Origin of the sequence: Aeromonas sp. 82P, assembly GCF_051919365.1 — a bacterium.
Lineage (GTDB): Bacteria > Pseudomonadota > Gammaproteobacteria > Enterobacterales > Aeromonadaceae > Aeromonas > Aeromonas veronii.
Genome location: NZ_JBQBEV010000001.1, coordinates 946,615 through 1,004,285 on the forward strand (window position 1 = coordinate 946,615; position 57,671 = coordinate 1,004,285).

The 57,671-nt window shown below is 44.9% G+C and carries 46 protein-coding genes and 6 pseudogenes (2 of these 52 only partly in view); 31 read left to right on the forward strand and 21 right to left on the reverse strand.

Annotated features, from left to right (window positions below; genetic code table 11):
* The 5 genes from ffh to rplS all read left to right on the forward strand — a co-directional run.
* Positions 1-506, forward strand: the 3' end of a protein-coding gene (ffh, locus tag ACTG2S_RS04415) for a signal recognition particle protein (RefSeq protein ID WP_274160556.1). Its footprint begins 871 nt before the window's first position; only the last 506 of its 1,377 coding nucleotides appear in the window; its start codon lies off the left edge, out of view; it ends in the stop codon at positions 504-506.
* Positions 507-683: 177 nt separating this feature from the next.
* Positions 684-932 (forward strand): 30S ribosomal protein S16, encoded by a 249-nt coding sequence (gene rpsP, locus ACTG2S_RS04420; RefSeq protein ID WP_005340392.1) that lies wholly within the window; start codon positions 684-686, stop codon positions 930-932.
* A 24-nt stretch (positions 933-956) separates the two neighbouring features.
* Positions 957-1,478, forward strand: a complete 522-nt coding sequence (gene rimM, locus ACTG2S_RS04425) for a ribosome maturation factor RimM (protein WP_005340394.1) — start codon at positions 957-959, stop codon at positions 1,476-1,478.
* A 34-nt stretch (positions 1,479-1,512) separates the two neighbouring features.
* On the forward strand, positions 1,513-2,262 hold the full coding sequence (trmD, locus tag ACTG2S_RS04430) for a tRNA (guanosine(37)-N1)-methyltransferase TrmD (RefSeq protein WP_113740097.1): 750 nt from the start codon (positions 1,513-1,515) through the stop codon (positions 2,260-2,262).
* A 32-nt stretch (positions 2,263-2,294) separates the two neighbouring features.
* Positions 2,295-2,642: a 50S ribosomal protein L19 gene (gene rplS, locus ACTG2S_RS04435; protein WP_005313505.1), complete on the forward strand. Its 348-nt coding sequence runs from the start codon at positions 2,295-2,297 to the stop codon at positions 2,640-2,642.
* A gap of 108 nt (positions 2,643-2,750) precedes the next feature.
* Here rplS and ACTG2S_RS04440 read toward each other — a convergent pair whose 3' ends face one another.
* Positions 2,751-3,074, reverse strand: a complete 324-nt coding sequence (locus tag ACTG2S_RS04440) for an isoamylase early set domain-containing protein (RefSeq protein WP_005348910.1) — start codon at positions 3,072-3,074, stop codon at positions 2,751-2,753.
* A gap of 80 nt (positions 3,075-3,154) precedes the next feature.
* Positions 3,155-3,829 carry a DNA mismatch repair endonuclease MutH gene (gene mutH / locus ACTG2S_RS04445; protein ID WP_042084339.1) on the reverse strand — a complete coding sequence of 225 codons (675 nt, stop codon included), beginning with the start codon at positions 3,827-3,829 and terminating at the stop codon, positions 3,155-3,157.
* A gap of 733 nt (positions 3,830-4,562) precedes the next feature.
* Here mutH and rppH point away from each other — a divergent pair.
* The 9 genes and pseudogenes from rppH to ACTG2S_RS04490 all read left to right on the forward strand — a co-directional run bounded on the left by rppH (position 4,563) and on the right by ACTG2S_RS04490 (position 15,932).
* On the forward strand, positions 4,563-5,090 hold the full coding sequence (gene rppH / locus ACTG2S_RS04450) for an RNA pyrophosphohydrolase (RefSeq protein WP_005340421.1): 528 nt from the start codon (positions 4,563-4,565) through the stop codon (positions 5,088-5,090).
* A 14-nt stretch (positions 5,091-5,104) separates the two neighbouring features.
* A complete protein-coding gene (gene ptsP, locus ACTG2S_RS04455; protein WP_279507405.1) occupies positions 5,105-7,384 on the forward strand; it encodes a phosphoenolpyruvate--protein phosphotransferase in 2,280 nt (759 codons plus the stop codon).
* A 67-nt stretch (positions 7,385-7,451) separates the two neighbouring features.
* The gene (gene lgt, locus ACTG2S_RS04460; protein ID WP_031227775.1) at positions 7,452-8,276 is read left to right on the forward strand and encodes a prolipoprotein diacylglyceryl transferase; all 825 of its coding nucleotides are present in this window, start codon (positions 7,452-7,454) and stop codon (positions 8,274-8,276) included.
* Positions 8,276-8,827: pseudogene (thyA, locus tag ACTG2S_RS04465) on the forward strand (thymidylate synthase); the annotation flags it as partial. The gene lgt and the pseudogene thyA, both read left to right, overlap by 1 nt.
* Before the next feature lie 101 nt (positions 8,828-8,928).
* Positions 8,929-10,143 (forward strand): tyrosine-type recombinase/integrase, encoded by a 1,215-nt coding sequence (locus ACTG2S_RS04470; protein ID WP_042649815.1) that lies wholly within the window; start codon positions 8,929-8,931, stop codon positions 10,141-10,143.
* Positions 10,144-10,163: 20 nt separating this feature from the next.
* Positions 10,164-12,611, forward strand: coding sequence for a tyrosine-type recombinase/integrase (locus ACTG2S_RS04475; RefSeq protein WP_439982050.1), 2,448 nt, complete (start codon positions 10,164-10,166; stop codon positions 12,609-12,611).
* Positions 12,608-14,623, forward strand: a complete 2,016-nt coding sequence (locus ACTG2S_RS04480; protein ID WP_021141270.1) for a site-specific integrase — start codon at positions 12,608-12,610, stop codon at positions 14,621-14,623. The genes ACTG2S_RS04475 and ACTG2S_RS04480 overlap by 4 nt, the downstream gene beginning before the upstream one ends.
* Positions 14,620-15,102 (forward strand): hypothetical protein, encoded by a 483-nt coding sequence (locus ACTG2S_RS04485; protein WP_021141269.1) that lies wholly within the window; start codon positions 14,620-14,622, stop codon positions 15,100-15,102. Before ACTG2S_RS04480 ends, ACTG2S_RS04485 begins: the two co-directional genes overlap by 4 nt.
* Positions 15,099-15,932, forward strand: a complete 834-nt coding sequence (locus ACTG2S_RS04490; protein WP_139707968.1) for a thymidylate synthase — start codon at positions 15,099-15,101, stop codon at positions 15,930-15,932. The genes ACTG2S_RS04485 and ACTG2S_RS04490 overlap by 4 nt, the downstream gene beginning before the upstream one ends.
* A gap of 579 nt (positions 15,933-16,511) precedes the next feature.
* Here the strand turns inward: ACTG2S_RS04490 and norR (ACTG2S_RS04495) are convergent.
* The gene (gene norR, locus ACTG2S_RS04495; RefSeq protein ID WP_042655827.1) at positions 16,512-18,053 is read right to left on the reverse strand and encodes a nitric oxide reductase transcriptional regulator NorR; all 1,542 of its coding nucleotides are present in this window, start codon (positions 18,051-18,053) and stop codon (positions 16,512-16,514) included.
* 161 nt (positions 18,054-18,214) lie between these two features.
* Between norR (ACTG2S_RS04495) and ytfE the strand changes: the two genes are divergently transcribed.
* From ytfE to ACTG2S_RS04510, 3 genes and pseudogenes are all read left to right on the forward strand, one after another.
* On the forward strand, positions 18,215-18,877 hold the full coding sequence (gene ytfE / locus ACTG2S_RS04500; protein ID WP_017408664.1) for an iron-sulfur cluster repair protein YtfE: 663 nt from the start codon (positions 18,215-18,217) through the stop codon (positions 18,875-18,877).
* Positions 18,878-19,718: 841 nt separating this feature from the next.
* Positions 19,719-20,066, forward strand: a pseudogene (locus tag ACTG2S_RS04505) (methyl-accepting chemotaxis protein); the annotation flags it as partial.
* The gene (locus ACTG2S_RS04510) at positions 20,067-20,468 is read left to right on the forward strand and encodes a CZB domain-containing protein (protein ID WP_371317204.1); all 402 of its coding nucleotides are present in this window, start codon (positions 20,067-20,069) and stop codon (positions 20,466-20,468) included. It abuts the pseudogene before it with no gap.
* 63 nt (positions 20,469-20,531) lie between these two features.
* On the opposite strand, the pseudogene ACTG2S_RS04515 reads toward ACTG2S_RS04510, so the two are convergent.
* Positions 20,532-20,734: pseudogene (locus tag ACTG2S_RS04515) on the reverse strand (hypothetical protein); the annotation flags it as partial.
* A 2-nt stretch (positions 20,735-20,736) separates the two neighbouring features.
* On the opposite strand from ACTG2S_RS04515, the pseudogene ACTG2S_RS04520 reads away from it, so the two are divergent.
* Positions 20,737-21,329: pseudogene (locus ACTG2S_RS04520) on the forward strand (IS1595 family transposase); the annotation flags it as partial.
* Positions 21,330-21,401: 72 nt separating this feature from the next.
* Here the strand turns inward: ACTG2S_RS04520 and ACTG2S_RS04525 are convergent.
* Positions 21,402-21,770 (reverse strand): putative zinc-binding protein, encoded by a 369-nt coding sequence (locus tag ACTG2S_RS04525; RefSeq protein ID WP_050555278.1) that lies wholly within the window; start codon positions 21,768-21,770, stop codon positions 21,402-21,404.
* A gap of 63 nt (positions 21,771-21,833) precedes the next feature.
* A complete protein-coding gene (locus ACTG2S_RS04530; RefSeq protein ID WP_160320685.1) occupies positions 21,834-22,415 on the reverse strand; it encodes a flavin reductase family protein in 582 nt (193 codons plus the stop codon).
* Positions 22,416-22,516: 101 nt separating this feature from the next.
* On the opposite strand from ACTG2S_RS04530, the gene ACTG2S_RS04535 reads away from it, so the two are divergent.
* Positions 22,517-22,939: a MarR family winged helix-turn-helix transcriptional regulator gene (locus tag ACTG2S_RS04535; protein WP_050555279.1), complete on the forward strand. Its 423-nt coding sequence runs from the start codon at positions 22,517-22,519 to the stop codon at positions 22,937-22,939.
* A 564-nt stretch (positions 22,940-23,503) separates the two neighbouring features.
* Here the strand turns inward: ACTG2S_RS04535 and narI are convergent.
* Genes narI through ACTG2S_RS04560 form a run of 5 tightly spaced genes read right to left on the reverse strand, consistent with a single transcriptional unit; the run spans position 23,504 to position 31,641 of the window.
* Entirely contained in the window at positions 23,504-24,181 is a 678-nt protein-coding gene (narI, locus tag ACTG2S_RS04540; protein WP_042655830.1) for a respiratory nitrate reductase subunit gamma, read from the reverse strand.
* Entirely contained in the window at positions 24,178-24,885 is a 708-nt protein-coding gene (gene narJ / locus ACTG2S_RS04545; protein WP_042024867.1) for a nitrate reductase molybdenum cofactor assembly chaperone, read from the reverse strand. The genes narI and narJ overlap by 4 nt, the downstream gene beginning before the upstream one ends.
* On the reverse strand, positions 24,882-26,420 hold the full coding sequence (narH, locus tag ACTG2S_RS04550; RefSeq protein WP_042084597.1) for a nitrate reductase subunit beta: 1,539 nt from the start codon (positions 26,418-26,420) through the stop codon (positions 24,882-24,884). Before narH ends, narJ begins: the two co-directional genes overlap by 4 nt.
* 2 nt (positions 26,421-26,422) lie before the next feature.
* Positions 26,423-30,187 carry a nitrate reductase subunit alpha gene (locus tag ACTG2S_RS04555; RefSeq protein WP_042024866.1) on the reverse strand — a complete coding sequence of 1,255 codons (3,765 nt, stop codon included), beginning with the start codon at positions 30,185-30,187 and terminating at the stop codon, positions 26,423-26,425.
* A gap of 38 nt (positions 30,188-30,225) precedes the next feature.
* Positions 30,226-31,641, reverse strand: coding sequence for a NarK family nitrate/nitrite MFS transporter (locus tag ACTG2S_RS04560; protein WP_042655832.1), 1,416 nt, complete (start codon positions 31,639-31,641; stop codon positions 30,226-30,228).
* A gap of 446 nt (positions 31,642-32,087) precedes the next feature.
* Between ACTG2S_RS04560 and ACTG2S_RS04565 the strand changes: the two genes are divergently transcribed.
* The gene (locus ACTG2S_RS04565; RefSeq protein WP_439982053.1) at positions 32,088-33,236 is read left to right on the forward strand and encodes a hypothetical protein; all 1,149 of its coding nucleotides are present in this window, start codon (positions 32,088-32,090) and stop codon (positions 33,234-33,236) included.
* Between the two features lie 487 nt (positions 33,237-33,723).
* Complete coding sequence (gene narL / locus ACTG2S_RS04570) at positions 33,724-34,401, forward strand: two-component system response regulator NarL (RefSeq protein WP_017408671.1); 678 nt, start codon at positions 33,724-33,726, stop codon at positions 34,399-34,401.
* 78 nt (positions 34,402-34,479) lie between these two features.
* On the opposite strand, the gene ACTG2S_RS04575 is transcribed toward narL, so the two are convergent.
* From ACTG2S_RS04575 to norV, 4 genes are all read right to left on the reverse strand, one after another.
* Positions 34,480-35,697: a 4Fe-4S binding protein gene (locus ACTG2S_RS04575; protein ID WP_439982054.1), complete on the reverse strand. Its 1,218-nt coding sequence runs from the start codon at positions 35,695-35,697 to the stop codon at positions 34,480-34,482.
* 108 nt (positions 35,698-35,805) lie between these two features.
* Positions 35,806-36,147: a DUF1971 domain-containing protein gene (locus tag ACTG2S_RS04580; protein WP_411625858.1), complete on the reverse strand. Its 342-nt coding sequence runs from the start codon at positions 36,145-36,147 to the stop codon at positions 35,806-35,808.
* Between the two features lie 62 nt (positions 36,148-36,209).
* Complete coding sequence (gene norW / locus ACTG2S_RS04585; protein WP_042024864.1) at positions 36,210-37,379, reverse strand: NADH:flavorubredoxin reductase NorW; 1,170 nt, start codon at positions 37,377-37,379, stop codon at positions 36,210-36,212.
* Positions 37,376-38,857, reverse strand: coding sequence for an anaerobic nitric oxide reductase flavorubredoxin (norV, locus tag ACTG2S_RS04590; protein ID WP_017408675.1), 1,482 nt, complete (start codon positions 38,855-38,857; stop codon positions 37,376-37,378). Before norV ends, norW begins: the two co-directional genes overlap by 4 nt.
* Before the next feature lie 170 nt (positions 38,858-39,027).
* Between norV and norR (ACTG2S_RS04595) the strand changes: the two genes are divergently transcribed.
* Positions 39,028-40,554 (forward strand): nitric oxide reductase transcriptional regulator NorR, encoded by a 1,527-nt coding sequence (norR, locus tag ACTG2S_RS04595; RefSeq protein ID WP_139440978.1) that lies wholly within the window; start codon positions 39,028-39,030, stop codon positions 40,552-40,554.
* Between the two features lie 73 nt (positions 40,555-40,627).
* Positions 40,628-41,299, forward strand: a complete 672-nt coding sequence (locus ACTG2S_RS04600) for a response regulator (RefSeq protein ID WP_439976490.1) — start codon at positions 40,628-40,630, stop codon at positions 41,297-41,299.
* Between the two features lie 153 nt (positions 41,300-41,452).
* Here the strand turns inward: ACTG2S_RS04600 and ACTG2S_RS04605 are convergent, their stop codons facing one another.
* Both ACTG2S_RS04605 and ACTG2S_RS04610 read right to left on the reverse strand, forming a co-directional pair.
* Positions 41,453-41,896, reverse strand: a complete 444-nt coding sequence (locus tag ACTG2S_RS04605; RefSeq protein ID WP_042084603.1) for a CopD family protein — start codon at positions 41,894-41,896, stop codon at positions 41,453-41,455.
* A 309-nt stretch (positions 41,897-42,205) separates the two neighbouring features.
* A complete protein-coding gene (locus ACTG2S_RS04610) occupies positions 42,206-43,267 on the reverse strand; it encodes a YeiH family protein (protein WP_050070479.1) in 1,062 nt (353 codons plus the stop codon).
* Positions 43,268-43,366: 99 nt separating this feature from the next.
* On the opposite strand from ACTG2S_RS04610, the gene ACTG2S_RS04615 reads away from it, so the two are divergent.
* The 5 genes and pseudogenes from ACTG2S_RS04615 to ACTG2S_RS04635 all read left to right on the forward strand — a co-directional run bounded on the left by ACTG2S_RS04615 (position 43,367) and on the right by ACTG2S_RS04635 (position 50,982).
* Positions 43,367-44,242, forward strand: a complete 876-nt coding sequence (locus tag ACTG2S_RS04615) for a LysR family transcriptional regulator (protein WP_080768715.1) — start codon at positions 43,367-43,369, stop codon at positions 44,240-44,242.
* A 382-nt stretch (positions 44,243-44,624) separates the two neighbouring features.
* Positions 44,625-45,590 (forward strand): annotated as a pseudogene (locus ACTG2S_RS04620) (IS5 family transposase).
* 404 nt (positions 45,591-45,994) lie between these two features.
* Positions 45,995-47,872, forward strand: a complete 1,878-nt coding sequence (locus ACTG2S_RS04625; RefSeq protein ID WP_042083552.1) for a methyl-accepting chemotaxis protein — start codon at positions 45,995-45,997, stop codon at positions 47,870-47,872.
* Between the two features lie 400 nt (positions 47,873-48,272).
* A complete protein-coding gene (locus ACTG2S_RS04630) occupies positions 48,273-49,778 on the forward strand; it encodes a histidine-type phosphatase (RefSeq protein ID WP_042083550.1) in 1,506 nt (501 codons plus the stop codon).
* A 244-nt stretch (positions 49,779-50,022) separates the two neighbouring features.
* A complete protein-coding gene (locus ACTG2S_RS04635) occupies positions 50,023-50,982 on the forward strand; it encodes a sensor domain-containing diguanylate cyclase (protein WP_080768679.1) in 960 nt (319 codons plus the stop codon).
* Positions 50,983-51,097: 115 nt separating this feature from the next.
* Here the strand turns inward: ACTG2S_RS04635 and ACTG2S_RS04640 are convergent, their stop codons facing one another.
* The 4 genes and pseudogenes from ACTG2S_RS04640 to ACTG2S_RS04655 all read right to left on the reverse strand — a co-directional run bounded on the left by ACTG2S_RS04640 (position 51,098) and on the right by ACTG2S_RS04655 (position 55,973).
* The gene (locus ACTG2S_RS04640) at positions 51,098-51,760 is read right to left on the reverse strand and encodes a response regulator (RefSeq protein ID WP_439982056.1); all 663 of its coding nucleotides are present in this window, start codon (positions 51,758-51,760) and stop codon (positions 51,098-51,100) included.
* Positions 51,761-52,061: 301 nt separating this feature from the next.
* On the reverse strand, positions 52,062-53,333 hold the full coding sequence (locus tag ACTG2S_RS04645) for a substrate-binding periplasmic protein (RefSeq protein WP_439982057.1): 1,272 nt from the start codon (positions 53,331-53,333) through the stop codon (positions 52,062-52,064).
* A 286-nt stretch (positions 53,334-53,619) separates the two neighbouring features.
* Positions 53,620-54,801, reverse strand: a pseudogene (locus ACTG2S_RS04650) (SulP family inorganic anion transporter); the annotation flags it as partial.
* Between the two features lie 719 nt (positions 54,802-55,520).
* On the reverse strand, positions 55,521-55,973 hold the full coding sequence (locus tag ACTG2S_RS04655; RefSeq protein ID WP_378003765.1) for an antitoxin Xre/MbcA/ParS toxin-binding domain-containing protein: 453 nt from the start codon (positions 55,971-55,973) through the stop codon (positions 55,521-55,523).
* A gap of 517 nt (positions 55,974-56,490) precedes the next feature.
* Between ACTG2S_RS04655 and ACTG2S_RS04660 the strand changes: the two genes are divergently transcribed.
* The 3 genes from ACTG2S_RS04660 to ACTG2S_RS04670 all read left to right on the forward strand — a co-directional run.
* Positions 56,491-56,790, forward strand: coding sequence for a hypothetical protein (locus ACTG2S_RS04660; RefSeq protein ID WP_236563321.1), 300 nt, complete (start codon positions 56,491-56,493; stop codon positions 56,788-56,790).
* A 353-nt stretch (positions 56,791-57,143) separates the two neighbouring features.
* A complete protein-coding gene (locus ACTG2S_RS04665) occupies positions 57,144-57,551 on the forward strand; it encodes an H-NS family histone-like protein (RefSeq protein ID WP_139441704.1) in 408 nt (135 codons plus the stop codon).
* A 61-nt stretch (positions 57,552-57,612) separates the two neighbouring features.
* A protein-coding gene (locus tag ACTG2S_RS04670) for a hypothetical protein (protein WP_042020035.1) crosses the window boundary here: on the forward strand, positions 57,613-57,671 show its 5' end (the start). Its footprint extends 202 nt past the window's final position; the window shows 59 of its 261 coding nt (coding positions 1-59); its start codon is at positions 57,613-57,615; its stop codon lies beyond the right edge, outside the window.

Below are 57,671 nucleotides of genomic sequence, written 5' to 3' on the forward strand. Positions count from 1 at the left end.
CCTCCCGCATCCTCGGTATGGGCGATGTGCTGTCGCTGATCGAGGAAGTCGAGCGCAACGTCGATAAAGAGAAAGCGGCCAAGCTGGCCAGCAAGGTCAAGAGTGGCAAGGGCTTCGATCTGGAAGATTTCCGCGAGCAGCTGGCCCAGATGCGCAACATGGGCGGCATGATGGGGATGCTCGACAAGCTGCCCGGCATGTCCGGTCTGCCGGATAACGTGAAAGATCAGATGGATGACAAGCTCACCGTGCGGATGGAGGCGATCATCAGCTCCATGACGCCGAAAGAGCGTGCTCATCCTGATCTCATCAAGGGGTCCCGCAAACGCCGTATCGCCGCAGGCTCCGGCATGCAGGTGCAGGACGTGAACAAGCTGCTCAAGCAGTTCACCGAGATGCAGCGCATGATGAAGAAAATGTCCGGTAAAGGCGGCCTGCGCAAGATGATGAGCCAGATGAAGAACATGATGCCCCCCGGTTTCGGTGGCGGTCGCGGCCCGTTCTGATCCGGCCTGCGTGTTGATGGGGGTCTGCTGCGGCAGGCCCCTTTTCATTGCCGCTCTGCGCAAAAAATGGCTGGCTTGGTTGCAATTATTACGAATCCAAGTAGAATTACGCGGCTTATTTTAAGCTAGGGTCCGCGTGTTTGCGGGCCTTGTTCATTAGATGTTAATGAGGACGATATGGTAACCATTCGTTTACAACGTGGTGGCGCGAAAAAGCGTCCGTTCTACCAGGTAGTAGTTTCTGACAGCCGTTGCGCCCGTGACGGTCGCTTCATCGAGCGCGTTGGTTTCTTCAACCCGGTTGCTGCTGGTCAAGCTGAAAAGCTGAACCTGGACCTGGCTCGTATCGAGCATTGGGTTGCTACTGGTGCCGCTGTTTCTGACCGCGTTGCCAAGCTGATCAAAGACGCTAAAAAAGCTGCTTAATCAGCCCAACGGTAAGGAGTTAAGGTGGAAAAACCTGTAGTTCTGGGCACCCTGGGTACCGTTTATGGCATCAAGGGCTGGCTTAAAGTGAACTCCTTCACCGATGTTGCCGAAGCGATTTTCGATTACAACCCCTGGCTGATTAATCAGAACGGGGCGTGGCGTGAAATTCGGGTTTCATCCTGGAAACGTCACAACAAGGGTCTGATCTGCAAACTCGATGGTATCGATGTGCGCGAAGATGCCCTGGCATTGACCAATGTCGAGATTGGCGTACCCGCCGATCTGTTGCCTGCGTTGCCTGAAGGTGAGTTCTACTGGCGTGACCTGATTGGTTGCTCCGTGGTGACCACCAAGGGATACGACCTGGGCAAGGTGACCGAATTGATGGAAACCGGCTCCAACGATGTGTTGGTGGTTGAGGCCAATGTAAAAGATGCCTTTGGTGCAAAGGAGCGGTTGATTCCGTTTCTGGAAGAGCAGGTGATCAAGAATATTGATCTGACTGCTCGAACAATCGAAGTTGATTGGGATCCTGGTTTCTAGTTTCCCGCGCTAACACGGGTGCCGGAGGTTTCTTATGTGGATTGGGGTCATTAGCCTCTTCCCTGAAATGTTCCGAGCCATTACCGAGCACGGGGTAACGGGTCGGGCCGTCAAGAGTGGCCTGCTGCAGATTGAGTGCTGGAACCCCCGGGAGTTTACCCACGACAAACACCGTACGGTCGATGATCGTCCTTATGGTGGTGGGCCCGGCATGCTAATGATGGTTCAGCCGCTGCGTGACGCGATTCATGCAGCCAAGCAAGCGGCGGGAGACGGGGCGAAAGTCATCTATCTCTCTCCTCAGGGACGCAAGCTGACTCAAGCTGGCGTAACCGAGTTGGCGACGAATCAGAAACTGATTCTGGTAGCCGGTCGATACGAAGGTATCGATGAACGCGTGATACAAACCGAAGTCGACGAAGAGTGGTCTATCGGGGATTACGTGTTAAGTGGTGGCGAGTTGCCTGCCATGACCCTGATCGATGCGGTTTCGCGTCTGGTCCCCGGGGTTTTGGGCGATCAGGCCAGTGCCGAGCAAGACTCCTTTACGGATGGCTTGCTGGATCATCCCCACTATACTCGGCCGGAGGTGTTGGATGGATTGGTGGTGCCCGAGGCGCTGACAAGCGGCAATCACGAAGTGATTCGACGCTGGCGTCTCAAGCAGTCGCTCGGACGAACCTGGCAAAGAAGGCCGGAACTTATTAACAACCTAGCTCTGACTGACGAGCAAGAATCACTTCTTGCCGAGTATGTCCGCGAAGTGCGTGACAGCGTTAAGTAGAGTTTTCAGTTTATCCTAGGTAAGGAAAGACAATGAGCAAGATTATTCAGCAGCTTGAACAAGAGCAACTGCGTACCGACATCCCGGCTTTTGCCCAGGGCGACACTGTACGTGTTCAAGTTCGTGTTAAAGAAGGTGGTAAAGAGCGTCTGCAGGCTTTCGAAGGCATCGTTATTGCCAAGCGTAACCGCGGTCTGCACTCTGCTTTCACCGTTCGCAAGATCTCCAACGGCGAAGGTGTTGAGCGTGTATTCCAGACTCACTCTCCGCTGATCCACAGTGTAGAACTGAAGCGTCGTGGTGATGTTCGCCGCGCCAAACTGTACTACCTGCGCAACCTGTCCGGCAAAGCTGCTCGTATCAAAGAGAAGCTCAACTAATTCGATTCGAATTGGTGTCGGTATGTCGGCAAATAGTTCGACAGGTAGTGAAAAGGCTCGCCAATGGCGAGCCTTTTTTGTATCCGTCAATTGGTTATCTTGCCGCCATTACTGGATCACTCGCACCACCGAGTTGTCACGCCCGAAGGGGCCTGGTACATAGTCATCCGCTGCCCAGTCATTCTCGTAGAGGGTTTCCCCTGCCGGTGTGATGAGCTGGTAGCAATATTCGAAGTACCCCGGGCCGTCGGTCGGCAGATTGAGGGTGGCTTTGAACTCACCGCTCTTCATGCGTTTCAGCTCGACCGGTTGCCACTGGGTGAACTCGCCGATCAGCATCACCTGTTCCGCTCCTGCAGCCGCCTCTTTCTCTACGGCAAAGGTCACCTTGACCTCGGGCTTGGACTTCAAAAACTGTTTGATCAGTGGCATGACGCCTCCTTGTCTGTGAGTTAAAAATGGCTCCTGTCTATTTTTATACCACCATATGACAAAGATGTTGATAAGGCAGATCAAGTCGGCAAGGCAAAATAGCGTTGCAGCAAACTGTGGGTGAAGTCGATCTTGAGATAGAAGCCGCGCGGCAGGGTCATGATGGGTTGACCATCGCGGCCGATGGCGCGAGTCAGCGCCTTGTTGTTGGCCGCCTTGGGCCGCAGTTGCATCACCTGGCCGTGGCGCGCGCTGATCTGCTCCACTTCTCCCAGCACTATCATGTCCATTAACTCCTCCCAGTCCTGACGCAGTAGCCGATCTTCCTCTTCATTCGGGCTCCACATCAGTGGCATGCCGACTCGCCGCTCGCCAACCGGGATCTCCCGACTGCCTTCCACCGGGATCCAGAGCACCCGGGAGAGCTTGTTGCGCACGTTGGACTCCTCCCAGCGCTGGCCGCTGACGCCGATCAGCGGGGCGACGCAGACGAAGGTGGTCTCCAGCGGTTTGCCTTGAGGATCCACGGGGATCGTCTTGAGTTCGATCCCCAGCTCCGGGAAGTCCTGCTCCGGCTTGCTCCCTGCGCTGGCTCCCAGTTGCAGCTCGATCAACTGACCGACCCACCCCTTGTCACGGCGCAGGTCTTTGGGCACCGCGACGCCAGCCTCGGCGGCCAGCTGCGCCAGCGTGAAGCCGGCCATGGCATAGGCACGGCTCAATAACTCCTGCTCGGATTGGGGATTGCTTGGCATAGTTGGCTCCATCTTGCTCGCCATATTCTAACAGGGGAGGATCCCGAGAAGGATCGCTGTTTTTATAACCGATCCTGAGTGGATAAGATCAAATGCAGAGAATTTGGGGGCTATCAGTTCATCGTTATGATTTTAAAAGGTTTTGTCTATTTTATCGAGTAGTGTTCTAGGTCTGGTTTGACCTCGAAATAGTTGTCCAAGGGTTTGTGCATGATGTTACACACAGTTATCCACAGAAATCTTGGATAAGTGGATGAAAGTGGTTGGAGTCGCTGATATGTTACAAAAAATTGTGAATGCCACCCCATTTTTACAGGGTAAACGGGGTAGATATTGTGCCACTCCTGTGGATAATTTCGCCGCGGTGGATCTTTGAGCAGTTGAACTTGTTCACAATCCGGATCATGGATCTGGCTCTTGGGGGGGCATGGATCTAGATCCAGTTGTTTTGTCTCAAGCTTATAAAAAGTAATGATTTTTTATATTTAATGTCGCGTGGTGATACGGAGAGGCACTTTTCGCGTACAGTTAAAAAGTACTGTATATACCCGTTTGCTAACAGCTTTATGCACAGCCTGGGTGGGCAACTTGAGGGCGCGGATCCTTGGATTTGTTTATAAGTATGTTTGAAATCGAAAGTTATTCATGAAACAGGGGATTCACTCCTTGTTTGCTGCCACGGGGTGAATGTGGAACAATCTCCTTATAGATTCAGCCTTTATAAGGTGATCACGTGATTGATGGCGACGGATTTCGTCCCAATGTCGGTATCGTGATCTGTAACCGTGAAGGACAAGTGTTGTGGGCTAAACGCTATGGGCAGCACTCCTGGCAGTTTCCGCAGGGGGGGGTTGATGATGGTGAAACGCCAGAGCAGGCCATGTATCGAGAGCTTTATGAGGAGATTGGCCTCAAGCCCGAAGATGTGACCATCATGGCCACCAGTCGTAACTGGCTAAAGTACCGTTTACCCAAACGTCTTGTCCGCTGGGACAGTTCACCGGTCTGTATTGGCCAAAAACAAAAATGGTTCCTGTTACAGCTGAATTCGGGCAAGGAGTCGCGGATCCAGTTCGGCTGTCATGGCCATCCCGAATTTGACGACTGGCGTTGGGTCAGCTTCTGGTACCCGGTGCGTCAGGTCGTCTCGTTCAAGCGGGAGGTTTATCGCCGGGTCATGAAAGAGTTTGCCCCGCTGGCGATGCCAGTGCCGGCAGTGCAGGTCAACAAGAAGGATGGGCGGCGCAACCGCGCCCGTTAAGGAGCACAGATTAGTTGTTAACGGAACTGAGACGTATCGTCGAGAGCATGGCCGAGGCCAATACCCTCGAGCAGGCCTTGCAAGCATTGGTGAGCCAGACCCGGCACGCCATGGCAGTGGACTGCTGCTCCGTCTATGTTTCGGAACCCGAGGTGCGCCGCTATCGCCTGGCTGCTACCGACGGCTTGGCCCCGTCCGCAGTCGGCAAGGTGACCCTGCCCTACGAGCAGGGCATCGTCGGTCTGGTGGGTCAGCGGGAAGAGCTGATCAACCTGGCTGATGCCCCCGCGCATCCCAGTTTCAAATTCCTGCCCGATGTGGCCGAAGAGGCGTTCCGCTCCTTCCTCGGCGCTCCCATCATGCACCAGCGTCAGGTGGTCGGCATTCTGGTGGTGCAGCAGAAGGAGAGCCGCCGCTTCGATGAGGGGGAAGAGTCCTTCATGGTCACCCTGGCGGCCCAGCTGGCGGCGCGGATTGCCCAGGCGCAGGCCAAGGGGTGGTTGCAGAAGACCGACTGGAGCAAGCCACTGCGTGGTATTGCCGGTGCCAGCGGCATCGCCATGGCCAAGGCCTGGGTGTGGCGGCCCCGCAAGGCGCTCTCGTCCATTACCCCGCGCAAGGATGAAGACCATGCCAGCCAGCTGGCGCGGCTGGAGCTGGCGGTTGAGGAAGTGCGGCACGACTTGGAGAGTCTGGCGCTGCGTTTTCGCGAGAGCTACAGCCAGGATTCGGTGGCGATCTTCGATATCTACCTCCATCTGCTGAACGATCCCGGCTATATCAAGCCCATTCGCAACAAGGTGAGCAAGGAGCACTGGACTGCGGTCTCTGCGGTCAAGCTGATCAGCGATCGCTTGATCGAGCAGTTCAAGGGGATGAAAGATCCCTACTTGCAGGAGCGCTCCACCGACGTGAAGGATATTGCCCAGCGGCTGATCAGCCGACTGGTGCAGAATGAACCGGAACATATCTCCATCGGCGAGCCGGTGGTGCTGGTTGCCGACGAGGTGACTGCTACCATTCTGGCGGAAGTGCCCCGCGAGTATCTGACCGGCGTGGTCTCGCTCAAGGGGGGCACCAACTCCCACGCGGCCATTCTGGCCCGCGCCATGGGGGTCGCCGCCATCATGGGGGTCGATCTGCCCCTAGGTGACATCGGTGGTCGCATGCTGGTTGTCGATGGCTACAGCGGCGATCTCTTCATCGAGCCCAATCAGGTGATACTGACCGAGTATCGTCAGCTGCTGAGCGAAGAACGGGCGCTCGATACCCTGGTGCGCAGCATCGATAACCTGCCATCCGAGACGGCCGACGGCACCAAGGTTTCCCTGCTGCTCAACGCCGGGCTCAGTGCCGATACCGAGATCTCCCTCAACCAGCTGGCGGACGGGGTCGGTCTCTATCGCACCGAGATCCCCTTTATGCTGCAGGAGAGCTTCCCCTCCGAGTGGGAGCAGACCGCCCGCTATCGTGGCATTCTTGAGACCTACCGCAACCGGCCGGTCTGCATGCGGACGCTGGATGTGGGCGGCGACAAGCCGTTACCCTATTTCCCCATCGTCGAGGAAAACCCCTTCCTTGGTTGGCGGGGGATCCGGATCACCCTGGATCACCCCGAACTGTTTCTGGTGCAGCTCAAGGCGATGCTGCGGGCCAGTGAAGGGCTGGACAATCTGGCCATCATGCTGCCGATGATCAGCAGCGTCAGCGAAATCAAGGCCTCCCGTCGTCTGCTGGATCAGGCGTGGCGAGAGGTGTCGGAAGAGGCGGCAAGCCGCGATGCGGTGATCCGCTACCCCAGCCTTGGGGTGATGATCGAGGTGCCCTCAGCCCTCTTTATCTTGCCGGAGATGGCGCCGCTCATCGATTTCTGGTCGGTGGGCAGTAACGACCTGACCCAGTACCTGCTGGCGGTGGATCGCAACAACTCCCGGGTTGCCAACATCTACGATGCCTTCCATCCTGCGGTGATCCGCGCCCTGCAACAGCTGGTTGATGCCTCCCATCGCTACCAGAAGCCGGTGTCGGTGTGTGGCGAGCTGGCCGGTGATCCGGTCGGTGTATTGCTGCTGCTGGCCATGGGTTATCGCCGCTTCAGTATGAATACCCACAACATCGCCCGGATCAAGTACGTGCTGCGTCAATCCACTCTGAGCGAGTTGACCGAACTGATGGCCGATGGTCTCAAACATGACAACCCCCATGTACTGCGCGGCCTGTTTGCCCGCTATCTGGAGGAGCATGGTTTGGGCGGTTTGCTGCGAGCCGGTCATAAATCGAAACAGAGTGACTGATAATCATGCCTTGTCCCTGCTGACGAATGATCGGAAAATGCGGCTTTTATTTTGACTGGGGCCGCATATGCAGCACGATGGATATTGGGTTTTCTCGCAGATTGATCCCGTAGCATTCAGTTTGGGACCACTATCGGTACGCTGGTATGGTCTCATGTACCTGTTCGGTTTCGCTTTTGCCATGTGGCTGGCTGGCCGTCGCGCCGATGCACCGAACAGCGGCTGGACCCGCAACGAAGTGTCGGATCTGCTGTTTTACGGCTTCCTCGGGGTGATCCTCGGTGGCCGTGTCGGTTACGTGCTGTTCTACAACTTCGATCTCTTCCTCGCGGATCCCACCTACCTGTTCAAGATCTGGACCGGCGGTATGTCGTTCCACGGTGGTCTGATCGGGGTAATCACCGCGATGATCTGGTTTGCCCACAAGACCAAGCGCCACTTCTTCACCGTGGCCGACTTTGTGGCACCGCTCATTCCGTTTGGTCTCGGCGTTGGCCGGATCGGCAACTTCCTCAACGGCGAGCTGTGGGGCCGGGTTACCGATGTGCCCTGGGCCATCATCTTCCCGGAGGCTGGCCCCGAGCCGCGTCATCCCTCCCAGCTTTACCAGTTCGCGCTGGAAGGGGTGGTGCTGTTCATCATCCTCAACCTGTTCTGGCGCAAGAATCCGCCGCGTGGCGCCATCTCCGGCATGTTCCTGCTGTTCTACGGCCTGTTCCGCTTCCTGGTGGAGTTTGTGCGCCAGCCGGACAGCCAGCTAGGTCTCTACTTCCAGGAGATCAGCATGGGCCAGATCCTCTCCACCCCGATGATTATCGCCGGTGCCCTGATGATTTGGGCCGCCTACAAGCGTCCACAGTTGTTCGGTAATGCCGTGAAGGAGGCGAAATAATGCGAGCTTATCTCGACCTGATGCAGAAAATCCTCGATGAGGGGACCGTCAAGTCTGACCGTACCGGCACCGGTACTGTCTCCCTGTTCGGCCATCAGATGCGCTTCAATCTGGCGGAGGGGTTCCCGCTGGTGACCACCAAGAAGTGCCACCTGCGCTCCATCATTCACGAGCTGCTCTGGTTCCTCAATGGCGATACCAATACCGCCTATCTGAAGGAAAATGGCGTCAGCATCTGGGATGAGTGGGCCGACGAGAATGGCGATCTGGGGCCGGTTTACGGCGCGCAGTGGCGCTCCTGGCCTGCGGCCGACGGCTCTGTCATCGACCAGATCCAGAAGGCGGTGGATGACATCAAACACAACCCTGATTCGCGCCGCATCATCGTATCCGCCTGGAACGTGGGCGAGCTGGACAAGATGGCGCTGGCTCCCTGCCACGCCTTCTTCCAGTTCTATGTGGCGGACGGCAAGCTCTCCTGCCAGCTCTACCAGCGCAGTTGTGATGTGTTCCTTTTAGACAACACAGCAAATTCTGCACAATACGAACTAGCTGCATAGTAAAGAGTCAATACAAAGACATTTTATTGTCAACATTTGCTGTTTGCACAATGCAGGTCTAGACTGCTCCTAGCGATGTTAGGAGCAGAGTTATGCATGTGGTCATACAGAAGAATGAACCGATAGTTAGCTCACAGATCGACTCAATAGAGATTGAGGCTGGTCAGAAGGCTGATGGCGTTTTGTTCTTGGACAAGCAGTTCAAAGTGGTTGAGTATCCAAGTGAGTGGTTGTCTCACGAAGCCAATCACCGCCGCATCTCCGAGCAAACCGTTGTTACGTACTCCCGTAACATGAGGTACTTTCTTGAGTACATTGATGACCGCATGAGTGATGAGTGGTCGTTAGATGAAAAGTTACTTAATGTTCATCTCTCATTACTTGAAAACTGGGTTCGTTACCAAATTGATGATCTAAAATTAGAGGCATCGACGGTCACCAATCGAGAGATGACGATTAGGGCGTTTTATGACTACTTCACAGACAAGACGCGTCATAAGAACCCTATAGAAAACAACCCCTTCCCCAGTGACCCCATCACTAGCAAGCCCAACAATAAGCAAGTCCAGGCCGTATCTGTACGTGATGTACAGAACCTCATGTTCTGTACGCCATACGAGCGTGAACGCACCCTCCTGCAATTCCTTCTGGATTCTGGTGTCCGGATCAGTGAACTCCCTCGCGTGACGTATGGCGATGTACAAGAGGCCCAGAACTTTGTGAGTGGCTCTTACATCACTGACGGCATTGACAAACCTGCTGTAGAAGCAGGCTATGCAGCATTACTCATACATGGCTCGAAGGGTCGGCAGGACTCTGTTAAGGAGCGTCACACAGTCATCACCAAACCAACACTTGATCGCCTGAAAGCCTATCACTCAAGCCCCTTATACAAGCGATACCAGCGTCTATACGCAGATCAAAATACTGCTCCAATTTTCTTTAACACGGAAGGTCGCCCATTTACTAAGGCGTCCATCGCCGCTCTCATTACTCGCATATCTAAACGTGCAGAAAAAAATAGAACATTATCCAAAAAGGCCCATGCGCATCTTTTCCGTCATAGCTTTGCCTATCTGACTCTACAAGATACTGGTCGTGGTCATGACTTCTTAGATCGGCTTGTATTCGTCCAGAAATCTCTAGGTCATACATCTATTAAAACCACAGAGCGTTATACCAATATCCCACATGATATTTATGACTCAATTGTTAACAAGGATGGGGAAATACAATCTCGCATTGAAAAAATGCAATTACTTGTAGATTCGACAAAAACTCGTATCAAATTGGTAGATAAAAAATGAGTTGCTTAGCTGAGACCGCTTTGGCAAAAGCCATGAACTGCAACAAGCACTTGGGGAAATTGCAGCTTACCATCATCATGGCAATTTTCGATCCCGAGTTTTTATTGAACATCCCTTTTGTAAATAAAAAAGATGGTGTTGTAAGTCTGTCATGTGAGTTTTTATCAAAATTGACCAGTGTTGAAGTTAGCACAATAAAACAAATGCATGAAAATCGCCATTTCACGCAAGTATATGAGGCATTTGTCAATGCTGGTGTTATAAGGCCAAACTATGATGGCATTACTTGTAATAAAATCAGATTGTTGGAACGAGCAAAATTATATATAAGAAAACATGAAGATGTGCTGGCTGATATACCATTGATAAATGGACGGATATCAGTTCGTGCGTTTGAATTATTGCCAATTTGTAAAAAGTTAGGCATTAATGGCTTTTCAACGTCAATAAATAAGCTTGGTAAAGATAATGTAGTCGGCAAAGAATACGCCGAATTTTTTAAATGGTTGTATAAATTGATCGTTTCACATGGTCATTTCGATGAAAAGTCATTCGTATCATATACAGATAAAGCTAAACAAAGGAAAAAGTTTGTTGAGGGTGAAAGTGCTTGGGCTATTTTCAAGATTGCTAGAAAATATGAAGGATTCACAGAGAGTGTTGATTCGTTAAATCACATGGAGAACACTAGCCCGCTGATGGCGCTTTTTGCTTTGGCTTCTAAACGAGTAAAGGCTAAATCCTCCATACAAAATTATTTGGCAACTTATTCTAGCTTTATTAAGTATCTGGAAGCGAATAATATAAGTCATACATCATCACTGGCTGAATGCGTCAATGATTATATATCCTTACGTTATAAATCGTATATTGAAGATATTTTACTTGGAAAGACGCTATCTCCTTCACAAGCAAACACATACATCAGCTGTTTAAACTTGACTTTGCAGCGGCTCGTAGTCTTTGAAGAGTTTAAAGGGCGGTCTTTCATATATGCATCTGGCTTTGATGTTGGCTCATTTTCAAATAAAGCAATGGCTTATACGCCATATACCCCAGAAGAACGTAATTTAATCCAAGTGAAATTGGATAGACAGATTGTAGAGTTAAAAAACTCTTGGCTTACACCATATGTGAAATCAGTCAAGTGTCATGATTTTATCAATGCTAGCGGAAAAAGGAGCATTATTGTTAGTGATAACATTACTTTAGAATCATTAAAAAGTTGGTTCGATCATGAGTGTGACTCAATACCATTTTATTTTGATGGATATAAAGATGCTCATAGTGATGATCCAAGAAGCATTTTTAAACGAGCTCTTACCAGCCTAAAAATGCGTAAGATTTTTAATGGGAACATTAGTGAATTATGGGATATATGGAATGTGCCTGGGCGTATAGTAACTGCGAAGGCGCTTATCCCTCTCTATCTTAAGTTGATCCAAGTCACAGGGATGAACCCATCATCAATAATAGACCTCGAAATTGATGATTTTGTGGTTTCACATGATGCAACAAATCGTCCGTGTCTTAGATATTGGAAAGAGCGTAGTACGGGAGCGAAAGAATATCACCTTGATATATTCAATTGTGACATAACTTGGTTGTCTATGGGACAAGCTAAAGTTGTTGAAGATATTTTCGAGACGATTATAGCAATAACTAAACACGTCAGAGTTAATGCTGGCGATGACGTTAAGAACAAGCTTTTTATTTGTAACAGTACAGCTAGAAATAAATCCAATGATGCTGAGTGGCATGCACCTATAGTTCCAACAATGGGGCAGATGTGGAATTGTTTAAAGGATTTTTCCAATGATTTGAAAAATGAAAATGGAGAGGCGGTAGAGGTCATTGCTACTCGCTTTCGTTCCTCATTCATTTCTGAGTTGATTGATAATGGTGTGCCCCTTCGTGAAATACAAATGATTATGGGTCATGCTAATATTGGTGTTACTCTAGCTTATTTAGACAGAATGGATTTTAATAAGCAGTCTCGGAGTAAAATTTATGCGGCACTTACCAAAATATATGAAAACAGCTACGAATTAAAAAGCAGACCTAATGGTGATGATGTTAGCGTAAAAAATTTTCAAGAAGTAATTTATAAAACTCCATTAGGTGGGTGCAAGAATATCTTTGATCCGCCTGATATCATTAAGTCCCTAAATAGCTACAAGAGTGGAAGTGCTTGTGCAAACTTCAATAAGTGCCTATCTTGTAATAATGTAATTATTACAAGATCTCATCTTCCTGATTTATTTGCATTGTATCGAGATTATACTCAGGTTGCCCGTAATACAAGGTTGATGCTGACACCTCATGGAAAAGTTATTCAGGATAATATAGATATACTTGAATCTATATTAGGTGAGCGATCTGAATTTTCAGCTAAAGAATTAGAGGTTGCTAAACGGCTATCATTAAATATTGAATCTACAATCTTGATTGATGGTGTATCTCTATGAATATTGAGCATGTTGATAATGTTTTTTTCAAAAGTAACTTGCAGCAACTACTTGCTCAAATATACATAGACAATAAAAATGAAGCTAGTAAAAATGACGATATAAATATTCTCAATTTACTGGCGTTTCCTGTGACCTCAAAATCTCTATTCAGAGATGATGTTTGGGACTACACAGCAGATGTTGAAATTGCCAAAACAATGAGGGGGAGTAGGCTAATAATTGACTTTTCAGCATATAATAACATCCCTAAATCCATAGTGGCAGAGCTCAAAATTGCTATAGTATATATTAGAATTATCCCTAAACGATCTCAAAATAGACGCGGTAAAAGTGGGCAAACACTCTCCATGCAATCGATAACACCAATGGTAAAGTCATGGTTAGATTTCATGGATCACTTTTATAATAAGGCAGGTGAAGAATACGGCAGTGCATTCTGTAGAGAGAAATTCTGCTCTTTAATTGATATTACCTATCAAGACTATAAAATGTTCAGTGTTGGCTATCAAAAAGCAGAGTCAACAGTCTACCACATTGAACAAGTTTTTGAGTGGTTTTCACATGACCGAATTGTAAATGCTCTTTACTCTCACACTCCATTCTTACCTAAAATCGAACATCTATCTATTACACAAATTGAGAAAAAAGAAGATGATAGGGAAAAGGTAATCCCTGACGAAATCTTTGATAGAGTTGTGACTATATCAAGCTGCTTGATCAGCGACTTCCTCCATAAGATGGGGTTGCCAATAAAAGATAAAATTGCAGAGAAAAAACTTGATCTATTTCGGAATGAATTGCCACCATCAGTAATGGATATAAGCGATTCAGATGTTGAGTATTATATTGGTGTGCGTCTTTACAAAAAAAATACAGACATAGCTCTTGTTAGAAGCAAGCTCAATACGGAGCTGGTTGGTGATGTCAGGGCCGCAGATCTTCAGCGTCCAGAGCAGGGCACAGAAGACATATTTAATTACACTAAGCTTGTACATGATGCAGCAATTTACATTATTGCCCAGTTCACTGGTATGCGGCCAAGTGAATTTACAGAAATTCGTGTAGATAAACCACTTACAAGTTCCTTTGATATTCCATGCATTTGTTCTACTGTTCATAAACATCGTTCAACTTCACGAAGGCTGTTTGATGACCTTTGGGTTGCAATTCCCGCTGTAGAAGATGCAATGGCAGCTCTAGTTGTATTGACTAGAATTAGGAATAATCCGTTTGTTTATAGTAAAAGTGAAACGCTAAAGTTTAGTCAGGAACCAAAAACACTCAAGAACGGTGTATGCATAGTAATTAAGAATTATTTTTCTGAAATTCTAACCAGCGATGAACTAAATTCCATTGATTTCTTCCCATATATGATGAGACACACCTTGGCATATCAAATGTACAAAGTGGAGTTGGGGCTCCCATTCATTTCTCATCAATTGAAGCATTTTGGTAATCTTGTTCAGTCAGTTGGTGCCGCCTCTAATAAGGGCTTTTCTAGTGACACAATGTGTTATGGTGATATCGGAGATATGTTATCTGGTATTAAAGCAGAAAAAAACAACCTTCGGCATCAGGCAGAAGTGCATCTCGTAAAAGAAATGTATGACCCGAATGGTACGTTTGCGGGTGTGAATGCAGATGCTCATAAGAAACGACTAAGGAAGCTTTTTGAAGGCTATCAAGCTGCTGGCTATTCAAATGATGAGGTCTTTGAGGCGATGGCCCAACAGGGAATGGCAGTTATCAATGTAGGCACTGGTATGTGCTATGGCGGTCGTGTAGAAGAGTTTGATCAAAGCCTCCCATGCATTGGTAGCCTGCGTTGTAACCCTAATCGCTGTCATCAAGCTGTGATTACAAAAGCACATATCCCCAAGTGGCGTGAGGTTTATGAGCAGAATATGAAAGTAGTGAGTCTTGGTGAATCAGAGACTAATTATCGCCAGGCTGTGGAAGCTGCTAATGAAGCTAAAGGTGTTCTGGAATATCTCGGGGTGTTTAAATGACCGCCTATGATGAGAGGAATAATAAAGAGTTCAATGATGTAACTGAGAGCATCAATGAAGCGTTAATCAAGATGCAGAACGATCGCTCTATAAAGTGTTCAATATCATCCCTTGCAAACCTTGCATCAGTTCACAGAAACACCATCCGTAATCGGGTCTGGCCTCTTGAGCGAGTGGCTGCAATCAAAGCTGCCAGGAAGGCTGAGCTTGAGGAAAAAAGAAACAATATCATAGAGGTTGACCCAACGGTTGAACTCAAGGAAAATATTAGCAAGTGTTTAAAAGAAATTCAGTATTGGTATGGTAAATCTAACGATTTTAAGTCGTTATATGAGTCTATGACTGTTCAGTTTGTTACCATGTCGAAATCAAGGGATTTCTATATGGTTCAAGCTGATAAGTTGCAAGTCGAGCTAGAAAAAGCCAATGCTGAAATTGCAAGAATTACAGACTTATTAAATATGGTGAATGAAAAATGAAAGCATATTTGGAGCTTTTGCAAGATATTATGGATAGCGGGACGGTTAAAGGTGACCGGACTGGCACAGGTGTAAAATCGGTATTTGGGCGTCAAATTCGACATAACCTCGCTGATGGTTTCCCTCTACTCACAACTAAAAAGCTCCATTTTAAGAGCATTGCCAATGAGTTAATTTGGTTCTTAAGTGGTGACACCAATACTCGTTGGCTAAATGAGAATGGCGTAAAAATTTGGGATGAATGGGCAACAGAAACTGGTGATCTGGGGCCAATTTATGGCAATCAGTGGACTGCTTGGCCGACTAAAGATGGTGGTGCAATTAACCAAATCGATTATGTCGTTAATGCCCTCAAAAACAATCCGAATAGCAGGCGGATCCTATTCCATGGCTGGAATGTTGAGTATCTGCCAGACGAGTCAGTAAGCCCGCAAGATAACGTGCGTAATGGTAAAATGGCTTTACCTCCTTGCCACCTGCTATATCAATTCTATGTGGCAGATGGAAAATTGTCAGCACAATTGTTTTTACGCAGCAGTGACATATTTTTGGGCTATGCTTATAACCAAAGCAGCCTCGCTTTATTAACACATATGCTGGCACAGCAGTGTGATCTTACACCACATGAAATAATTATCTCTTTCGGTGATGTTCATGCTTATTCGAATCATTTTGAGCAGATTCAAGAACAGCTATCTCGTGAGCCTAGAAAATTGCCGGAGCTGAAAATTCTGCGTAAACCAGATTCAATATACGACTATAAGTTTGAGGACTTTGAGATTGTTGGGTATGACCCGCATCCTCATATTAAGGCTCCAGTAGCAATTTAACCGAGCTTCTATACTAATACTGATTAAAGGACAGCCTGTAACATGCAGGCTGTCTTTTTATGCTTTTCAGTAGAGCGCCAAGTAACGTGAGTAAGTTTATATGTACAGATCTAGTTATCACCTGACACCGACCTAAAATCGGTGTCTTGTTTACGTTACATTCGAGCGCCCTTCCTTTGGTATCAATATCAGAGCCTTCCACCGTACTGCATCCATCCCCCCTCCCTGATTACCAGCCCGCTCCTACGCACCCTCTAAAGCTCAATGAGCTCACCTGGGGAGTGGTCATACATCTAAATCCAATTGGAACTTGACGAAGTTCAAAACAATCAAATGTAAGTGTATGATTTTTCATGAAAGTGTTGTAACTACTGATGTAGTTAAAGCATCCAATTTAACTGAATAAACTGATGTGCTTTTATACATAGATCCATTTGTGGGTAGGATAGAGATGGCAAGAATCCTGATGACTCGTACTTTTGATGACAACGGTCATATATACGATTTTGCCAATGTCAAACTGTCTCTGACCAAGTGGTTTCTGGGAAAGCCGCGTGAACAGATTTAACGGTATCAACGTTATTTTAAGCCTAACCGTTTAGCCAGTTTATGCAAATTACTTGGGTCAAGAACTAACCGACGAGCCACATTAGCCCAATTGCCCTGACAGGCATCCAAAGTCTGACTTATAACCTTACGCTGATAACCATCCACGGCAATCTTTAGCGATACAGTCTGTTCATCATGCGAAACCTGTGACAACAGTATATGTTCGGTTTTTGTCGAACAAATCGCGTTGGCATCCAATGCCAGATGCTCTGGTTCCAATGTGACAATTTCTGTTCTGACAGCTCCCCGACTGAGTGCACGCAAAGCAGCCCGGCTGATCACATGCTCTAGTTCGCGTACATTGCCCGGCCAGTCATAAGTAAACAAAGCCTGTTCTGCTTCGCGTGATAATCGCAGGCTACGAAAACCAAGACGGGCACGGTTTAGCTCTAGAAAATTCCCTGCCAGTAATAACACATCGTTATCACGCTTCCGCAGTGGGGGGATCGGCACTGGATAAACCGACAACCGATGGTACAAATCAGCCCGGAATTGCCCTTCTCTTACCTGCTCATGCAACTGTCGATTGGTTGCCGCAATGATCCGAACATCGACTTTCTGCTGCTGATCTGTACCGAGTCGTTGGATCTCGCCATTCTGTAACGTGCGTAGCAATTTAGCCTGCACAGTCAGTGGTAATTCACCAACCTCATCGAGAAAAAGCGTACCGCCATGTGCTGCTTCAAATCGACCGGGGCGATCGCTTATCGCACCAGAAAATGCACCTTTAACATGACCAAACAGTTCACTTTCCGCGAGTGACTCTGGTAATGCCGCACAATTGACATGGATCAGCGGTGCAATATGTCGTGGTGATTTACTGTGTAAGCGGCGAGCAAATAGCTCTTTTCCTACACCAGTCTCGCCCAGCAACAACACGGGAAGTTCGGAATCTGCTACCACATCCAGCTCATGCAATAACTTCAGCAAAATCGCACTTTGCCCAATGATTTCACCATCACTAGTATTTTGTTCACCCAGCAATAACGCTTCTGATGCTCGATTACCAACTCGTAACGCTAGAATCTCTTCTTCTAAACGGCTCATACGTATCACCACTTCAGTCAGAGAAGCACTGTGCGTTAATTTATCAACTGCTTCATCGTCAAAAACAAAACCCTCAAAAGCATCTAGCGTTAATGCGCCCCACAATTGCCCTCCTAGATAGAGGCTGATCCCCATGCAATCATGTACGGGTAATGGCAGCCCACGTTGTGAGTCCAGTAAACCATCATATGGATCAGGTAACAGACTTTCCGGTTCAAATCGCACTGCTGAACGACTGGATAAAATAGTGGCCAGACGAGGGTGCTGTGCCACGACAAAACGGCGCCCCAATGTTTCATGCACTAAGCCATCCACTGCCACAGGACAAAGGCAATCACCATCCAATTTCAATAAACCAACTGCACTACAACCAAAATTAGTTCGAATCGCGGAAACCAGCCGCTCCTGTCGAACGGAACGCGGTAGTTCAGTAGTGAGATCAAGTAACAATGATGTTTCAAACATGGTATTTATTACCAGAAATGGTTTTTTTAACCCTATCAGGAGATGGTAAAAAACACCACAAAAATATATAATCCATATATTTCAATGTGTTAGATATGGCATGATTTATGCTTTTACTTATCGAGATAAAATTACTCTATTATTTATCAAGGAGCGCTTTCATGGTCTTACTCGAACAAACTATTGCCAATATTGCTTGTGAAATTCCTGGTGCAACACGAGTATTCCACAAATTTAAACTAGATTTTTGCTGCGGTGGTCAACAACCGTTAAAAGATGCCATCGCTCACCGTAACCTCGATGCCACGCTGGTTATTACTGAATTAGAGCAAGTACAACAGTTACCAAGCCACGAAATTGATTGGCGTACTGCAACACCTTCTGCGCTAATTGATTTTATCCTGGAACGCTTCCATGCTCAGCATCGAATTCAATTACCAGAACTGATCCGCCTTACAAATCGAGTGGAACATGTCCATGCGGATAAAATAGGCTGTCCGTTAGGTCTGGGGGCTCATCTGGTTGATATGCTGCGGGAGCTGGAAGGTCACATGCAGAAAGAAGAGCAGATCCTATTCCCTATGCTGAAAAAGGGTCTTAACAACTCAGTACAAGGCCCAATTGCTATGATGCGTATTGAACATGAACAGCATGGTGAATGTTTGGACGAAATAATGCACCTGACCAATGACATTACGCCTCCGGTAGACGCTTGCGTGACATGGCGTGCACTCTATACCGGCCTGACACAATTGCGAGAAGACCTGATGCAACATATTCATTTGGAAAATAATATTTTATTCGCAAACGCCACCACCAATTAATGACCAGTCATCTATTATTCTCGGGGATATCTGCATATCCCCGTGGATTTGGTAGTCGCGTATTTTGGTTATGTTGACTTTGTGAGAAAATAAGAGAAAGCATTTGTTCAATGCATGTTCATCCATAATATCGAACTTAAAAATAGGTTTAATCGGAAACGAGAATTAAGGTTGGCAGCAAGAATCTCTTGTGGTCTCTTGTGGTAGTTATTGTTCATAAAGTAGGTAATGTTTACGATCCATCTTTTTTATCTATCAGTATCGCTCATAAACACACTTGCTTATATTGTCAACAAAAATATATATCTAATCAACTAATATGTTTATCACATTTGAATCCGTGCTGTATTAAAAATCACCCTACCTGGGCGGCTTCTGGATAGGCTGGAACCCATTTTTATTGTTTAGAACGCGCATAAATCACTTCATTTTATCTACGTTCCATAGTTTAATTGGCAACGTGAATGTTTTTAAATGCGCATTATTTTTTTCGAGGTAACTTATGTTTGGCTTAAAGCTTAAACAACAATATCAGATCTTATCTGATGAAAATCAGATGCTAAAAGAAGAGATAGAGCAGTTACAATCCAGCTATAAGATAGCATGCGAAGAAAGTCAAGAAATTCAGATAAGGCTAAGGAATACACAATCTAGAGAGCGATTTTTCCTTGGAATGTTTACCAATATTGCAAATTTTGGGCAATCACTACATGGGCTCGGTGATTCTTTTTTGGGCCTAGCTGTACAGCTGAATCAACAAAAAATAACTGCTATTTCATCCTCTCGGGAATCAGAAACAAATCGTCTTGCTTTTCAGCAAATGGCTAACAATCTGCACACGATGTTTGAACAAATCACGGCAGCCTCAGAAAATGTGGCCTCGCTACATGAGCGCGCTAGTCAAATCAATGGTATTGTTCAATTAATAAAAGGTATTGCCGATCAAACAAATTTATTAGCGTTAAATGCAGCAATTGAAGCCGCCCGCGCTGGCGAACAAGGGCGCGGATTTGCTGTAGTGGCTGATGAGGTTAGAAGTCTGGCGGAGCGGACCAGCAAAGCGACAACAGAAATTGCTGGGTTGGTGAGCGAAATCCAGTCCGATACCCAACAGGCCAAAAACGTTATGGAACAAGGCGCCATCAATGCTCGTCGTTACAGTGCAGATAGTCTTTCTGCAACTAATGGCATGTCGCAATTAACGGAGCTTTCGCAAAATTTAGAGCAATCAATTACAGGAGCTTCGCTGCTTTCCAATGCGGAATTAGCCAATCTGGAAGAACTCAGTCTTAAATTAGAAGTGTATAAAGTATTAATGGGATTATCCAACCTAACTGCGGAGCAGCTTCCTGATTACACTGAGTGTCGACTCGGCCAGTGGTATTACGCTGGTGAAGGTAAAGCCAGTTTCTCTAAATCATCAGGTTATCGCGAGATGGAAAAACCACATCAAGCTGTACATGACAATGCCAGAAATGCGGTAGCTCGTTTCCATAGTGGCGATTACGATGGGGCACTTTCTGCTTTAGCTGCAATGGAGCAGGCAAATATAACGGTCATGAAGGGTATGAGCCATTTTCTAAAATTATAACTCTAACAACGATTCCTGATTACCCATGATTAGCAGTCACTCCGAACGGCGTTGCTTCCCAAATCAGTCGTAAGAACGTAGCTTCCCCAGCCCCAAGTGACCGTTACACTTGGGCTTTCTGACCAGCAGGCCAAGGTCGTCAGTTTGTTTATCACACTCACATACGCCATCACTTCCCCCACTTGGTCGTTGTAGTTTCGTTGACTGATTCTTCCCACCATCAGCTGTTTGAACCGGGACACCGCCGTCTCTACCAACGAGCGACGGAGATCTCGCCTGGATGCTCAAGCGCAAGCTGCTGCAAGCGATGAAGGAGTCTGACGACAAGCATCCCATCAGCGGTATCATTCAACTCGATGATGTCTACTGGGGCAGTGAATGCCGTGGTGGCAAGCGGGGTTGTGGTACCGTTTGCAAGACACCTTTGTGGCGGCAGTGTCCCTGAAGAAGGAAAGAAATCCAATCAAAATGTGGATGACGGTGGTTGATGGGTTCAAAACTAAGACCATTGGCAAGTGGGCTAAACGACATCTTGCTAACGGGAGTGCCGTGATATCTGATGAGTTATCCCGTTTCAGGGCAGTCAAGGAAGCCAACTGTGAGTACCTGAGTGTCGTCACTGGAGGCAACCTGGATTTACTGGAGCATCTTGCGTTCAACTGGGTAAGCACGATAATAGGGAATGTGCAGAACTCGCTGCGGAGCAGTTGCCATACGCTTGGAACCAAGCCTCTACCAAATCATCTGACGGAATGATGCTTCCGATTTAAGCATCGTTTTGGCATCAAGAGCATGCTGGTTGAATTGAACCACACGATAGAGGAAATCCATCTGATGCCATATCGGGAAGATCATGGGTAATCGGATAGGTGGTACCCCATATCTATAGCCACGTATGAATAATACATACCGATAAATTTGAGGAGCAACCTCTTATAGAAGAGTTAATAACTGTGCGATCTCAAAAACAAGCCTATCCGCTTCATCAGAATCAAAATCTGTTTTCTGAAGTTTTTTGACTCCATGCTCATTCAATAAGACATGATTTGTAGGAGTGAGATTGTGAATAGCCAAACAACTTTTGACACATTGTAAAGGACATCCATCGATAGCAATGATCGATCTACCAGACTTTGCTATACGGACTAAATGCTTTACGTTTCCACCAACACCTGCAATGCAGGACATTTCTGCATCACCTCGTTTATCTAGCTGAATAGCCATATAGTTTGCCATCTGCGCTGCACTTGAACAACCAGAGCATGAATAAACCAATGGTAAAGAACGTAAACATTCACTCATAAAACATCCTTTAAAAATCATAGTCCCATGAAGATGCCCTTAATAAATAGGGCATCTGCGAAATCAATTATCAAATTTAAAGTTTCTACCAATAGCGCTGGTAATTCCGTGGTAACTCCTGAAATTATAAATCAGAGGGCTCCACAAATCCGCGTCAATAACGTCATCTTTTTTAAGTAAAGATGCATCTGCATGCACATGAGTGGCTCGCAATTCAACGATAGCAAAATTATTGCGCTTTGTTATATGTTCAACTACACACTCGACCTGAATTAAACATTCTTGGATACGAGATGGTTTAACGGTACAGGACGCCAGCTCTGTAAATCCACCAAGAGCAAATTTATTACCACAATAACTGAAACCTATCTTTTCAGATGGGACAGGATCCTTTCCGGTCAATTTGGCAATAGATTCAATTCTATCCGAAAGGTTGTCTGATGCAACATTCAATACGACTTCTGGACAATTCTCAATGTTTTCGATAGCCTTTGAATTTAGACTGAGGCCGATGACAATATTATTCGAAAGAGACCAACTCGATGATATTGGTGTAATGTTAGTTGTATCAGTATCATCGATGGTACTCAGTAGAATTACGGTGTTTCCCCAATAAAGTGATTTTGGGTGAACTTGCTTATGCATTGCCATCTCCTTTGTAACAGAAACACTACAAATTATATATCACAATGTGATATAATTGAACTTATTGTATTTCACCTAAGAAGTCAACAACCGAGTAAGCTATGTTAACAAAAGCTCAATTTGAGGCACTCTCTGAGTTTCGCTATCAGTTAAAGCGTTTTCTTCACTTCAGTGAAACTGCGGCCAAGGAGCTCGGGCTCACACCATTACAATATTTATCCCTCCTGCACATTCAAGGATACCCAGGGCGCAACTGGGCAAGCGTGGGTGAACTAGCGGAAAGGTTACAAATGAGTCATCACGCTACCGTAGCTTTACTTACGCGATGTGAGGAGTTGGATCTCGTTGAACGGCGGAAAAATGAAAATGACAAGCGCAAAGTAGATGTGCATCTAACAGATAAAGGGAGAGAATATTTACAGCAATTGGCACAGCAGCATAAAACAGAATTGCAATCGCTTCAAAATACTTTCCAAGTGGCACGTATTACAGCACTGAATGAAAACTATGATGCTGACCAATAAAAACCTTATTTACTAAAAGTATGAGCAAGTGAATTGCTCATACTTAATGGTCAGAATACTCTAGTCATAATTCACATTGAACTGTTTACAATAAAATATGACTTGTGAATATATTTTTTCGTGGTCTTCAAAAAGAATTAAGTCAATAGTTTCGTTATCAGGAAGTATATTTAGTACTCTAGAGCCAGGCTTGCTTTCAACCAACTTAATTAAAGTTATTTGGTGCCATGAGAAAAATAGATGTTTTTTATGGCAATGAAACTCAATGCCGCTGAAGTTCAATTCCAGTTTTACTTTCCTTGCTATACAAATGTATCTTATATCTATAAATGCAGTAATAATGAATATTAGCAATGAAAATAAAATGGTATTGCGATATAACTCTTCAGTTATTGGCAAACCGGTCACTTCGGATACCAACAACAGCAGTGTTGGCCAGAAAAACTGCAACAAAGAAAGGTTCGACTAACTTAGTCAAAAACTTTTTATTTGATACATGATATACCATACTACACCTGATAAATAGTAGTCGCAGTTTACACTGCGACTACTACCCTAATCATGTTACCGACGAGACCTTACGATCTGGATGCGTCTAGTTAAATATTCGAGCGGTACACTCCAAACGTGTACCAATCGACAGAATGGAAAGACAACAAACAAAGTCATACCTAAAATCATATGAATTTTGTAGATAAACGATACCCCTTCTAAATTTTTAGATGCCCCTGTTTGGAACGTTACAACATCTTGTGCCCAACTTACGAGCTTCATCATGACACTTCCATCAAGATGGAAAGCAGAAAATGGAATTGTCAGAAGACCAAGCGCTGCCTGGGAAACTAATAGCACTAAAATCAAAATATCCGCAGTCGATGATGTTGCTCTGATCCTTACGTTTGTCAGACGCCGCTTTAAGAGCAGATAACCACCGTACAATGTCATTGCACCAAAGATACCGCCAGCACACATCGCTATGAGTTGTTTTGCTTGCAATGATAAGAATGACTCATATACCCAGTGAGGTGTCAGCAAGCCAAAAAAGTGGCCGAAGATGATACCAAGAATGCCAATGTGGAACAGTCCAGATGCCAGCCTCATATTCGAGTTATCAAGCAACTGGCTTGATCCTGCTCGCCAAGTGTACTGCCCATAATCGTAACGCACCCAACTACCAAGTAGAAAAATGGTAACTGCAATATATGGGTATATATCAAAGAAGAAGCTATGAATATAGTTCATTTGTTTGCCTCACCAATTTCAAGGTACTGTGGTACGACTGCATTCTTAAATCGGTTGCTATGAATCGATTGAATTGAACTGGGACATGATTCTCCTCCTAAAAACTTCACCTGCTCTTCCTCCCAAACAGCATCTAACGCAGCGGGTGTTGCATCATCAGCCTCTTTCATAACTTGTGTGCTTATAAGAGCGCTATCGTACTCTGTCATGGATAGATCAATTAGAACCCCAAATAGAACATGATATTTGCTTTCTCTTTTGAGTAGCCTCTCTTTAAGCAACCCCAAGATCGGAGTGATAAAACACAACCCCTCTATAATTTCAGCGTTATTTCTTGTTGAAAGGTATTCCAAGTAAACAGGAAGAAAATCCGGTAATTCTCTTTTGTTAAGAGAAAATCCTGCATCTTCATATTGCTTAAGCAGGTCTACCATTGCTTGTCCGCGATCACGCGACTCACCATGAACATGCTCAAAAAGAAGCAGAGAGGTGGAACGGCCACGGTCGAAGATATCACAATATATTTCTTGGAATGAAAGTAGAGAACGATCAAACGCATATGTTACAAAATCACATATTGATGATTTTTGTGCCGATGTCAGCTCATTACATTCAGCTATGCAATCAAAGATTTCATCCTTGTTTTCCCACAGATCAATATCTGGGTAGTCCAAGAGGATTGATATGATCTTTAAAGATTTCATTTTTTATCCTCACTTGGATTCGTAGATACATTAATGGCATTAATTCTCTGGCTATTAAACAGGTTGTACTTAGTGTCGCTACCTTTACAACCATCACCAAAGCTAAAGCCACACCCTTTAGCTTCAGGAAATGCTTCTCGTGCTAGCTCGCGATGACTGGAAGGAACTACAAAGCGGTCTTCATAGTTAGCTATAGCCAAATAACGATACATTTCCTGCGCTTGGTGTTCAGTTAAACCAACCTGCTCTAATGCGCTGGTATCCACCTTTTTATCTACAGTTTCAGCTCGCTTATAATGACGCATTGCCAACATACGATTCAGTGCACTCTTAACAGGTGCTATATCGCCAGCGGTCAACAGATTCGCCAAATACTGTAAAGGAATTCGCAAGCTAGAAATATCTGGTAGAACACCATCATCACCTAAATAGCCTGCATCTTTGGCTGATTGGATAGGGGAAAGAGGTGGTACATACCATACCATCGGTAACGTGCGATACTCTGGGTGTAATGGGAGTGCAAGCTTCCATTCCATCGCCATCTTGTACACAGGTGACTTCTGAGCAGCATCTAGAACATTTTGAGTGATGCCTTGCTTTAAGGCTTCTTCAATGATAGCAGGATCATGTGGATTTAAGAAAATCTCCAACTGCTTGTTGTATAAATCCTTGTCATTTTCAGTTGATGCTGCTTGCTCAATACGATCTGCATCATAAAGGATTACTCCCAGATATCTAATTCGTCCTACACATGTTTCAGAGCAGACGGTTGGTTGACCAGACTCAATTCTGGGGTAGCAGAAGATACATTTTTCAGATTTACCACTTTTCCAGTTAAAGTAAATCTTCTTGTAGGGGCAACCAGTAAGACACATACGCCAACCACGACATTTGTCTTGGTCAATAAGGACAATGCCATCTTCTTCACGTTTATATATTGCCCCACTAGGGCAAGTAGCCACACATGCAGGATTCAAGCAATGCTCACAAAGCCGAGGGAGATACATCATGAACGTATTTTCAAACTGTCCATACATCTCCTTTTGGATGTGGTTGAAATTGTAGTCTTGTGAACGCTTAGTGAATTCCCCGCCCAAGATTTCTTCCCAGTTTGGGCCATTGTTGATCTTGTCCATACGTTGACCAGTGATCAGTGAACGTGGACGTGCTATTGGCTGATGCGCACCTTGTTTAGCATTATGTAAATGCTCATAGTCAAAGGTGAAAGGCTCATAATAGTCATCAATAGTCGGCATGTCAGGGTTGTTAAAAATCTTGGCTAAAACGCCAATCCGGTTACCCATTCTTGGAACGATTTTTCCATTGATATTTCGAACCCAGCCACCCTTCCATTTATCCTGATTTTCCCAATCGTTTGGATAGCCCACGCCTGGCTTGCTTTCTACGTTATTAAACCAGGCGTATTCCATTCCCTCGCGACTTGTCCATACGTTCTTACAAGTAACAGAGCAAGTATGACATCCGATGCATTTATCGAGGTTTAGCACCATTCCAATTTGCGCACGAATTTTCATTTTTACTTCTCCCCTGCCTTGTTACTGTACATATTGTCAGCCTGTGTATAGTCATTATTTTCGTCATCAAGCCATTTAACCTGATTCATGCGGCGGACGACAACAAACTCATCACGGTTAGAGCCCACTGTGCCATAATAGTTGAACCCATAAGCCTGATGTGCATATCCGCCAATCATATGAGTTGGTTTAGGACAGACACGAGTAACGGAGTTATGAATCCCACCACGTTGTCCTGTTATTTCGGAGCCTGGAATATTCACCAGGCGCTCTTGAGCGTGATACATCATTACCATTCCAGCAGGGACGCGCTGACTCACCACTGCACGAGCAGTTAATGAACCATTGATATTAAATGCCTCTATCCAGTCGTTATCCTCAATTTTTAGATCTTTAGCATCATCTTCACTTATCCAAACAATTGGCCCACCCCGAGACAGTGTAAGCATCAACAAGTTTTCGCTGTATGTTGAGTGGATACCCCATTTCTGGTGCGGAGTGATCCAGTTCAGAGCTTTCTCTTTGTTACCGTTACCCTTCTTACCCATAATATTTTTAATAGTCTGGGTATTGATTGGTGGTCGATATGAAATGAGACTTTCGCCAAAATCACGCATCCATTGGTGATCCTGATACAGCTGTTGACGACCAGTAATGGTTCGCCATGGAATTAGCTCATGAACGTTTGTATAACCTGCGTTATACGAGACATGCTCGTCTTCCAAACCAGACCATGTTGGGCTAGATATGATTTTTCTCGGCTGAGCCTGAATGTCACGGAAACGAATTTTTTCCTCTTCCTTGTTGATAGCAAGATGTGCATGTTCTCGGCCAGTCAGCTTACTTAATGCATTCCAAGCCTTAACAGCCACATGACCATTAGTCTCTGGGGCTAAAGTAAGAATTACTTCAGCCGCATCAATTGCAGTGTCAATCTTTGGCCGCCCAGCATTCGCGCCATCATGGTGTGTGTAGTTAAGTTTTTTAAGAAGGTCTACTTCGGTTTCTGTGTTCCAATTAATACCCTTGCCACCATTTCCTTGCTTATCAAGGAGTGGGCCTAACGATGTAAATCTTGCGTAGGTGTTAGGATAATCGCGCTCAACGGTCATTATATGTGGTGCAGTTTTTCCTGGAATGAGATCACATTCACCCAATTTCCAGTCTTTTACTTCAAACGCTTGGGCTATTTCTGCTGGAGAGTCATGCTGCATTGGCAATGTAACCACATCGGTTTCAACGCCAAGATGTCCTTTACAGAGCTCAGAAAACGCTTTTGCAATTGCCTTATAAATTTCCCAGTCGGATTTTGCTTCCCAGGCTGGATCTACAGCTGCTGACAATGGATGGATGAATGGATGCATATCCGAGGTATTCATATCATCTTTTTCATACCAGGTTGCAGTAGGCAACACGATGTCTGAAAACAGACAGGTACTCGACATCCGAAAATCTAGAGTCACAACGAGATCAAGCTTGCCTTGGGTTGGGGTATCTTTCCAATCAACTTCAGATGGTTTGCTATCACTGAATGAGCCGAGATCTTTTCCTTGAATGCCATGTTCTGTGCCCAAAAGGTACTTGAGCATGTATTCATGACCTTTACCTGAAGACCCAAGAAGGTTTGATCTCCAAATAAACATATTGCGTGGATAATGATCTTCGGGACACTCAGCAGCAAAACGAATACTGCCGTCCTTCAGCGAGTTAACCGTGAACTCTACAGGGCTTACCCCAAGCGCTTTTGCCTGTTCAGCAATACTCAGTGGATTAGTATTCAGCTGAGGGCTTGAAGGAAGCCAACCCAGCCGCTCTGCTTTCACGTTCATATCAATGAGATGCTTACTATATTTACTTGCATCAGCTAAAGGTGAAAGCAATTCTTGGGCATCTAACTTCTCATATCGCCATTGACTAGAGTGGTTATAGAAGAAAGACGTACCATTCATGTGGCGTGGAGGCTTTTGCCAATCTAGGCCAAATGCCAACGGTTGCCAGCCCGTCTGGGGACGAAGCTTCTCTTGCCCTACGTAGTGAGCCCATCCACCACCGCTCTGTCCTACGCAACCACAGAATACCAGCATGTTAATCAAACCACGGTAATTCATATCCATGTGATACCAGTGGTTCATGCCTGCACCAACGATGATCATTGAGCGCCCATGTGTTTTGGCTGCATTGTCAGCAAACTCACGAGCGATGCGGATAATCTCATCTTGTGGTACACCCGTTATTTTTTCTGCCCAAGCGGGTGAATATGCCTTCACTTCCTTATAGGTATGTGCGCTGCTAGGGTCATCAAACCCTCTTTCTACACCATAGTTAGCCACGGTGAGATCGTAGACGGTGGTCACAAATTCTTGGCTTCCATCTGCCAACACGATGGATTTAGCTGGAATTTTTCTTCTGATAACTTCTTCTAATTCAACAGGTGTGAAATGCTCACTTTCCAATCCACCAAAATATGGGAAAGCCACCTCAACTAAATGTTGAGGTTCCTTTATTCCAACAGACAAAGTGACTGGTGTCTTGGACTGCCCAGCGGTCTCTTCAAGATTCCACTTTCCATCCTCTCCCCATCTATAGCCAATCGACCCTTGTGGCGCGACCAGATCACCAGAAACCTCATCAATCGCTATGGTCTTCCATTCAGGGTTGTTCTGTTCACCTATGTTATTGACCAAATCTGATGCTCTCAGGAAGCGTCCTGCTTCATAGCTACCATCTGGTCGTTTGGTCAATCTGACCAACATCGGAAAATCGGTATATTTCCTTGCGTAACTAACAAAATATTCATTTTTATGTTGAACGTGGAACTCGTTCAAAATGACATGGCCCATAGCCAATGCTAACGCGCTGTCTGTACCTTGTTTGGGGTTAAGCCAGTGATCACAAAGCTTAGCTACTTCAGCATAATCTGGAGTTATGGCGACAGTTTTGGTGCCTTTGTATCTAACTTCAGTAAAGAAGTGAGCATCAGGAGTACGAGTCTGAGGAATATTTGAGCCCCAGGCTATGATGTATGAGGAGTTGTACCAATCTGCTGACTCTGGTACGTCTGTTTGCTCTCCCCAAGTCATCGGTGATGCGGGAGGAAGATCACAATACCAGTCATAGAAGCTAAGGCAAGAGCCACCGATGAGCGATAAATATCTTGCACCTGCGGCATAGGAAACCATAGACATCGCTGGAATTGGTGAGAAGCCAACAACGCGATCTGGGCCGTGCTCTTTTACGGTGTAAACGTTTGCCGCTCCAATGATCTCATTAACTTCATTCCAGGTGCTACGAACAAAACCGCCTCTACCTCGGGCAGCCTTATACTTTTTGGATACATTCTGATCGGAAGCAATCGCACCCCATGCTAGAACAGGGTCTTTGTGCTTACTTTTTGCGTCTCGCCAAAGTTCAATCAACGCTTTCCTGACCATTGGGTACTTCAGTCGATTGGCGCTGTACAGATACCACGAGTAGCTTGCCCCTCTTGGGCAGCCGCGAGGCTCATGGTTTGGGAGATCTGGCCTGGTCCTAGGGTAATCAGTTTGCTGCGTTTCCCATGTAACCAAGCCGTTTTTTACATAGATTTTCCAACTACATGAACCAGTACAGTTCACGCCATGTGTTGAGCGTACAATTTTGTCATGTTGCCAGCGGTCTCTGTAACCATCTTCCCAATCTCTGTTCGTATTGTACGTTTGGCCGTGTTCACCAGAAAACTTTTCACCTAATGTCTTTAAATAGTTAAACCTGTCAAGAAACTTGCTCATTTTACTGCTCCATATGCATATGCATTAATAGTAACATTCTATTTATTGAGTTCTTTTCCATATACAAACCATGTTATTAGCCCACAAATAACATAGAAGACTAAAAAAGCTTTCATCGCATTAATTGGTGTTCCGCTGAGAGCTATTGATAAGCCGAATGCGTTTGGAATAAAGAAACCACCAATTGCACCTATTGCTGAGATGAACCCTAATGCTGTTGCTGTATCATTTGCTGATTTTTTTAAGGCTTGAGCTTCTGAATCATATCGCTGTAGATTCCTTTTTATCATCATCCCCCTAAACAAAACGGCGATCATTTGAAATGTAGAACCACTCCCAACTCCTGCGCATGAGAACAAAGCCATAAAGACAGCTAGAAAATAGGTGAAGTTGCCATGCCCTGCATCTGATGGAAGAGTTGAAAACAAAAACGCAACTAACGTAGCCATTAAGCAAAAGCTAACAAAGGTGACTTTAACACCGCCCAGCTTATCTGATAAAACGCCACCAACTGGCCTCATCAATGCGCCGAATAATGGCCCTATGAAAGCATATTTCATTATTTCAATATCAGGGAATTGAGTTTTAGCGAGCATTGCAAACCCCGCAGAGAATCCAATGAATGAACCAAAGGCAGCCAAATATAAAACACTCAAAATCCAAAGATGTTTTTGTTTTAACACTACCCATTGCTCTTTAAACGAGGCTTTGGGTGCTGCAATATCATTCATAAAATGCCACGCTGCAATACTCAATATCAATATTACTGGTATCCATATTAAGGATGCATTGCTGAGCCATATTGATGCATCAGGATTTCCTTGACCTAAACCGAAAGGGCCAAAGATATTTACAGAAATTACGATAGGTACAAGCATCTGCATGACACTGACACCCAAGTTACCTAGCCCCCCATTTAAACCAAGAGCCTTTCCTTGTTGAGTTTTTGGATAAAACAAGCTGATGTTAGCCATACTAGATGCAAAGTTGGCACCACCAAACCCACATAACAAAGAGATTATTAGAAATGTTGAATACGGCGTTGTGGTGTCTTGCACTGCAATGGTCAACCATGACATAGGTATCATAAGCAACAAGGTACTGAATGCTGTCCATCTCCGGCCACCAAAAACTGGGATCACAAATGAGTAAGGAATCCGTCCTAAAGCTCCAGTAAGTGACGGGAGTGCAGTCAGCAGAAACAGCTGGTCTGTTGTAAAGGTGAAACCAGCTAAAGGCAAATTCATTGCTACTACGCTGAATATCATCCACACAGAGAATGAGATCAGTAGACAAGGGATAGATATCAGTAGGTTTCTTCTGGCAATATGAGAACCATTCTCAATCCAAAAGCACTTGTCATCAGGATTCCAGTCAACGAGCGTTTTGCTGTTATTTCTTTTATTTGTGTGACTGTCTTCACATCCATCTTTGTATTTTTGATATATGGACATTTTGCTCACCGGTAAGTGTTGGGGTACACAATGTCCAATAAACAATTTAAATGGATATTTTTTATTGACTTAGATCAACTGAACATATGTATTACAAAAGATGAATATTTCGATAACTACCTATTACAGGGGGGGCGGGTTGAAATTAACCACAACAAAATCATGCACTTAGCTTCAATAAGACTTTCTTTATCATGAGCTGGCTAATGTCTGGAATATTGTAGGTATTTACTTTGAGGTATTTTTATTAGGGTATCTAAAAGGTATAAACATCAGTAGTGACAATCTTAGGAAGTGTCAAATTCGTGAACATACTATTGAAGTATTGGAAGAAACTGTCTATTACAATTTCTATAACGTCAATTATATGTACACTATGCCTCATATCTATATTTAATATGAGTGCATCGATTTATTTGTCATCAAGCATCCAAGGGAATGCATATGTGATAAATAGTATTGGTTCAATTAGAATGAAAGTCTATGCACTCCTCTCAGGAACACTGTCTGTTGATGAAAAAGTGCAAGCGGTTAATAGCGTTGAATCAATTCTGCATGATCCTTTTTTTATTAATACGGCTGAAAAGCACAACCTTAATAAAGAATACATACAACTCAACAGTTTGTGGGATCCAAAATTAAAAAACATTCTTTCCCACTTAAAATCTGGTGATGTAGCAACACCATTAAGCATTAACCGCTCTAAAGAGTTTATTAGTTTGCTACAGAAGATAATCAAAAGCATTGAGAACAAAACAGAATCTAAGATCGTAGTGATTAATGGCCTTCAAAAAGCATCTTCTTTAATTGTTATATTGTTTTCCTTCATCGCAATTTATAGCTTAAATAAGCGTTTCTTTAGACCGTGGTCAAAATTATTGTTAATGGCTAAAAACATTCAGCATGGTGATTTTAGTTCAAAATTTGATTCTGAATCACATGATTACCGCGATGAGATGTGGCAGCTTGGCAATGCATTAAACAATATGTCAGAGGTTGTTAAGCATACCTACAGCGATCTGGAACAGATGGTAGCTGAAAAAACGCATAAACTTAACTTGCAGAATTTGCATTTAGAATTCCTTTATCGCAGTTGTAGATTATTTCAAAATCAAGAATTCAACTGCAAAGTTTTAGCTCCTTTCATGAAAGAATTAATCGGATACACTGGGGCTGGAAAAATAAAAGTATATATTCATGATCCACATAAAAATTCGGTCAAACATTTATACACCTTTGGTGAGAACGTGAGGCCATTACATTGTGCCTCTATGCGTTGCTCATTATGTATTAATAATGCAGATGTCACATCCCCTATTGAGAGTGAATATAATAATAGGTTATGGAACATTGGAGATGCGCATAATGATTATGGTTACATAGAATTTTTCTTTTCAAATGAAGTCACTATATTACATGATACAGAACAATTAATATTTGCATTTTGCAACTTGCTGTCTCAATCCTTATCTCTTTACTACAAAGAGCAACAACAACAACAACTATTATTATTTAAAGAAAGAAACACAATTGCTCAAACGCTTCATGATTCGATAGCACAGTCTTTATCATACATACTTAAAGATAAAGATTAGCCTTCTTCAAAGGGATCCAATCATCATTAGTTCTTCTCAGGTTGATAATGTTTCAGAGATGAGGTGTGAGTTAAATGAAGCTTACTCAAACATCAGAAAACTAATTTCTACTTTTAGAATTCCATATAAGAAAATCGAAACGTTAATTTTATTAAAAGATGCGATAGCAATATTTAATGACACATATGGTTTTAACATTAGGTTGGAATATAAAGATTTTTATGAAGACTATTCGCATGAGCAGGAAATACTCATACTGAACTTCTTCAATAAATTATTCGAATGTTTAAGGATAAGTATGCCTCCATCACGGATTGAGCTGCATATAAAATCACTAGCTGAATATGTCATTATCATCCTGAAGGGTGAAGCTGAGTTCGAGGATTCAATATCGAGCTTAGTTGTTTTTCTAAAATCAGAAAATATTTCATTCATTAATGAACGGACGCAAGTGAAAATTGATCTTCACGTAGTTTGAGGAACACACATGGAAAAAGCTTTAACAACCAACGCAGATGTTTTTTCAATTTTACTAATTGATGATCATCCTGTCCTACGGAGCGGGATTAAGCAACTTTTACGTACAAATCCCTTTTTAACTATTGTAGCTGAAGCCAGTACAGGACAAGATGGTGTTCAGCTAGCATTAGATTATGAACCTGACTTAATTTTGTTAGATCTTAATATGCCTGAGTTTAGTGGTATAGACACATTAAAGTCATTACGAGCGCATAATGTATCTAGCAGAATCGTAATCTTCACAGTATCAGATTATGAAGATGATGTTTCGGATGCTATCCTTGCTGGAGCAGATGGTTATCTACTCAAAGACATGGAACCTGAAGACCTGATTAGCTCGATTGAACAGGCGTGCATGGGAAAGCTTGTGATAAGCCCAAAACTAACTGCAATCCTTATTGAAAGTATGCAGTCAAGAAGAAAAAACCGCCTTAAAGACAAAAATCTCCAAGTGTTAAGCCATCGCGAAATAGATGTTTTGAAATTTATTGCTCAAGGCTTGCCTAATAAGGTTATATCAAGACGTTTATTTATTTCTGAAGGAACAGTTAAAGTTCATGTAAAAAACATTCTTAAAAAATTAAATCTTCATTCAAGAATTGAAGTTGCAGTGTGGGTTCATAATGAAAAGATTATTTTCGACTAGTAGTGATAACTATTGCGTTATTTAATCATTTGCAGAAATAAAGCGTCACCGAAAAGTGGCGCTTTAATAGCTATCACTCTAATGTGAAAGGCCAGGAAGGATTTCCAATAGATAACGGCGCTGTTCTAATGGTGTGTTGCTTGTCCAAAAATCGAAAATCACATGAGCTAGCAATGGAATTAATAAAAGTAAAACACACAACATTGCAAGTAGCGTTCTTGCAGAAATCTTTTTATTCGCAGTGCCAAAATGAATAGCATTAGCTTGTTTTGGGCATGCAGAGATACAAGTTAAACAGTTTGTACACTCAAGATTTCTGACTGATATAAGTTCATGAACCTGTATTCTTGATGGACATGCTCTACTGCATTTATCACAATCGTATCCCTTGCTTCGTAAACAGCTGCTGGAAGACCTGCGAATACGCAATGGTGTCAGAAGCCCCAGCAAGGAAAGCCATCCACCATAAGGGCATAGGTATCTACAGAAGCCTTGCTTGAAAAACATCGTGATACTTAATACCCAAACAACAAAAATACCTGATATAAAGTTCAAGTTGAAAAAGAAGGCTCCCATTTTCATGTCAGCAGCTTGGTGATACTGGCTCATCAAGTACCCTGGCAGTGCAACATTTGGAACAGCAAGAATAACTATGAACATCAGAAATGATAGAACTAGAAATTTCTGAGATTTGAGCAGTAGGTCTAACCATTTTGGCGGAGCCCACTCACCTGGTAGCAGCAAATTTCGAAAATGATGCAGCCATTCACCGACAAGCCCAAGCGGGCAAAACCATGAGCAGAAGGCACGACCTAAAATGAGTCCAGATAAGGAAATAATCAAGACTGTGATTGTTGCAGCTGGATGGTGGTAATCAGTAATGCCCAAACTCAACAACGCCCGCAAGCCAAGACCGCCCGCTATAGGTAGAAAGCCATCTACGATATCAGGTCTAGACAGCCAAGGTAGGTCACCCTGGTGGAGTTGAAAAATATAAACACCATACTGTATTGTTACAAATCCCCACGATGTAACTAAGAAATATCTAACTAAACTACGAAGTTGTTGATCTCCCGAATCATATAATACGGATATTAATTTATATCTATAAAGCATGCCAATAGCGACAGCAAGCACGATTAAACTACTTAGTGGTGGCTTGGCTGCTACCGTCAACCATACAGCAGCGGTTAGCATCAGGAACGGCAGCCAAGACCAACCTGAACGCTCATGCCACTGGAACAACAACAGATACACCAAGCCACTCAGCATGGTTATGGTTTCAATCCCACTCATCTAGCCAACTCCCATCGCAAAAACAGCCAATCATAAACAACATTACAGTTATTTATTTTGATCTGGATGGGCAGTTGGCCTAGTTTGTGGCGATGACAAGATTGTAATTTATTCTCTTGTCTTAATGAGTGGGGTGTCTGAGCTTACGTTTTCAGCCCAAAAATGGATATTGAATCTAGCATCTTCAGACAGTTCAACCCTGTGCCAATACTGAGGTGGGCTGGTTGCAAACTCTCCGGCTCGGATTACAAGCGTAATTTCAGGTATCTCCGCTGTTTCATCAGCAAAACCGTAATATGTTACCGTCCCCTCCATTACACATAACTGACCGAATACGCCAGCAGCTGTATTGTGATGGGTTAGTAGAGCATGTGGTACGTTTTCATTTGTAAAAAATGGGGTAGAGCGGCGAACAACCCAATGAGCGGGTATAATATGCAGTAGCGACATGTTTTATCCTCAATAGCCTATAAAATTAAGTAAGGCTGAGCATATGCTCAGCCAGCAATTATTCATCTAGAAAGAAGGCGTAGAAGTGGGAATGCAGCGCCCATTTGGTCTCCACCTACGACAAAGCCGCACATTTCACCATCCTCGCTGCGAGCTTCTGCGACCATTCCATTTTTATTCCACTTAAACTGCCATGAAAGGTCTGTACCTTTTGTTCTACCAGCTAACTGCAAAGGATATTGAAGTGTTTTTACCTTCACTAGCATTGGAGGAAGCGTTAGTGGTGTTGGCTTACCAATCAGAGTTTTAGATAATGCATTGGCACCGAGAACAATTGGCTGCAAAAAGGGGCGTAATTCACCTTTCCACTCAACGCAATCACCAAGCGCATAAATGTGCTCACTCGATGTTCTCAGGTATTCATCCACTACAATTCCACGCCTTACAGCCAGTCCCGCATTCATCGCTAAGGATAGATTCGGTTGTAGACCTATAGCTGAAATGACAAGATCCTGTTCACTGAAACTGCTGTCAGTGAGCTCTATCGTAAAGGATTCGTTGGCATCTCCTCTTTGTATCGACTTGATACCTCGACCAAGTTTTAGGTCAACCCCCTGCTCCCGTAAGGCTTGCAGTAACGGTTGACTCAATGCAGCTGGCATTAATGTACTTAGGGGGCTGTCCGCCAGATCTACAAGCGTCACAATTCGGTCTTGGCCCACCATATCCATAGCCAACTCACAGCCGATCAAACCTGCTCCGAGTACCATAATGCGTTTTGCATTCTTAATTAATTGTTCGGCATTGGCATAATCATTTTGGCTATTGAGGGTTACCATTTTATCCGAGTTGGGAACGGGAGGCAGTATAGAACTGGCCCCAGTTGCCAGCACTAGCTGGCCATAAGAAAAATCGCCATTATTTGTGTGTACCATTTTGTTATTCGGACTAATGCTATGCACAATCGTATTAGGTGACAGAATGATACGTTGCTGTTCAGCAAATTGAGCCCCCGTCAACTTTGTCATTGCGCTGGCGGTGTAACCACGACTGACCACATGACTCAAGTCCGGTTTGTTATATTCATTGCCATTATCAGCGGTAATAAGACGGATCGGTCTTTCACCATCTAATTTACGCAAGCTTTTTACCAACTGCTGAGCGGCAAAGCCGCTACCGATGATGACTATATCCTGGCTGGAACCAGCATAATGCTCATTTAATGCGCTCATACACATGCCTCCACTGCGCATGGTTCGAATACCTCCTTGCCGATGCCGCAGCCAGGGCAAAGGAAACTCTCCGGTACAAGGCTCCAGGGAGTGCCAACCGCAACCAATTGATCCGGTTCACCTAAGGCGGGGTCATAAACCCACTGGCAGACTGTGCAAAGCATTGCTTGCTCATCGTCTACTCCGGCTACAACTGACTGGGTGGTCTCCTCTACAGGGGAGATATCAACAGTGAATGGCACTTGATGGGCTGCTTTTTCTGGGCGAGGCACCTCAATAGGATGTAACGCCCATTGACGAGCGAGCTGGCGTCCATGCTCGCGGCATTCTGCCAGTGCAGAACCATCTGGTCGCCATTTGGCTTTCAGAGAGATGCTGATATCAAAGCCTGCATCCATCAATCGGGTCTGGATACGATCTACTGCACCACCAGTCCAGCCGTAACTGCCGAATGCAGAAGCACGCTTGTTTCTAAAGCGCAGGCCAGTTATCTCCTCCAGCATGCCTGCCACCTTAGGCATCATGACGTTGTTCATTGTGGATGAGCCCACGAGTATTCCCTTGGAGCGGAACACTTGTGTCAGGATCTCGTTCTTATCGTGGCGGGCTACGTTGTAGATCTTGACTGCGACCCCAGGGTCAACTTCGTGAATACCCTGTGCGATGGCATCGGCCATCATACGGGTGTTGTTTGACATCGAGTCATAGAACAGGGTGATACGATCTTCTTGGTAGTGGTCTGCCCACTCCAGATACTTGAGAATAATTTGGGTCGGATCCTCACGCCAGACAATACCGTGGGAGGTTGCCACCATGCTTACTGGCAGGTTGAATCCAAGCACCTCTTTGATTTTAGCTGTCACAAGTGGGCTGAATGGGGTGAGGATATTTGCGTAGTACCGTTGGCACTGCTCCATCAATTCGGTTTGATCTACTTCGTCATTGAACAGATGCTCATCACAATAGTGTTGACCGAAGGCATCGTTAGAAAACAACACTGCGTCCTCAGTCATGTAGGTCATCATGCTGTCGGGCCAGTGCAGCATAGGTGTTTCAATGAACACCAGCTGCTTGCCATTACCGATGTCGAGACTGTCGCCTGTTTTGACTGGATGGAAGTTCCATTCAGGATGATGATGGTGTCCCGTGATTGAGTCGATAGCGTTGTGAGTGCAGTAAATCGGAGTGCCTGGGATACGAGCCATCAATTCGGTCAGTGCCCCTGCGTGATCTTCCTCAGCATGGTTGATCACCACATAATCGATAAGGTTAAGGTCGATCTCTGCTGCAAGGTTTTGAACGAACTCTCGGCTGAACTTATGATCGACTGTATCAATCAGCACGTTCTTCCCTTCACGGATGAGATAGCTGTTGTAGCTCGTCCCCTTGTTTGTCTTGTACTCAGTACCATGAAAATCTCGAACTTCCCAGTCCCGTTGGCCGACCCAGTGAATGTTGTTTTTGACATGAATGGTCATCTGGCAATTCCTCAGTATGTAATAGTTGGTATTTCTTGATATCAACTATTGCAGCTAACATGCCAACTCATAACTCATTGTTTTTATGAGGCTTAGTTTATTTTCTTGTTAAAATGACATAGTATTGATATTGTTTAAATGACAGCATTAATGTCATTTGGACACTAACAATGATTTCGACAGACAGTTTGGCTCGTATTGCTATAGACATACAGCTGGGGATTTCACATCAAGACAGATTCCACCGCCTTATCCAGAGTATTCGCAGCCTACTGAACTCAGATGCGTCAGCCTTGCTACGGTACGAAGGAGGCCAGTTCATCCCGCTCGCCATCGATGGCTTAATGCAGGACGTATTAGGACGCCGTTTCGCCATCAAGGAGCACCCACGCATGGAGGCAATTGCCCGTGCTGGTGACGTAGTACGCTTTCCGGCAGATAGTAGCTTGCCAGACCCCTATGATGGCTTGATCCCTGATCATGCAGAATTTAAGGTGCATGCTTGTGTTGGTTTACCTTTGTTCTCCGATCAAGTCTTGATTGGTGCATTGACCATCGATGGAATGAATCCTGCCCAGTTTGATGACATTAGCGATGAAGAGTTGCGTCTAGTTGGTGCGCTAGCGGCAGCGGCGTTAAGTAACTCATTACTACTAGAGCGTTTAGCTCGCCAGAGCAGTGAGCCATTAATACCTTCAACACCAACAGGTGCAGATAGATTCGAGATAATCGGGCATTCTCAGGCGATGCAGCAGCTAAAGCATGAGGTAGATATAGTTGCTAACACTGATTTAAACGTCCTGATTTTGGGCGAAACGGGTGTAGGTAAGGAGTTAATAGCAAAAGCAGTACATCTTGGCTCGCCACGGGCAGATCGCAAATTGGTATATCTCAATTGCGCAGCACTACCGGAATCCGTAGCAGAGAGTGAATTATTTGGACATGTGAAGGGAGCGTTTACAGGCGCTATTCATAACCGTGCGGGTAAATTTGAATTAGCGGATAAGGGCACGTTGTTCCTGGATGAAGTTGGTGAATTATCCTTATCATTGCAGGCAAAATTGCTACGTGTCATTCAATATGGAGACTTGCAGCGCATTGGTGATGATACCCCACTGAAAGTCAATGTACGTGTGCTTGCTGCAACGAACCGAGACTTGAAGAAAGCAGTCATCGATGGCAAGTTTCGAGCAGACCTCTATCATCGCCTGAGTGTTTTCCCTATACATGTACCAGCCTTGAGAGATAGAGAGGATGATATCTCCTTGTTGGCTGGCTACTTTTGCGAGTGCTGTCGAGTGAGTATGGGGTTAGAGCAACTGCGGATCCAACCTCAAGCACTGCATCTTTTGAAGGGCTATGACTGGCCTGGTAATGTGCGCGAACTGGAGCATGCCATTCATCGTGGTGCCGTATTGGCTAGAGCAGAGCAACGAAGTCCGGTTCTGACGCTTGCAACCCATCATTTCAGTATAGCTATGCCACCAATGCCTCAATCTAGTATAAGCCCTGCCGAAAATATTGATGGCTTCACCACTAACCAAATGGGTTTGAGAGCGTCAACTGATGCATTTCAGTCTGCGCTAATTACGAAGGTGCTAGCAGATCATAATGATAATTGGGCTGCAACAGCACGAGCCTTAGATATTGATTGTGGTAATTTACACCGCCTAGCCAAGCGGTTGGGACTGAAGTAAATATCAGTATTTTTTACATTTTTGAAATTTCGATTTGAAATCAGAGCATTAATAATATAATAGAGCCCTAGTTATGGATAACATTGAATCAAACAGATCACCATCGCCACTAAAAACTTTATTGATTGATGATCATTCCATTCTACGCAGTGGAATAAAAGAGCTTTTATCTACAGATCCTGACATTAAAGTCGTTGCAGAAGCAGGTGATGGCCAACAAGGGCTAGAGCTGGCTATTACTTACGAGCCGGATGTAATAATATTAGATCTTGATATGCCCATACTGAACGGTCTTGAAACGTTAAAAAAAATAAAGGCACATGGGCTGAAATGCAAAGTCATAATTTTCACATGTTCCGACCTTGAAATGGATGTAATTGAGACTTTCAGGGCAGGAGCAGATGGATATTTGCTCAAAGACATAGAGCCATCTGATTTTATAATGTCAATAAGATCAATTTATTCTATTTCATTTGTGGCGAGCCCTTCAATATTAAAGATTTGTAATTCAGATCATTATATTAAGCAATCAAAAAAAGCAGCTAACTCGATAAATTCTTTAAGCCATAGAGAAATAGATGTGCTAAAGCTTATGTCAAACGGCTTTTCAAACAAGCTAATCGCTCAAGAATTATTTATATCTGTAGGAACAGTCAAAATTCACGTGAAAAATATACTAAAAAAATTAAGCTTGAAATCAAGAGTGGAAGTGGCAGTGTGGGCACATAATCGAACTATAAACTAGGTGTATGGGATAGCCCCCTATATTTCCTATAAAATATCACATCATATGTATGCCTTGTATTGGGTTAAGAAGAAATCACCACTTGGCATACATAATATTATGCACCTAAGTGATGATTTATCTAACATTGCTTTTATTAGTTTCATTATAACTTTAATACAACCATCCTGTTCTGAATGAAACGCCTACAAAAACGAATAGGATAGATATGATTGTCACTGCTCGAATGTGCCATCCCATTAAAGCTAAATTAGACTCATTTAAATTCGGAATTACACGAAATCTAGCATTTATTGCAAAACAGGTAGTGAGTGTAAGTAATGCCAATTTAATGAGAATAACATTTGTAACCCTGTTATCAATGTTAAACCAATTTAGTACATCACTCTCAATGTTCAATGCCAGGTAAATACCCGTGACTATCTGCGTTATTAAGGCAGGCATTCCAATTCTCTCGTATACAGATTCAAAGTCTAGTAATATTTTCGTTGACGATTCCTTTAGTGCTTTAGGGAGAACTATTAGAGCGAGTATAATATGCCCGCCAGTCCAGATTGTTGCACCTAAAATATGCAAAAATAACGCAACTCCATGCATGTCAAACACCTTCGATGTTACACATTAAATTGGCATTCAGGATGTTCATTAAAGCACTTTTTGCTAATGATTTCTACTAAAAAAAATTCAGTAGTTAGTAACTGATTTAATTAAAATCACAGTAAGTGTGATGCATTATTATTGATGCTCTACATCACAATGCAAGATGTCTCTGAAAGATACATCTTGCATTTGGATGCAATGTATTTAATTGCACTCTTGATTTATATTTTTATATGATGGGAAAAATTTTTATATTAAAGTGGGATTACATTATCAAATGAGATCTTTGCCATTTTCTTTTAATATTCAAAATAAAATTAATACGGCTAGATTTATAAAAAAACCACCTACACAAAGGAATAGAAATAGTATGGCAGCAAGAATCAAAGGTTTTACACCCGCTTGATGTATTGCACCAATGTGAGTACGTAATCCAAGAGCGGCCATAGCCATTGCAAGCAATATACTGTCGATATCAATCAAGTAATTGACAATGTGTGGAGGTATAATGTTAAGGGAATTTATTCCACTGGCGACAATAAATAATACCGCAAACCATGGTATAGTAATGCTATTGCTTTTATGGGACGTATCATGAGTCTCTTTACCGATGCATGTAGATAATACTATTAAAAATGGTGCGAGCATCATGACACGAATCATCTTAACAATCACGGCCGTATTTGCTGCATCCTCGCTGACACTACGGCCTGCTGCCACTACCTGTGCGACTTCATGAATTGTTGAACCAGCAAACATGCCGTATTGTTCAGCACTTATATCTAAATAGGGATAAATTAGTGGGTATAGAAACATAGCAATAGTTCCAAATACAACCACCGTAGCAACAGCAACTGAAACCTTATGAGCTTGGCCCTTGATCACAGGTTCAGCAGCCATTATCGCAGCTGCACCACAAATGGAACTTCCTGCACCAATTAGCATTGTTGTCTGTTTATCAAGTCTTAATAGTTTTGTTCCAATATAATAAGCCAAGATAAACGTACAGCTGATCATTAATATGTCTATGATAATTCCTGCCCAGCCTATCCCCTCTATTTGCTGGAAGGTTATTCTGAAGCCATAAAGAACAATGCCAACTCTAAGTAATTTATTTTTAGCATAATCTACACCTATAGCAGTATGATTTGCTACACGAGGGAAGAAGGTGTTTCCAATAAAAATCCCAAATACAATAGCCAAAGTAAGCGCACTAAGGCCCATATGAGTTGCAACATCCAGTTTACTAGCTAAAATACTCATTGCGGCAATTATCGCTACGAGTATGATGCCTAGCCACCACTGGTAGCTTTTTAGGCTACTTTTCAAAAACGAATTATTATCATGTACAACAGACGAATGAGGCATTGAGTGGTCTTCTATACTTATTTACTGTGTTATAGCATTATATGCCTTGATAATTGATAATAAAAATACATAATAATTAACAATGGATAACCTACAGTTATGGTTATAAACCTACACCTTTTGCGCATTTTTTATACGGTTTCAAGTGAGGGCGGTTTTTCCAATGCAGCCACACATCTTTGTATTAGCCAGCCAGCGGTATCAAAAGCAGTTAGTGAGTTAGAGCGTCAGATAGGGCTTCCATTACTAGAAAGAGGTTCAGGTAGAAGCCGAAAAGGGATTCATTTGACTGAGCATGGGCAAGTGCTATTTGACCATGCGCATGCAATATACATGTTAGAGCGTGCTGCCATTGATGATATGCAAGCCAGAATTGGAATGAAGAAAGGGCGCTTGACAATTGGAGCAAGTAGCACAATTGCTGGGTATTGGTTTCGACCATATTTATCAAAACTTATACAACGTTTTCCTGATATTGACCTAAAGATAACTACGGGAAATACGCAGTATATAGGACAGCAGTTATTAGACTGTCAAATCGATATCGGATTGGTCGAAGGAACACTGAGTGATCCTCGCCTCTTATCATGTCATTGGCATGATGATGAGCTTTGTCTTATTACATCCCTAACATCAGATACATATGAACATGATTGGGCACAACACACTTGGTTGTTAAGAGAACCTGGTTCAGGAACGAGAGAAGCAACAGAGTTATGGTTAGAAAATCAAGGCATTATCCCTATACGGTGCATTGAATATGGTAGTACTGAAGGAATAGTCAGAGCTGTTGCTGAGGGACTAGGAGTTTCGCTGGTGTCTTCTCGGGTGGTGCGTGAATCAGGATATGCTGATGATGTTTCTGTTATGCCTATTTCTATTAGATTTCGCCCATTATTTATCGTTTTATTGAAAGACAGGCCGATTTCTCCTCTTGTAGAAAAATGTTATAATATCTTGATGAGTCAAAGTTGATATGTAATCTTCAAGCTAATAAGCGTTGTAGAATTTCCTACTCTATCTGCGTTGACGATTTTTCTAAAAGAAATAATCTATCGCATAAAGAAATCCATATTTCAATCCAAGGTGTGATTTGAGCAGGAATATATAGTCATTACTGCTATTTCAAGATCTTTTAGGTGGTTTTTTAGCTTCATGCGGACTGTAACATCTAATATGATATAAGTAGATATGTATACTTATTGGAAAGCTGCTTATAGATACTAATTTTCTATAGCTTGCATTTCTAGACTAATTCCATGTCTTAAATTCAGTATCACCGCACTTAAGGAAGGTGCGAACAAGTCCCTGATATGAGATCATGCATGTCATCTGGAGCCATGGAACAGGGTTCATCATGAGTCATCAACTTACCTTCGCCGACAGTGAATTCAGCAGTAAGCGCCGTCAGACCAGAAAAGAGATTTTCTTGTCCCGCATGGAGCAGATCCTGCCATGGCAAAACATGGTGGAAGTCATCGAGCCGTTTTACCCCAAGGCTGGTAATGGCCGGCGACCTTATCCGCTGGAAACCATGCTACGCATTCACTGCATGCAGCATTGGTACAACCTGAGCGATGGCGCGATGGAAGATGCTCTGTACGAAATCGCCTCCATGCGTCTGTTTGCCCGGTTATCCCTGGATAGCGCCTTGCCGGACCGCACCACCATCATGAATTTCCGCCACCTGCTGGAGCAGCATCAACTGGCCCGCCAATTGTTCAAGACCATCAATCGCTGGCTGGCCGAAGCAGGCGTCATGATGACTCAAGGCACCTTGGTCGATGCCACCATCATTGAGGCTCCCAGCTCGACCAAGAACAAAGAGCAGCAACGCGATCCGGAGATGCATCAGACCAAGAAAGGCAATCAGTGACACTTTGGCATGAAGGCCCACATTGGTGTCGACGCCAAGAGTGGCCTGACCCACAGCCTAGTCACCACCGCGGCCAACGAGCATGACCTCAATCAGCTGGGTAATCTGCTGCATGGAGAGGAGCAATTTGTCTCAGCCGATGCCGGCTACCAAGGGGCGCCACAGCGCGAGGATGTGGACTGGCTGATCGCCGAGCGCCCCGGCAAGGTAAGAACCTTGAAACAGCATCCACGCAAGAACAAAACGGCCATCAACATCGAATACATGAAAGCCAGCATCCGGGCCAAGGTGGAGCACCCGTTTCGCATCATCAAGCGACAGTTCGGCTTCGTGAAAGCCAGATACAAGGGGTTGCTGAAAAACGATAACCAACTGGCGATGTTATTCACGCTGGCCAACCTGTTTCGGGCGGACCAAATGATACGTCAGTGGGAGAGATCTCACTAAAAACTGGGAATAACGCCTTAAATGGCGAAGAAACGGTCTAAATAGGCTGATTCAAGGCATTTACGGGAGAAAAGATCGGCTCAAACTGAAAAAATGAAATGACTGAGTCAGCCGAGAAGAATTTCCCCGCTTATTCGCACCTTCCCTAAAGTAGCGTAAACAAGACACCGGTTTGAGGCCGGTGTCAGGTGATAACTAGATCTGTACAGCTCCGCTCAGTTCACTTGTCGCCTGACAGGGGATCTCCTGTTGGGACTTGCCCATCTGACTCTCTAGGTTGGTTGAGTCAGAGGATCAGCTCCCCGGATTCGCTGAAAATTTCGGATTTAGTCAATAACCCACTAAAATTCCACAATAATTAAATTTTTTCCTACACTCAGACTAACGCTCACAGGGATGTCACTATGAACTTATCCATTAAAAACAAGCTGGTCTTGGCTATCGGGATCATCATCCTGGTGATCACCGGCCTGCAAGTCTGGTACAACACCTCACAACTGCGCACTGAAACCCAGAGACTGGTCTGGAGCATCATTGACGAAAGCTCCATGGCCAACGTCAAGGGTATCTCCAACTGGGTCGATGCCCGCATCAGCATGGTCAGTACCACCAAGGAAGCATTCACCAAAGAAGATGAACCCATCAGCCATCTGGCCCAAGCCATGAATGCCGGTGGCTTTGAGGGGGTCTATGCCGGTACTGCTGACGGCAAGATGCTCGAGAGTACCCCCTCCGGCCTGCCAGCCGATTATGACCCCCGTCAACGCACCTGGTACAAGGATGCAGTTGCCGCCGGTAAACTGGTCATCACTGCGCCCTACGCCGATGTCTCTAACGGCAGTTTGATCGTCACCATCGCCGAGCCATTCCAGCGTGGCAACACCCAGGGGGTTATCGCCGGAGATGTCTCTATCAGCGCCCTTATCTCGGACATTCTGACGGTCACTACCGAGGGGACTTACGCCATTCTGGTCGACAGCAACGGCACCATCATCGCCCACCCCGATGCCTCCCTGAGTCTGAAACCCGCCACAACGCTAGCCCCCGAGTTGACCGCGTCTTACATCAATCAGATCGCTCATGACGGTACGATCAACGAGCTGGTGATCAGCGGTAAGAAAGAGGTCTTTGACTTTAACGCGATCCCCAACACCAATTGGTATTACGGCATGATGGTGGATGACGAAACCGCTTACCAGTCGGTACGCCGCATGGTCACCTCCTCACTTATTCAGGGACTTATCACCATATTGATCGTGGCTGGCTTCTCCTATGTCGCCATTAACAGCTCGCTAGCGCCTCTGAAAACCCTGGGCGAGGCAATTGCCGATCTCTCCCGTGGCAACGGCGATTTGACCCGCCGCCTCAAGATCGAGCGTGAAGATGAGGTGGGCGCGGTTGCCAAACACGTCAATACCTTCATTGAGCGGCTCCATGCGATGGTGCAGGACATTTCCAACTCCTCCGGCCAACTCAACCAGCAGGCCAAGTCCTCCCACAGCATGGCGGAGAAGGCCAATGAGGGGCTGGCTCGCCAGCAAAACGAGATCACTCAGATCGCCACTGCGGTCCATGAGATGTCGGCAACTGCGGTCGATGTTGCCAGCAACGCCGAGCAAACTGCCGAAGCGGCCCGCAGCTCCTCCAGCAGTTGCGAGCATGGCAAACAGGTGATCGCCCGCAACCAGCGCTCCATCACCGATCTGGCCACCCAGGTGGAACAGGCCTCCAACATCATTCAGGAACTGGAGAAAAACGCTCAGGAGATCAACACCATCCTCTCCACCATTCAGGGCATCGCCGAGCAGACCAACCTGCTGGCGCTCAACGCCGCCATCGAAGCGGCGCGGGCCGGTGAACAGGGCCGTGGCTTTGCGGTAGTGGCCGACGAGGTGCGCGTTTTGTCACAACGTACCCACAGCTCGACTGTCGAGATCCGCAGCATGATCGAAACCCTGCAACGCAATACCCAGGGAGCGGTCAGCACCATGCATGAAGGCCAGCAACTGGCCCAGAACAGCGTGGATGACGCCAACAACGCCACCCATGCGCTGGAGCAGATCACCACTTCGATCAACCAGATCTCCGATATGGCGACCCAGATCTCCAGCGCAGCCGAAGAGCAACGGGCCGTCACCGACGAGGTAAGCCGCAACATTCAGGCGGTCAAAGATGTCTCGGACGAACTGGCAGTGGATGCAGACAGTTCGCGCCATCTCTCTGAACAACTTAAAAACATTTCGGGTGAACTGAGTAATCAGGTCGGCATGTTTCGCATATGAGTATCAATAAAGAGGACCGCCAGACACCAATGCCAGTAAATTAAGTATTCGTTTGTGTGACTAGATGTTCAAAATTCAGAATATCGAAGAACATTTCTACAATTAAAGGGTTCACTAGGCTCTAGCCCTGACCGGCAAGCAATAACAAGAGGGAGGCATCATGCCTCCCTCACTCTTTAGCACTGAACAATTAAAAAATATCCGCCTCACCAAAGTGACATCTAAGGAAGGTGCGAATAAGTCACCAAACATAAAAATGCGCCTTTGTAAGCATTTGAATTTAATAAACTAATTTTTTCAGTTTCGTTGTGGAGGGTGCTTATTCGCACCTTCCCTAACTGTCATTAATGGCTCCTATGATATTTCACTTATTTTTTCATAACGATAGATAAGGATTATCATGACTTTCCCGCGCTCTTCTTATGTTGCTTTGGCCGTCTCGCTGGTCTTGCTTGGCGGCTGCCAGTCAGAGAACGAATCGTCTGCCGACAGCCAAGGCAAAACAGCCTACCAATACAGCACCAAAGCGGTCTACAGCCCGCAGCAGCAGGCAGAGAGCTACGAGCCAGCACCTCAAGGGTTCAGCCCGGTCTTTACCGAGATGGTGGCGCGCCACGGCTCACGTTCACTTTCCAGCCCGAAATATGACGTGCTGACCAAGCTGGTATGGGAAGAGGCGCAGCGTCAGGGGGCGCTCACCACCCTCGGGCTGGGGTTGGGAGGCAAGGTCGATCTGGTGACGGCCGCCAACCAGAAACTGGGCTATGGCCTACTCTCGGCGCTGGGCAAGGAGGAGCACGCCAATCTCGCTACCCGACTGGCGGTGCGGCTACCGACCCTGCTCAACAGCAGCGAGCCCCACTGCATCAAGGTGGTCACCTCGGGCAAGGACAGGGCCAACGAAAGCGCCTTCTACTTTATGGAGAGCCTCAAGCGCGACGTGAACTATGTCAGCGACTCGGCGCAGTGTTACCTCACGCAGGATGACCCCTCGAAGATCGACAAAAAGCTGGTCAACAAGTTCGAGCTCTACTTCCACAAGACTACGCCCGAGGGGGATTACGCCCACTACCTGCCCGCCTATGAGAGCTACCAGCGCTTTATCGGCGACGAGGATGCCGGGATAGCCCCGGCCCCCGAGCTGGCCAAGGCGCTGGATCAGCTTAAGAACCTGAGCAAGACCAAAGAGATGGCCCGCAGCATGCTGGAGCGTATCTACAGTAAGGACTTTGTCGACTATCTGGCGGGCGGTGTCGAGTTTGTCGCCGTCAACCCGGAGGATGGCGGCATGACCTATGTGCGCGACGAAGTGGATGCCGCCCTGATGCTCTACAACCTCTTTATCATCGGCCCCGGCATGATCCGCGAAGCGCAGGCACAGGGCAGCGAACCCTGGGCGCTGGAGCAGTTCCTCACTCCGGAGGAGTCGGCCTGGTTCTCCTACCTCTCCGATGCGGAAGATTTCTACGAAAAGGGGCCGAGCTTTGCCAACCAGAGCGCCCCCTACGCCATTGCCCAGCCGCTGCTCGACGGCCTGTTTGGCGAGGTGCAACGTCAGGTGGTGGAAGGCGAGCAGAGTCGACGGGCCACCCTGCGCTTTGCCCACGCCGAAGCCATTATCCCCCTCGCCGCCCTGATGAAACTGGAAGGTAGCCGTCAGGGGGCCAGCCCGGATCAGCTGTTCAGCCAGCAGAACAACGAGTGGCGCGGCGGCTGGGTCTCCCCCTATACCGCCAATATTCAGTGGGATATCTATCAGAACAGACAGCGGCAGGTGCTGGTCAAGATGCTCTACAACGAAAAAGAGATCGCCTTTAAAACCGGCTGCCAGCCCTACCAAAGCGGCAGCCACTACTACGACTTCGAGGAGCTCAAGCGCTGCTACGGCTTTAACATAACTCAGTAAGGGGTCATCAGGGGGAGACTGAGATCTCCCCTATTCTCACTTTTTTCATTAGCTTTGGCTTGGATAAGCACCAATTTTTCACACTCGTACAGGCGCTAACTTCGTGTAACGTTCAGCATCTTTATTTAGAGGGCAGAGTAATCCACTTAAATTAGACATATGTCATACAATAATCTATTTTTTTGTACTCAAAAGACTGGCATAGTACTACTGCTTCGAACAAATATGAGAAAAGATAGCAAGGATGCACACTCTTCATCAAACCTCTAAAACTCACCTCCCTCGCTTAGATGCGTTACGCCATCTTCAAGCGCTTGATTCTCCAACAGAAGAGCGTTTCATTCGTATAACTAGAATGGCTCGCAATATTTTTGATGTGCCGATAGCCCTAATCTCATTCGAAGACAATGAACGTGAGTGGGCCAAGCCTTGTTATGGTCTAAACATCCATGAACCCCTCCCTAATTTTTCTTTTTGTAAACATGGTTTTCTCAAAGAACGCATGATTGTTATTGAAGATGCTACTAAACACCCGTGTTACTATAATAATCCAATGGTTATAGGTGAGCCATACATTAGATTTTATGCTGGGCACTCATTAGTAATAACCGATGGGTTGCATATCGGTTCATTGTGTATCATAGATAGTAAGCCCAAAGTTTTTGGAGATAAAGATAGATCTTTACTCTCAGACTTGGCATTAACTGTTGAAAGCGAGTTGCGCGCAGTCCAAATGGCAACGATAGATGAATTGACTGGGCTAACTAATAGGCGAGGTTTTATTCTTCAGGCTGAACAGTGCTTGCAACATGCATTTAGAACAAAGCGGCCCCTTTCACTTTTATTTATAGATTTGAATAAATTCAAATCTATAAATGATATATATGGTCATGATGTCGGAGACGATGCATTGTGTCAAGCAGCTCGCTTAATAAATATTATATTTAGAAATGCGGATATCTGTGCTCGATTAGGTGGTGATGAATATGTGGTTTTACTCCCAGAAACTAACATTGACAATATTAACTCTATTAATCGGAGAGTAATTAAAGCCTTCGATGAGTTCAATAAACATTGTAGCAAGGCCTATACCCTATCTTGCTCTATAGGTGTTGTTAGCTATGATGCAACTACACCACCCGACCTAAACTTGTTGCTCCGTTTGGCGGATGAGGCTATGTATCGTTGTAAGCACAATTTATGAATTATAAGCTCCCTGTTAGCACATGATTAAAGAGCGCAGTTAACTAGCGTGACAATAATATGCAATAATGGAAATAACAAGACAATTCCTATTCATGTACATTTTGAAATTATAATCACTTCATAGTTCGATTATGTGCCCATACAGTAACCGCAACTCTAGATTTTAAATTTAGTTTTCTTAGAATATTCCTCACATGTATTTTTACCGTCCCGTGAGAAATAAATAATAATTTTGAAATGACTTTGTTTGAATGACCTTCAGCAAGAAGTTTTACTACATCAATTTCTCTATGACTTAATGATTTAATAATACCAATATCACTTTCTGATAATAAACTTGACATCGTTTTATTGTTTAGCTGAGGGCTTTCAACTGATGTATCTGCACATATACTCTTAATGCAGCTGATTAAATCAAGCGGTTCTATATCTTTTGAAAGATATCCATTGGCTCCGAACCTAAACGCTTCTACAACATCAATTTCCAAATCTGATTCTGTGAAGATAACAACTTTGCTTTTTATTTTCTTTGCTCTAATTTTCTTTAGCGTGTCTAATCCATTAAGTACTGGCATTTTAAGGTCAAGCAATATTAAATCTGGTTCATATTCTACTGCTAGCTCTAATCCTTCTTTACCATTGCTAGCCTCCGCGATTACGGTCATAAAGCAATCTGTTGAGAGTGTAGTTTTGACTCCTGCTCGCAATATAGAATGGTCATCTATAAGCAAGACTTTTAATGCTTGCATTTCTTCGATTGAAACTATGTTATCCATAACTACATTCTCAATGCCATGTTAGCTTCATACTACACCATGAATGCACAAAAAACTATAAATCAACCTCTTAACCTGCATGCCGGATGAGGCTATATCATAGCACATAGCTATGTATTTCTAAAATTTCGCCCTCAGTCGTTTGACTAGAAATACTAGCTATAAAATATGAGTATCAACGGCATGATTAGGATTTTAAAAATGGAGTAGCCGTTTCTCATATGCATTTCAAATAAATATTTAATGAACATGGACTTTATAATGCCTATGACTAAATGAAATTTAGTTTCACATTACAATATTAGAGCATAATTAGAGCTTTTTCTACATTAATGCCAAATGACAGTACTCCAATTACTTGCCCTTTATACCATACAGGATAATTTAATCGACATAAAAATAACTTACTAGATGCATCAAACTCAATCGATGGCATTTTAAACCGATTATTGCTCTGGTCGAATCGCCCTAGTGAATTGATGTGTCTGTATTCATTGGCCATTTTTAGGGTTTCGATGATCTTTTCTTCATCTCCTTGCCAGTAATCAGATGTTAGGTTACTCGCAGCAGTTAAGACACCTCGCTCATCCGTCAACATGATTTCAGTTATATATGGAGTTTGAATTGTCAAACCCTTCAATGACCTTGAAATGGTTGAGTTTAGTATGTTCGTTATCCAGCTTGGTGCGAATGAGTTATTTTCTACCATAGAACGCCATAGCTGGTCTCGTTGTAATATAGCTTCTATTTTTATGTGTTTATTTTTCAAGTTTGCTAATTTCAGTGTATTGATTAACTCCTGGCTTTTCAAAAGTGAACGATACATTCTATTTACAGCAACTTCAATTGTTTCTTGTTCACTGGCGGATAAGAATAGATTTGATTGGTTGCACTCTGATATTTTACTATTAAACATATCTATAATTGACGGGTGTTCAAGTAAGACATGGTTGGCTATATACACGCCCATGGGTGCATACTTTTCAAATCGTTTATGAAGAAGTAAGTTTAAACTTATATCAGACTTATTTAATTCACGAACCACACTTTCATCTGCGAGAAATAAATCAATTCGTCGCCTCTGTAATAATTTTAATAAACTATCTGAATTATTAACTGATTGATATATGGGCATATTATTTCTTAACAGCCATGTTTCTTGGCTACTTCCTCTTAGCACGCCTATTTTACTTTTATTTAATGCGTCATGAGTTTTCCTAGATATTGACGAGAGACTAAACCAGTACCACTTATCCAAAACTATTGGCGCACTGAGTTTTGCGTATTTATTAATATTAGGCTGATCTATAGAACTGAAGAAACCACTGGAGCGCCCCATAACTAAATCTAATTCTGCGCGCTTGGGGGGAACTATCTTAAATTTATATTGAACGCCTATCTTATCCAAAACACATTTTACAGTATCCACTGCGTAACCTTTGAGGTTGCCATCCTCAACGGTTTGGTATGGAGGTGCTAGACTGGTTTCAAGGTGTAAATTAGCCGGAGTCGCGGCATAAACAACCTGCAATAATACTATTAAAACACACAGCATGGCTGTAGTAACTCTCATCACATAAGACCCATTGATAATTAGTTGTTTTTATCTGGTTTTTTGTGATCTAACTCAACATAGAATCAGAATCGAGATCACTCTTCTGAATATAGCAGCCGTTTTGATTATGGGCTAGGGCAACCGTGATTTCAGATAGTAAGTGCAATACCCTGGCCCGAGGACGGGGCTTCTCGCGCAAAAAGTGATGAGATTCAGCGGCACATTCGGTTAAATCAACCCCCTTGATGCTCGAGTGACAGATTAACTCATATCATCAGTCAAGAAATCCAGGGGCGATTCAGCCACTCTTGACCAGCATGAAACGGGCAACCTTGTTGGCAAAGAACAAGGAGGCGAGCAGTACCCCGACAAATACCCCAAGTGCCAGGTTATGGGTAGCAACGACCACAGCCACTGTTGCCACCATCACGATATTGGTGGAGAGCGGGTGCTTTTTGAGGTTACGCAGTGAATCCCATGAAAACGTTCCGATAGAAACCATGATCATCACGGCCACCAATGCGGCCATGGGGATTTGGCGGATCCACTCATCCATGAAGACAACCATCAGAATGAGTAATGTGCCTGCGACAAAGGTAGAGAGGCGGCCACGACCACCGGATTTGATGTTGATGATGGACTGACCAATCATGGCGCAGCCCGCCATGCCACCCATCAGGCCCGCACCAATATTGGCGATCCCCTGGCCCTTGCATTCGCGATTGCGGTCGCTGCTGGTATCCGTCAGGTCATCGACAATGGCCGCCGTCATCATGGATTCGAGCAGACCGACCACAGCCAGACCTGCGGAGTATGGGAAGATGATCGCCAGCGTCTCCAGATTGAGCGGCACTTCGGGCCACAGGAAGATGGGCAGAGTATCGGGCAGCTCGCCCATATCGCCTACAGTACGGATATCGATGCCCATGGTGATGGCGACTGCCGTCAGGATGACGATGCAGAGCAGCGGAGAAGGCACTAGCTTGCCAACCACCGGAATAAGCGGGAACAGATAGATGATGCCAAGACCAGCTGCTGTCATGGCATAGACCTGCCAGGTGACGTTGGTGAGCTCAGGCAACTGGGCCATAAAGATGAGGATCGCCAGCGCATTGACGAAGCCGGTGACCACGGAACGGGAGACAAACCGCATCAGGCTGCCGAGCTTCAAGTAACCAGCCGCGATCTGGAGTACCCCAGTGAGCAGAGTTGCTGCCAGCAGATATTGCAGGCCATGCTCTTTGACCAGGGTCACCATCAGGAGTGCCATTGCGCCTGTGGCTGCCGAGATCATGCCTGGACGACCGCCAACAAAGGCTATGACCACGGCGATACAGAAGGAGGCATAGAGGCCGACTTTGGGGTCTACTCCAGCAATAATGGAGAAGGCGATGGCTTCTGGGATCAGCGCCAGGGCGACCACGATTCCGGCTAACAGGTCACCACGGATGTTGGAGAACCATTCTTGTCTTGCACGTTCTAGCATGGGGAGATTTTCTCGCTTGTTTAGGATCCATAGCACAACGCACCCATCGGCTTGGGGGTCAGATGGAGTTCGGGCAGGATCAGATTGTTGTATTGGGATCTAATGGGTGTAAGAAAGCGCTCCGGTTGTGACAACCAGAGTCAGGCGGCAGGAGCCACAGAGGGAGGGGTTAGGGCGGCGTTACAGTCACACCAGTATGCGATTTGTTCATGGGCTGCGGATGATAGCAGAGAAGCGCTTGCACAGGTAGGGTTATCATGCTTTGCAAAAACGCCTTTTTAATTTTCCACCCTACAGGGCGAATATAGCCACATTTTTATTATGCTTTAACTTCTATTTTCTATTTTTCTATTTTTCTATTTTTCTATTTTTCTATTTTTCTATTTTCTGCTTTCTGTTTATATGAATATAATTTATTACTGAGTGATGGAGCATTGATGTCTTAAGCCAAGTTAAGGAACTTTAATTTATCAGTGCTCTTTAAATTTAATTTATTTAATGAAATAGCTTATAGGGGGTAATAAAACTGGTTTCTCTTCGCTGCGCAGCAGCGGAATGTTGAAATGGAAAAAATTAATTTATAGCTCTCATAATTAGTAAATGGACAGTTTTCCGAATTTTTCAAGTGGGGGGATGTGAAAAAGTTTGAAAATAATTCTGTTTGGTGGAAATTTGGCCAATCTGGATGGTTTTATTCTCACCGCCCCCCGACTTATTGCTTATACGCAAACCCCATGCCTAATCCGTCCCACCAGATCGACAACGGCCTGAACCCCCATCGGTGTCTTCAATAGCTCGGCTGGAGCTACGCCACCGAGGCCCCAGGCTGGTCTGTTTAGCCATGACAACGCCTTGGCAGTATCGTTCTTGTTGAGGGATAGTGCCGCATCGAGTGCCTGTACAACGCCGTATACCCTGGCACCCTGAGAGATTGATAGGGGAGCCCCAATCCTCAGCTTGCGAGCAACAGTGTGGCGGCTAATGCTTACTAAGCGGCATATCAAACCTATGTCTGCACTCATCAATTCAGCCAGTCGATGAATGCTGCCAGGAGCTACGCCAGCCACGATCCATAGATGTGCCCCCAACGGGTCACTCGGTATGCCAAGAGAGTCAAATATTGTCTTAGTAGAGGCCGTAGCCTTACCTGGATGATAACTCGCATAGGACATGATGAAATCTCCCCTGAACCTACGATACCAGATTACCTTATCCTATCTGTTCCATGTGGCGATGGCGATGGGTCTGAGGACTTTGTTGGATGAGGCACAGGATACAGAGGTTGAAGCGCCCCATTCGGGCAATACCAACTTTTTCGTGAATCTCTGGGCATAATTCTATCTGGGGTCTTTATGAGACTTGAATTCTCATATATTTACTATGCTATAACCAAGCTAGCTAGCCGAGAGAACATTCAGTGACCATCAATTTTGATTATCGTTGTGGCATCTTAGAGGCAGCCGACACAAAAACTGGCCGAGAATGGTGTTGGTACAAGGGGGATCCCGAGGTTACCAGAACTGAAAATGGCAAGTTATTGAGTTCGATAGATGTTCCTATCGGAGCCACTGTTGTCAATGTGAAAGCTCTCATTCGCATGGATACCAAAAAGTAACCAAAAACAGGTTGCACCATATATAGTCAGTCCGCGTATGATAACTCCTATTCTCATCAGATTAGGAGCTTAGCATGCTCGTAAAAGAAATTGTGCCAACAGAACAGGTCGTTGACATTCTCTGTGATGTCTGTGGTCGTAGTACAAAAACGAATTTTGGAACCAATCAATACGGCTCGTTATCGGCGGATTTTGGCTATGGTTCCTGTCACGATGGTGAGCGTTATCTGGTGCATCTGTGTGAAATGTGTTTTTTCGGTATACTCGCAACAATGAGGGAGATGCATCGCGGGGATCATATGTTTGACGATGACTATGAGGCCGCAGACCCAAATACATTTGGGCGTGATTATTCTAATAGGGAGATAATCTGAATAGTATGCCCCTATATTCGAGGTTGTGTGGAGAGAACTATTTCCTATCATCGACTCATTCTGTGAGCCAATGATATTCTCCAATCGGCTCATTTCGTGAGCCGATCAAGATCGTTCATCGGCTCATCTGGTGAGGTGGTCTCAACGCTCACTACCACCTAGATTTAATTTTTGGTTACATAGTTTCATTGCAGGTTGGAGCTAGGCCACTAAACAGATCCGAACGCGATTTCGCTCACGTCTTTTTGAATAATGCTACTTCTACAATCGTCTTGGTGCCAAAAACAGTGGTGCTAATGCTGGGGTTGAGAGATAATTTCACTGATATAAAAGTGTGATACATGAGGATAAAAATGAACGATTTTTTGAAAACTTTGTTGAATATCCGTAGTCTGCGAGCTGCATTGCGTGAGTTGTCATTTGAGCAACTGGTCGAAGTTAAAGAAAAATTGGATGAGGTTTTTGCTGAGCGTGAGCAGCAAGAAACCAAATTGAGAGAGGAATCTGCCGAGCGCCTGCAAAAACTGGCTGAGTTTGCCGAGCTGCTGAAAGGCGCTGGCATAGATCCGAGTGAGCTGGTTGGTACTGCAACCACTGCAAAAGCAGAGGGTACAGTAAAGAGCAAGCGCGCTCCCCGTCCTGCAAAATACAAATACATCGAAGATGGCCAGGAAAAGACCTGGACTGGTCAGGGCCGCATGCCCAAGACCATCTCAGAAGCAGTGGCTAATGGTCGAGCATTGGAAGAGTTCTTGATCTAGTGCTGAGAGCCCATGCCTGCTCGGCGTGGGCCTTTAATTCTATCTGTAGTAGGAGCACCGTATGGGGAGGACATTAGAGGATATCATCGAGTCGGAATCATCCGAGGTAGTCCAGAGAGC

Coding starts and splice junctions, on each gene's coding strand:
- norR (WP_042655827.1), bottom strand. CDS start 18,053: ATGTTTGAAACATCATTGTTACTTGATCTCACTACTGAACTACCGCGT.
- ACTG2S_RS04440 (WP_005348910.1), bottom strand. CDS start 3,074: ATGCCACTGATCAAACAGTTTTTGAAGTCCAAGCCCGAGGTCAAGGTG.
- ACTG2S_RS04655 (WP_378003765.1), bottom strand. CDS start 55,973: ATGTCCTATGCGAGTTATCATCCAGGTAAGGCTACGGCCTCTACTAAG.
- ACTG2S_RS04560 (WP_042655832.1), bottom strand. CDS start 31,641: ATGTCCATATATCAAAAATACAAAGATGGATGTGAAGACAGTCACACA.
- ACTG2S_RS04555 (WP_042024866.1), bottom strand. CDS start 30,187: ATGAGCAAGTTTCTTGACAGGTTTAACTATTTAAAGACATTAGGTGAA.
- ACTG2S_RS04510 (WP_371317204.1), top strand. CDS start 20,067: ATGTCGCAATTAACGGAGCTTTCGCAAAATTTAGAGCAATCAATTACA.
- ACTG2S_RS04480 (WP_021141270.1), top strand. CDS start 12,608: ATGAATATTGAGCATGTTGATAATGTTTTTTTCAAAAGTAACTTGCAG.
- ACTG2S_RS04635 (WP_080768679.1), top strand. CDS start 50,023: ATGCACACTCTTCATCAAACCTCTAAAACTCACCTCCCTCGCTTAGAT.
- ACTG2S_RS04660 (WP_236563321.1), top strand. CDS start 56,491: ATGCTCGTAAAAGAAATTGTGCCAACAGAACAGGTCGTTGACATTCTC.
- ACTG2S_RS04640 (WP_439982056.1), bottom strand. CDS start 51,760: ATGGATAACATAGTTTCAATCGAAGAAATGCAAGCATTAAAAGTCTTG.
- ACTG2S_RS04605 (WP_042084603.1), bottom strand. CDS start 41,896: ATGCATGGAGTTGCGTTATTTTTGCATATTTTAGGTGCAACAATCTGG.
- ACTG2S_RS04470 (WP_042649815.1), top strand. CDS start 8,929: ATGCATGTGGTCATACAGAAGAATGAACCGATAGTTAGCTCACAGATC.
- ACTG2S_RS04645 (WP_439982057.1), bottom strand. CDS start 53,333: ATGAGAGTTACTACAGCCATGCTGTGTGTTTTAATAGTATTATTGCAG.
- ACTG2S_RS04530 (WP_160320685.1), bottom strand. CDS start 22,415: ATGCATAAGCAAGTTCACCCAAAATCACTTTATTGGGGAAACACCGTA.
- rpsP (WP_005340392.1), top strand. CDS start 684: ATGGTAACCATTCGTTTACAACGTGGTGGCGCGAAAAAGCGTCCGTTC.
- narI (WP_042655830.1), bottom strand. CDS start 24,181: ATGAACTATATTCATAGCTTCTTCTTTGATATATACCCATATATTGCA.
- ACTG2S_RS04525 (WP_050555278.1), bottom strand. CDS start 21,770: ATGAGTGAATGTTTACGTTCTTTACCATTGGTTTATTCATGCTCTGGT.
- norR (WP_139440978.1), top strand. CDS start 39,028: ATGATTTCGACAGACAGTTTGGCTCGTATTGCTATAGACATACAGCTG.
- norW (WP_042024864.1), bottom strand. CDS start 37,379: ATGAGCGCATTAAATGAGCATTATGCTGGTTCCAGCCAGGATATAGTC.
- ACTG2S_RS04610 (WP_050070479.1), bottom strand. CDS start 43,267: ATGCCTCATTCGTCTGTTGTACATGATAATAATTCGTTTTTGAAAAGT.
- ytfE (WP_017408664.1), top strand. CDS start 18,215: ATGGTCTTACTCGAACAAACTATTGCCAATATTGCTTGTGAAATTCCT.
- trmD (WP_113740097.1), top strand. CDS start 1,513: ATGTGGATTGGGGTCATTAGCCTCTTCCCTGAAATGTTCCGAGCCATT.
- ACTG2S_RS04630 (WP_042083550.1), top strand. CDS start 48,273: ATGACTTTCCCGCGCTCTTCTTATGTTGCTTTGGCCGTCTCGCTGGTC.
- ACTG2S_RS04665 (WP_139441704.1), top strand. CDS start 57,144: ATGAACGATTTTTTGAAAACTTTGTTGAATATCCGTAGTCTGCGAGCT.
- norV (WP_017408675.1), bottom strand. CDS start 38,857: ATGACCATTCATGTCAAAAACAACATTCACTGGGTCGGCCAACGGGAC.
- narH (WP_042084597.1), bottom strand. CDS start 26,420: ATGAAAATTCGTGCGCAAATTGGAATGGTGCTAAACCTCGATAAATGC.
- lgt (WP_031227775.1), top strand. CDS start 7,452: ATGCAGCACGATGGATATTGGGTTTTCTCGCAGATTGATCCCGTAGCA.
- narL (WP_017408671.1), top strand. CDS start 33,724: ATGGAAAAAGCTTTAACAACCAACGCAGATGTTTTTTCAATTTTACTA.
- mutH (WP_042084339.1), bottom strand. CDS start 3,829: ATGCCAAGCAATCCCCAATCCGAGCAGGAGTTATTGAGCCGTGCCTAT.
- ACTG2S_RS04575 (WP_439982054.1), bottom strand. CDS start 35,697: ATGAGTGGGATTGAAACCATAACCATGCTGAGTGGCTTGGTGTATCTG.
- narJ (WP_042024867.1), bottom strand. CDS start 24,885: ATGAAATCTTTAAAGATCATATCAATCCTCTTGGACTACCCAGATATT.
- ACTG2S_RS04580 (WP_411625858.1), bottom strand. CDS start 36,147: ATGTCGCTACTGCATATTATACCCGCTCATTGGGTTGTTCGCCGCTCT.
- ACTG2S_RS04490 (WP_139707968.1), top strand. CDS start 15,099: ATGAAAGCATATTTGGAGCTTTTGCAAGATATTATGGATAGCGGGACG.
- ACTG2S_RS04485 (WP_021141269.1), top strand. CDS start 14,620: ATGACCGCCTATGATGAGAGGAATAATAAAGAGTTCAATGATGTAACT.
- rplS (WP_005313505.1), top strand. CDS start 2,295: ATGAGCAAGATTATTCAGCAGCTTGAACAAGAGCAACTGCGTACCGAC.
- ACTG2S_RS04625 (WP_042083552.1), top strand. CDS start 45,995: ATGAACTTATCCATTAAAAACAAGCTGGTCTTGGCTATCGGGATCATC.
- ACTG2S_RS04600 (WP_439976490.1), top strand. CDS start 40,628: ATGGATAACATTGAATCAAACAGATCACCATCGCCACTAAAAACTTTA.
- ACTG2S_RS04535 (WP_050555279.1), top strand. CDS start 22,517: ATGTTAACAAAAGCTCAATTTGAGGCACTCTCTGAGTTTCGCTATCAG.
- ACTG2S_RS04615 (WP_080768715.1), top strand. CDS start 43,367: ATGGTTATAAACCTACACCTTTTGCGCATTTTTTATACGGTTTCAAGT.